This is a genomic window from Actinomycetota bacterium, assembly GCA_030682655.1.
In the GTDB taxonomy this organism is placed as follows: domain Bacteria; phylum Actinomycetota; class Coriobacteriia; order Anaerosomatales; family JAUXNU01; genus JAUXNU01.
Genome location: JAUXNU010000064.1, coordinates 1 through 57,272 on the forward strand (window position 1 = coordinate 1; position 57,272 = coordinate 57,272).

The 57,272-nt window shown below is 64.5% G+C and carries 58 protein-coding genes (1 of these 58 running past the window's edge); 40 read left to right on the forward strand and 18 right to left on the reverse strand.

The features are described 5' to 3' along the window. Positions 1-115 precede the first annotated feature (115 nt). Both Q8K99_03845 and Q8K99_03850 read right to left on the reverse strand, forming a co-directional pair. Positions 116-1,429 (reverse strand): amidohydrolase family protein, encoded by a 1,314-nt coding sequence (locus tag Q8K99_03845; GenBank protein ID MDP2181683.1) that lies wholly within the window; start codon positions 1,427-1,429, stop codon positions 116-118. Between the two features lie 4 nt (positions 1,430-1,433). Further along, on the reverse strand, positions 1,434-2,291 hold the full coding sequence (locus tag Q8K99_03850; GenBank protein ID MDP2181684.1) for an MTAP family purine nucleoside phosphorylase: 858 nt from the start codon (positions 2,289-2,291) through the stop codon (positions 1,434-1,436). Between the two features lie 287 nt (positions 2,292-2,578). Here Q8K99_03850 and tsaA point away from each other — a divergent pair, with 287 nt between their 5' ends. Further along, entirely contained in the window at positions 2,579-3,040 is a 462-nt protein-coding gene (tsaA, locus tag Q8K99_03855; GenBank protein ID MDP2181685.1) for a tRNA (N6-threonylcarbamoyladenosine(37)-N6)-methyltransferase TrmO, read from the forward strand. Positions 3,041-3,129: 89 nt separating this feature from the next. Here the strand turns inward: tsaA and Q8K99_03860 are convergent, their stop codons facing one another. Next, positions 3,130-3,345, reverse strand: coding sequence for a hypothetical protein (locus Q8K99_03860; GenBank protein MDP2181686.1), 216 nt, complete (start codon positions 3,343-3,345; stop codon positions 3,130-3,132). Between the two features lie 230 nt (positions 3,346-3,575). On the opposite strand from Q8K99_03860, the gene Q8K99_03865 reads away from it, so the two are divergent. Together Q8K99_03865 and Q8K99_03870 are read left to right on the forward strand one after the other, a co-directional pair. Next, entirely contained in the window at positions 3,576-4,214 is a 639-nt protein-coding gene (locus Q8K99_03865; protein ID MDP2181687.1) for a hypothetical protein, read from the forward strand. A gap of 45 nt (positions 4,215-4,259) precedes the next feature. Beyond that, a complete protein-coding gene (locus Q8K99_03870) occupies positions 4,260-4,826 on the forward strand; it encodes a sugar O-acetyltransferase (protein MDP2181688.1) in 567 nt (188 codons plus the stop codon). 5 nt (positions 4,827-4,831) lie between these two features. Here the strand turns inward: Q8K99_03870 and Q8K99_03875 are convergent, their stop codons facing one another. From Q8K99_03875 to Q8K99_03885, 3 genes are read right to left on the reverse strand one after another with little or no spacing between them, the layout of a single operon-like run. Beyond that, a complete protein-coding gene (locus tag Q8K99_03875) occupies positions 4,832-6,037 on the reverse strand; it encodes a sugar ABC transporter permease (GenBank protein MDP2181689.1) in 1,206 nt (401 codons plus the stop codon). Beyond that, positions 6,034-6,849: an ATP-binding cassette domain-containing protein gene (locus Q8K99_03880; protein ID MDP2181690.1), complete on the reverse strand. Its 816-nt coding sequence runs from the start codon at positions 6,847-6,849 to the stop codon at positions 6,034-6,036. The genes Q8K99_03875 and Q8K99_03880 overlap by 4 nt, the downstream gene beginning before the upstream one ends. Further along, entirely contained in the window at positions 6,846-7,961 is a 1,116-nt protein-coding gene (locus Q8K99_03885; protein ID MDP2181691.1) for a sugar ABC transporter substrate-binding protein, read from the reverse strand. Before Q8K99_03885 ends, Q8K99_03880 begins: the two co-directional genes overlap by 4 nt. A gap of 278 nt (positions 7,962-8,239) precedes the next feature. On the opposite strand from Q8K99_03885, the gene Q8K99_03890 reads away from it, so the two are divergent. Further along, complete coding sequence (locus Q8K99_03890; protein ID MDP2181692.1) at positions 8,240-8,659, forward strand: hypothetical protein; 420 nt, start codon at positions 8,240-8,242, stop codon at positions 8,657-8,659. 68 nt (positions 8,660-8,727) lie between these two features. On the opposite strand, the gene Q8K99_03895 is transcribed toward Q8K99_03890, so the two are convergent. The 7 genes from Q8K99_03895 to Q8K99_03925 form a co-directional block, all read right to left on the reverse strand. Continuing rightward, positions 8,728-10,050, reverse strand: a complete 1,323-nt coding sequence (locus Q8K99_03895) for a (Fe-S)-binding protein (protein MDP2181693.1) — start codon at positions 10,048-10,050, stop codon at positions 8,728-8,730. A gap of 1 nt (position 10,051) precedes the next feature. Next, complete coding sequence (locus Q8K99_03900; protein ID MDP2181694.1) at positions 10,052-10,771, reverse strand: respiratory nitrate reductase subunit gamma; 720 nt, start codon at positions 10,769-10,771, stop codon at positions 10,052-10,054. Between the two features lie 25 nt (positions 10,772-10,796). Then, positions 10,797-11,039, reverse strand: coding sequence for a sulfurtransferase TusA family protein (locus tag Q8K99_03905; GenBank protein ID MDP2181695.1), 243 nt, complete (start codon positions 11,037-11,039; stop codon positions 10,797-10,799). A 69-nt stretch (positions 11,040-11,108) separates the two neighbouring features. Next, entirely contained in the window at positions 11,109-11,618 is a 510-nt protein-coding gene (locus Q8K99_03910) for a DsrE/DsrF/DrsH-like family protein (GenBank protein ID MDP2181696.1), read from the reverse strand. Positions 11,619-11,684: 66 nt separating this feature from the next. After that, positions 11,685-12,026: a metalloregulator ArsR/SmtB family transcription factor gene (locus Q8K99_03915; protein MDP2181697.1), complete on the reverse strand. Its 342-nt coding sequence runs from the start codon at positions 12,024-12,026 to the stop codon at positions 11,685-11,687. Between the two features lie 84 nt (positions 12,027-12,110). Further along, entirely contained in the window at positions 12,111-13,853 is a 1,743-nt protein-coding gene (locus tag Q8K99_03920) for an IS1634 family transposase (protein MDP2181698.1), read from the reverse strand. A gap of 267 nt (positions 13,854-14,120) precedes the next feature. Beyond that, positions 14,121-14,645, reverse strand: a complete 525-nt coding sequence (locus Q8K99_03925; GenBank protein MDP2181699.1) for a DinB family protein — start codon at positions 14,643-14,645, stop codon at positions 14,121-14,123. A 147-nt stretch (positions 14,646-14,792) separates the two neighbouring features. On the opposite strand from Q8K99_03925, the gene Q8K99_03930 reads away from it, so the two are divergent. The 6 genes from Q8K99_03930 (at position 14,793) to Q8K99_03955 (ending at position 19,366) form a co-directional block, all read left to right on the forward strand. Beyond that, entirely contained in the window at positions 14,793-15,296 is a 504-nt protein-coding gene (locus Q8K99_03930; GenBank protein ID MDP2181700.1) for a magnetochrome domain-containing protein, read from the forward strand. 3 nt (positions 15,297-15,299) lie between these two features. Further along, positions 15,300-16,046 (forward strand): DedA family protein, encoded by a 747-nt coding sequence (locus tag Q8K99_03935; protein ID MDP2181701.1) that lies wholly within the window; start codon positions 15,300-15,302, stop codon positions 16,044-16,046. A 122-nt stretch (positions 16,047-16,168) separates the two neighbouring features. Beyond that, a complete protein-coding gene (locus Q8K99_03940; protein ID MDP2181702.1) occupies positions 16,169-16,549 on the forward strand; it encodes a hypothetical protein in 381 nt (126 codons plus the stop codon). Positions 16,550-16,733: 184 nt separating this feature from the next. After that, positions 16,734-17,408: a response regulator transcription factor gene (locus Q8K99_03945; protein ID MDP2181703.1), complete on the forward strand. Its 675-nt coding sequence runs from the start codon at positions 16,734-16,736 to the stop codon at positions 17,406-17,408. Then, the gene (locus tag Q8K99_03950; GenBank protein ID MDP2181704.1) at positions 17,401-18,810 is read left to right on the forward strand and encodes a HAMP domain-containing sensor histidine kinase; all 1,410 of its coding nucleotides are present in this window, start codon (positions 17,401-17,403) and stop codon (positions 18,808-18,810) included. The genes Q8K99_03945 and Q8K99_03950 overlap by 8 nt, the downstream gene beginning before the upstream one ends. Positions 18,811-18,970: 160 nt before the next feature. Beyond that, on the forward strand, positions 18,971-19,366 hold the full coding sequence (locus tag Q8K99_03955) for a hypothetical protein (protein MDP2181705.1): 396 nt from the start codon (positions 18,971-18,973) through the stop codon (positions 19,364-19,366). A gap of 8 nt (positions 19,367-19,374) precedes the next feature. Here Q8K99_03955 and Q8K99_03960 read toward each other — a convergent pair whose 3' ends face one another. Both Q8K99_03960 and Q8K99_03965 read right to left on the reverse strand, forming a co-directional pair. Further along, positions 19,375-20,520: a PatB family C-S lyase gene (locus tag Q8K99_03960; GenBank protein MDP2181706.1), complete on the reverse strand. Its 1,146-nt coding sequence runs from the start codon at positions 20,518-20,520 to the stop codon at positions 19,375-19,377. Between the two features lie 21 nt (positions 20,521-20,541). Further along, on the reverse strand, positions 20,542-21,528 hold the full coding sequence (locus Q8K99_03965; GenBank protein MDP2181707.1) for a NapC/NirT family cytochrome c: 987 nt from the start codon (positions 21,526-21,528) through the stop codon (positions 20,542-20,544). A gap of 280 nt (positions 21,529-21,808) precedes the next feature. Here Q8K99_03965 and Q8K99_03970 point away from each other — a divergent pair, with 280 nt between their 5' ends. The 6 genes from Q8K99_03970 (at position 21,809) to Q8K99_03995 (ending at position 27,475) form a co-directional block, all read left to right on the forward strand. Continuing rightward, on the forward strand, positions 21,809-22,513 hold the full coding sequence (locus Q8K99_03970) for a cytochrome c3 family protein (protein MDP2181708.1): 705 nt from the start codon (positions 21,809-21,811) through the stop codon (positions 22,511-22,513). Then, positions 22,510-23,460: a 4Fe-4S dicluster domain-containing protein gene (locus Q8K99_03975; protein ID MDP2181709.1), complete on the forward strand. Its 951-nt coding sequence runs from the start codon at positions 22,510-22,512 to the stop codon at positions 23,458-23,460. Before Q8K99_03970 ends, Q8K99_03975 begins: the two co-directional genes overlap by 4 nt. Positions 23,461-23,474: 14 nt before the next feature. Beyond that, complete coding sequence (nrfD, locus tag Q8K99_03980) at positions 23,475-24,683, forward strand: NrfD/PsrC family molybdoenzyme membrane anchor subunit (GenBank protein ID MDP2181710.1); 1,209 nt, start codon at positions 23,475-23,477, stop codon at positions 24,681-24,683. Next, positions 24,680-25,699: a NapC/NirT family cytochrome c gene (locus Q8K99_03985; protein ID MDP2181711.1), complete on the forward strand. Its 1,020-nt coding sequence runs from the start codon at positions 24,680-24,682 to the stop codon at positions 25,697-25,699. The genes nrfD and Q8K99_03985 overlap by 4 nt, the downstream gene beginning before the upstream one ends. Continuing rightward, positions 25,699-26,544, forward strand: a complete 846-nt coding sequence (locus Q8K99_03990) for a hypothetical protein (GenBank protein MDP2181712.1) — start codon at positions 25,699-25,701, stop codon at positions 26,542-26,544. Before Q8K99_03985 ends, Q8K99_03990 begins: the two co-directional genes overlap by 1 nt. A 94-nt stretch (positions 26,545-26,638) precedes the next feature. Further along, positions 26,639-27,475 (forward strand): cytochrome c3 family protein, encoded by an 837-nt coding sequence (locus tag Q8K99_03995; protein ID MDP2181713.1) that lies wholly within the window; start codon positions 26,639-26,641, stop codon positions 27,473-27,475. Between the two features lie 51 nt (positions 27,476-27,526). On the opposite strand, the gene mqnC is transcribed toward Q8K99_03995, so the two are convergent. Continuing rightward, a complete protein-coding gene (gene mqnC, locus Q8K99_04000; GenBank protein ID MDP2181714.1) occupies positions 27,527-28,627 on the reverse strand; it encodes a cyclic dehypoxanthinyl futalosine synthase in 1,101 nt (366 codons plus the stop codon). Between the two features lie 122 nt (positions 28,628-28,749). Continuing rightward, the gene (locus tag Q8K99_04005) at positions 28,750-29,583 is read right to left on the reverse strand and encodes a menaquinone biosynthesis protein (protein MDP2181715.1); all 834 of its coding nucleotides are present in this window, start codon (positions 29,581-29,583) and stop codon (positions 28,750-28,752) included. Between the two features lie 169 nt (positions 29,584-29,752). Here Q8K99_04005 and Q8K99_04010 point away from each other — a divergent pair, with 169 nt between their 5' ends. The 7 genes from Q8K99_04010 (at position 29,753) to Q8K99_04040 (ending at position 38,104) form a co-directional block, all read left to right on the forward strand. After that, entirely contained in the window at positions 29,753-30,331 is a 579-nt protein-coding gene (locus tag Q8K99_04010) for a restriction endonuclease subunit S (protein ID MDP2181716.1), read from the forward strand. Next, positions 30,328-31,836, forward strand: a complete 1,509-nt coding sequence (locus Q8K99_04015) for a type I restriction-modification system subunit M (protein MDP2181717.1) — start codon at positions 30,328-30,330, stop codon at positions 31,834-31,836. Before Q8K99_04010 ends, Q8K99_04015 begins: the two co-directional genes overlap by 4 nt. Further along, positions 31,833-32,681, forward strand: a complete 849-nt coding sequence (gene dinD, locus Q8K99_04020) for a DNA damage-inducible protein D (protein ID MDP2181718.1) — start codon at positions 31,833-31,835, stop codon at positions 32,679-32,681. The genes Q8K99_04015 and dinD overlap by 4 nt, the downstream gene beginning before the upstream one ends. Further along, the gene (locus tag Q8K99_04025; protein ID MDP2181719.1) at positions 32,674-33,867 is read left to right on the forward strand and encodes a restriction endonuclease subunit S; all 1,194 of its coding nucleotides are present in this window, start codon (positions 32,674-32,676) and stop codon (positions 33,865-33,867) included. Before dinD ends, Q8K99_04025 begins: the two co-directional genes overlap by 8 nt. Continuing rightward, entirely contained in the window at positions 33,864-37,064 is a 3,201-nt protein-coding gene (locus Q8K99_04030; protein MDP2181720.1) for a type I restriction endonuclease subunit R, read from the forward strand. Before Q8K99_04025 ends, Q8K99_04030 begins: the two co-directional genes overlap by 4 nt. Next, positions 37,065-37,778 (forward strand): SprT family zinc-dependent metalloprotease, encoded by a 714-nt coding sequence (locus tag Q8K99_04035; protein MDP2181721.1) that lies wholly within the window; start codon positions 37,065-37,067, stop codon positions 37,776-37,778. 83 nt (positions 37,779-37,861) lie between these two features. Next, positions 37,862-38,104: an AbrB/MazE/SpoVT family DNA-binding domain-containing protein gene (locus tag Q8K99_04040; GenBank protein ID MDP2181722.1), complete on the forward strand. Its 243-nt coding sequence runs from the start codon at positions 37,862-37,864 to the stop codon at positions 38,102-38,104. A gap of 16 nt (positions 38,105-38,120) precedes the next feature. On the opposite strand, the gene mqnE is transcribed toward Q8K99_04040, so the two are convergent. Beyond that, positions 38,121-39,230 (reverse strand): aminofutalosine synthase MqnE, encoded by a 1,110-nt coding sequence (gene mqnE / locus Q8K99_04045; protein ID MDP2181723.1) that lies wholly within the window; start codon positions 39,228-39,230, stop codon positions 38,121-38,123. A gap of 211 nt (positions 39,231-39,441) precedes the next feature. Between mqnE and Q8K99_04050 the strand changes: the two genes are divergently transcribed. From Q8K99_04050 to Q8K99_04130, 17 genes are all read left to right on the forward strand, one after another. Next, a complete protein-coding gene (locus tag Q8K99_04050) occupies positions 39,442-40,431 on the forward strand; it encodes an ABC transporter substrate-binding protein (GenBank protein ID MDP2181724.1) in 990 nt (329 codons plus the stop codon). A gap of 37 nt (positions 40,432-40,468) precedes the next feature. After that, positions 40,469-41,614, forward strand: coding sequence for an ABC transporter permease (locus Q8K99_04055; GenBank protein MDP2181725.1), 1,146 nt, complete (start codon positions 40,469-40,471; stop codon positions 41,612-41,614). Then, positions 41,611-42,750: an ABC transporter ATP-binding protein gene (locus Q8K99_04060; GenBank protein ID MDP2181726.1), complete on the forward strand. Its 1,140-nt coding sequence runs from the start codon at positions 41,611-41,613 to the stop codon at positions 42,748-42,750. The genes Q8K99_04055 and Q8K99_04060 overlap by 4 nt, the downstream gene beginning before the upstream one ends. Further along, positions 42,747-43,505, forward strand: coding sequence for an ABC transporter permease (locus Q8K99_04065; protein MDP2181727.1), 759 nt, complete (start codon positions 42,747-42,749; stop codon positions 43,503-43,505). Before Q8K99_04060 ends, Q8K99_04065 begins: the two co-directional genes overlap by 4 nt. Positions 43,506-43,591: 86 nt before the next feature. After that, positions 43,592-44,089, forward strand: coding sequence for a C-GCAxxG-C-C family protein (locus Q8K99_04070; protein ID MDP2181728.1), 498 nt, complete (start codon positions 43,592-43,594; stop codon positions 44,087-44,089). A gap of 43 nt (positions 44,090-44,132) precedes the next feature. Then, positions 44,133-45,548: a tRNA lysidine(34) synthetase TilS gene (tilS, locus tag Q8K99_04075; protein MDP2181729.1), complete on the forward strand. Its 1,416-nt coding sequence runs from the start codon at positions 44,133-44,135 to the stop codon at positions 45,546-45,548. Positions 45,549-45,593: 45 nt separating this feature from the next. Then, a complete protein-coding gene (gene hpt, locus Q8K99_04080; protein MDP2181730.1) occupies positions 45,594-46,133 on the forward strand; it encodes a hypoxanthine phosphoribosyltransferase in 540 nt (179 codons plus the stop codon). Positions 46,134-46,227: 94 nt separating this feature from the next. Further along, positions 46,228-48,156: an ATP-dependent zinc metalloprotease FtsH gene (gene ftsH, locus Q8K99_04085; GenBank protein ID MDP2181731.1), complete on the forward strand. Its 1,929-nt coding sequence runs from the start codon at positions 46,228-46,230 to the stop codon at positions 48,154-48,156. Positions 48,157-48,437: 281 nt separating this feature from the next. Beyond that, positions 48,438-49,520: a GAF domain-containing sensor histidine kinase gene (locus Q8K99_04090; GenBank protein MDP2181732.1), complete on the forward strand. Its 1,083-nt coding sequence runs from the start codon at positions 48,438-48,440 to the stop codon at positions 49,518-49,520. A gap of 9 nt (positions 49,521-49,529) precedes the next feature. Beyond that, a complete protein-coding gene (locus tag Q8K99_04095; protein MDP2181733.1) occupies positions 49,530-50,201 on the forward strand; it encodes a response regulator transcription factor in 672 nt (223 codons plus the stop codon). Positions 50,202-50,430: 229 nt separating this feature from the next. Continuing rightward, the gene (locus tag Q8K99_04100) at positions 50,431-50,613 is read left to right on the forward strand and encodes a Flp family type IVb pilin (protein MDP2181734.1); all 183 of its coding nucleotides are present in this window, start codon (positions 50,431-50,433) and stop codon (positions 50,611-50,613) included. A gap of 108 nt (positions 50,614-50,721) precedes the next feature. Further along, positions 50,722-51,171: a TadE/TadG family type IV pilus assembly protein gene (locus tag Q8K99_04105; protein MDP2181735.1), complete on the forward strand. Its 450-nt coding sequence runs from the start codon at positions 50,722-50,724 to the stop codon at positions 51,169-51,171. A 5-nt stretch (positions 51,172-51,176) separates the two neighbouring features. After that, positions 51,177-52,799 (forward strand): pilus assembly protein TadG-related protein, encoded by a 1,623-nt coding sequence (locus Q8K99_04110; GenBank protein ID MDP2181736.1) that lies wholly within the window; start codon positions 51,177-51,179, stop codon positions 52,797-52,799. A gap of 23 nt (positions 52,800-52,822) precedes the next feature. Continuing rightward, complete coding sequence (gene cpaB, locus Q8K99_04115) at positions 52,823-53,596, forward strand: Flp pilus assembly protein CpaB (GenBank protein ID MDP2181737.1); 774 nt, start codon at positions 52,823-52,825, stop codon at positions 53,594-53,596. 9 nt (positions 53,597-53,605) lie between these two features. After that, positions 53,606-54,763 carry a P-loop NTPase gene (locus Q8K99_04120; GenBank protein ID MDP2181738.1) on the forward strand — a complete coding sequence of 386 codons (1,158 nt, stop codon included), beginning with the start codon at positions 53,606-53,608 and terminating at the stop codon, positions 54,761-54,763. Beyond that, positions 54,753-56,111 (forward strand): CpaF family protein, encoded by a 1,359-nt coding sequence (locus Q8K99_04125; protein MDP2181739.1) that lies wholly within the window; start codon positions 54,753-54,755, stop codon positions 56,109-56,111. The genes Q8K99_04120 and Q8K99_04125 overlap by 11 nt, the downstream gene beginning before the upstream one ends. Next, positions 56,108-57,272 carry the 5' portion of a VWA domain-containing protein gene (locus tag Q8K99_04130; protein ID MDP2181740.1) on the forward strand. The gene runs 788 nt beyond the window's last position, so 1,165 of the gene's 1,953 nt are visible here — the first part of the coding sequence; its start codon is at positions 56,108-56,110; its stop codon lies beyond the right edge, outside the window. The genes Q8K99_04125 and Q8K99_04130 overlap by 4 nt, the downstream gene beginning before the upstream one ends.

Genomic DNA, 57,272 nt, shown 5'->3' on the forward strand with positions numbered 1-57,272 from the left:
CTGGAAGTTCACCCGCGACGACCTCGCCGAACTCATGGCGAAGCTATCGGATACGGCGGTGCGGGCCGCGGCGTGAGGAGGGACGGTTACGTGAGCGAACTTACGGTTTGGAGTACTAGAGCGCGCGCGTCTCGAAGGCTATTGCGAGAGCCGCTTTCTGGCCAGCGAGGTGGGCGGCACGCTCGATCGGCGAAATGCTGAACGCAGGCGCTCCGTGAAGCACGCGCCATATGCCGGCGCTCAACACGGCCTCGATCGTGTGCCGTCCGGCGTGGCCAAGGAGCCCCTCGTACGGCGCGTTGCCGGGCGGTATCCGGTAGACGGCGATGTCTCCCTGCCTCCCGGGCTCGAGTGTCCCGAACTGGTTGTTCAGTCCCAGCACCGTTGCGCCCTCCGAGGTCATCATCTCGACGAGCCGTTGAGCCGAGAACCGCGGTTCGAGCCGTCTGAGCGCGCGGGCTTCCTCGAACAGATTCAGGTCGTCGTTGCTGGCCAAAGAGTCGGTTCCCAGGGCGAGCCGAACCCGGGCGCCCGCGAGGCGCCACGCCGGTGGCGCGCCGTTGTGGAGGTACGCATTCGAGCGCGGGCACAGCACGGCGCCCGCCGACCGGCGCGCGATGACGGGCATGTCCGCCGCGTGCGTCTGGGTGCAGTGAACGAGTACGGCATTTTCGAGCGCATCGAGCTCGGCGAGGTACATGGTGGCTGAGACCCCGGGTGCTTCGAAGCCGTGCGCAAGTCGAGCGGCGAGATCAGCGAGCGGACCGGTCCCATCCCTGAGAAGCTGGACCTCCGCGTACGACTCCGCGAGGTGGATGGCGAAACTGCATTCCTGGGCGATCGCACGAACGTGGAGTGCCCTGATGAGATCAGGTCCCGACGTGTAGGTGGCATGCGGTGACAGGCCGCAACGGACTCGCGAGGAGCACATGGCGGGAGGATCGCTCGGGAAGTCCGCGTCGTATAGCTTCTGCTCGACTGCGGCCGCGCGAACCCCGAGAAGTTCCCAGAAAAAGGCGCCTCCAAGGCCGGCGTCCGCCGCGATGGAGATGGACTCCGGTCCGTACGCGATATCTCCCACGACTGTTGTGCCGCTCATGATGCAGCGCGACGCGCCGTACGAGATCGACGCAGCGATGTCGTCTCCATCGAGGGCGCGCCATGCGATCGGAATCCACTTGATCCACTCAGTGAACGGCTGCGGTGGGATATGGCCCTTCAGGCATGAGAGGGCGAGATGTGTGTGGGCGTTGACGAGCCCGGGCATCGCGATGCAGCCAGGGTACTCCTGGATGTCGGTGTCACCGGCCGTGCGCTTGAGTTCCTCGGCGGGGCCGACGGCGGCGATGTGGGCACCGCGGACAAGAATCGCGCCGTCGCGAATCGGAGGAGATGCGACCGGCACGACCCAGTCGGCGGTTATGAGCACGCGTTCACTCCTGTCCGAGGCGGACGTCGGGAATCGGCAAGAGCGAAGGCTTGCGCAGGTCCATGCAGCCGCACGAGGCGCCGAGGTCGGCATTGGCGATCGTGTCGAGCACGATGCGCGCGATGGTCTCGGCTTCCTCGAAGAACACCGCCTTCATCTCACCGTGCTCCCATTCCCGGACGACGCCTTCGGCGTAGTTGACAACGATGTAGATGCCCGCGAAGCATGCACCGATGTCGCGCGCCAGGAACACTTCCGGCGCCAAGGATTGGCCGACGATGTCGCCACCGAGCTTGCGCATGTAATCGACTTCGGCGACGGACTCGAAGCGCGGGCCGTCGGTCACGAGGTAGACTCCGCGCGGGAACACGCGGCCGAAGTGCTCGCTCGCGCCGCGGTAGAGGTGGTCGGCCATGTCCGGGCAGACCGGCTGCCGCATGATGAGCAGGTGATCGCCCCGGACGTAGATGTCCTGTTTGGTCGTGAGGTCGATGAAGTCGTTCGGCACCACGATGTCGCGCGGGTCGAGCATGTGGTTGAGGGAGCCCACGCCTCCATCGGCAAGCACCTTTCGCACGCCGGCCTCGGCGAAGGTCCAGAAGACCTGCAGGCTCGCGTCGCCGCGCTTCACACCCCGGCGCCAGCCATGCATCTTGACCGCAAGCGCCTCGCGCGGGCCGTGCGGACCCTCGACACGGAACTGCATGAACGCGGGCGAGCGGCCGAACGGCGTATCGAAGTGCAGGTCCTCGGCAAGGACCGTGACACGGTCGTCTGCAAGCGCGCCGGGGAAGTCGAAACTGAGCGAGCCGGATCCGCCGCAGATGCCGAACTCGGCGCGTGGAACTGACTGTTCGGGCATGTGAAACCTCCTTGGATAGAGGTTACCCGATGGGGCCGACAAAGTGTGGCCTACCTGCCAAGTAGTCGCGGAGACCGGCGATGGCGCTGCTGTCCCAAGGGGCGGAGGGCCGCGAGGGTGCGGGTTGAGATGCGACAGCTCTTTGCACGCTACAGAGCTGCCGTCCTCACTGTATGCTTGTAGCTAGAAAGGCGGGTCCACATGGAACTCTCCGCGCGCAATCAGCTCAAGGGGACCGTGGTCGCGATCTTCAAGGCATCTGTGGTCATGATCGGAGTCGAGTAGCGGTGCACCTCACACCCATCGGCGTCATCCACACGCCGCTCTCTTCCAAGGAGGACGCGCCGATCCAAGGCGCGTTCCGACCTGAGGCGGTCGGTACGGTGGAGCTTGTCGCCGAGTATGCCGAGGGCCTTGCGGATGTCGACGGGTTCAGCCACCTGATCTTGCTCTACGCCTTCGACCGTGCGGCGAGCGTCGAGATGGTGCGCGATACGTTTCTGGCTGATACTCCGCACGGCCTGTTCGCAACACGCCACCCGGCTCGTCCGAACCCAATTGGGCTCACCGTGGTCAGGCTCGTGTCGGTCGATGGGGCGGTGCTCACGGTGGCGGGCGTGGACATGCTCGACGGGACGCCCCTGCTCGACGTCAAGCCCTACATCGCGCGCTTCGACGCCTTCCCGGATGCGGACGAAGGTTGGATCGCGGGGCTTCAGGAACGGCCGAAGCCTCCTGGGCGTGAGTGATCGGCCGCGCGCGGGTTGGGGCCGCTCGGCCACTGGATGGACGACGGCCCGTGAGTCCCGCGCACGGATGCGCCCGCAGCACTACGGCGTCATGACCACGTCCCCGCCGTCCTCATCCTCGGGGTCAGCGCCCGCTGGCGCTGCTCGATCTCGGTGCCGCCGCATGTGGCGCAGGTCTGCGGCTGGGCGTCGCGCAGCCATGACGTGTCGCAGGCCCCGCAGGTGATGCGGATACCCTCGGGCGATTCGCAGCCGCTCAGGTTCTCTGTCTCGCCGCAGGCGGGGCATGCGATGTCTCGGGGCATGAGGCGACTCTCCTCGGCCGGGGGGACAAGGTTCTCGCGCCATCCTACTCCTTGACACTGGTCGTCATCCTTGGTCTGCTGGTGCTCCTTTCGTAGGAGAAGATGGTTTCGTGGTTTGGTAGCATGGTCGGGGGGCTCCCTGCGTGTGGATCATGCGGGCCGTAGATATGGTGTCGGACGTGATGTTTTCCCGGGGAGAGACGCGGCATGACGTTGATCACATGTTCTGAATGCGCGAGATATCGAACCTGGCGGAGTTCTGCCCCGGTTGCGGCGCACCGGTCTCCTCGGCGACGATCGAGCCGAGCTGTGCCACTGCGGACGAGCCGTACACGAGTTCTCCGCGATCGGAGGAACCTGCCGCGACGGCCGACTCCCCTCGTCAGAACGTCCTTGGACGGATTCTCGGCGTCGCGGGCGTAGTGCTCGGGCTCGCCTCGCTGGCGATGCCCTACACGCTGGCGATAGTCGTAGTGGTGGTGGCCGTGGCGTGCGGGGTGGTTGCGATCCTGCGACGGCATCGGGTGCTTGGTGCGGCCACGCTGATCGCTGCCGCCATCGGTCTGGTGGCCCTGATCTACGTCGCCCAACATACCCCGAGCATCACGAACGGCACCGGCTCACCCGGCGCGCCCAGCGGCGATGGATCGGCCGTCGTCACATCGGCGGAATACGACCAGCTCACCGAGGGAATGACCTACCAGGAAGTGGTCGCCGTGATCGGCGCCGAGGGAGAAGAATCGGAAGGCTCGGAAGTCGACGGCTTCCCCACGGTCATGTTCACGTGGACCAATCCTGACGGCTCTAACATGAACGTGATGCTCCACAACGGGAAGCTCGTCAAGAAGACCCAGGTCGGACTACCCTGAGTCAGCGCCGCCGCAGTACGCGGGCGAGTAACAGCAAGGGGACACCTGGTGAACGAGCGAGACAAGATGCTTCGCGGGGAGCCGTACGACGCCAGCGACCCCGAGCTCGTCGGGGGGCGCATTCGTGCCCGGCGTCTCACGCAGCAGTATGCCGCTCTCGACGCGGCCGACGATGACGCGCGCGAGGCTGTGCTGCGCGACCTCCTTGGCGAGATGGGCGAGGGTACGTGGGTGGAGGCACCGCTGTTCTGTGACTACGGCACGCAGATCCGCATGGGCGCTCGCGTGTACGTGAACATGGCCTGCGTCTTCCTGGACGCCGCCCCCATCACGCTCGGCGACGACGTGCAGCTCGGGCCGGGCGTCCAGCTGCTCACCTCGGACCACCCGCGCGACGCGGCGCAACGGGCCGGCGGGCTCGAATCCGCTCACCCCATCTCGATCGGAGACAGAGCCTGGCTCGGGGGTGGCGTGATCGTGCTGCCGGGCATCGAGATCGGTCGCGACGCCATTATCGGCGCGGGCAGCATCGTGACGCGCTCGATTCCGCCGGGTGTCACCGCAGTGGGGAATCCGTGTCGGGCGATCTCGGACGCCGGACAGCGTCCCTGATGAAGCTACCTGCTCGACTGCCGTTTCATGCGTGTCACGGCTTCGATCGTGACGGCGGCGATCAGCACGGTGCCGGTGACGATGTACTTGACCGAAGACTCGAAAGCAAGCAGGTTCATGCCGTTGGCGATCGAGCCGATCACAAGCGCGCCCAGCAGCGCCGACCACACGGACCCTCGTCCGCCAAAGAGGCTCGTCCCCGCGATGACCGGACCGGCGATCGCCATAAGCAGCAGGTCGCTGCCGCCCGAGGACTGGTTCACCGCCATCAGACGCGAAGCGGCAAGCACGCCGCCCATGGCTGCCAGCGTCGATCCGAGCATGAAGACGAGAACGCGCACGTTGTCGATCTTGATGCCGCCGCGTCGGGCCGCCTCGTCGTTGCCGCCCACGGCGAAGATGTGCCGACCGAAGCGTGTGCGTTCGGTTAGGTACGAGAACACCAGGGCCAGCGCAAAGACGATGCAGACGACGAGCGGCAGTCCCCGGTCCTGGTTGACCACGTAGACCAGCGCAAGAACCGCCGCGCCTACGGCTGCGACACGGAAGACGAGGCCGCGCATCGACCCCACGTGCAACCCCGACGCATGTCGCCGAGCTCGTCCAACCACTGAGAACGCGAAGATCGACGCAATCGACACGCCAGCCACGATCCACCCGATTGCGGGCGAGAAGAACGTGCCTGCCATCCCGATGATGAAGTCGTTGTTCAAGTTGATAGTCCCTGTTTGTCCGAGCACGTACAGCTGTAGACCGAGCAGCGCCAGCGAGCCGGCGAGCGTCACGACGAACGAGGGGATCCTGAATCGCGTGACCATGAATCCGTAGAAGAGTCCGATGAGCATGCCGAGCCCCAGTGCGGCGCCCACAGCCAGAATCGGCGAGTAGCCGCGCTGAACGTTCATGACGGCCATCACCGAGGAGCTGAAGCCGCTCACGGCTCCGACCGACAAGTCGATCTCCCCGAGCAGGAGGATGAGCACGACGCCGATCGAGATGGTGGCCACGGCGGCCTGCTGCAGCATGAGGTTGGTGAGGTTGCCGGGGCTCAAGAAGCGGGGGTTCTGATACTGGAAGAACGTCCAGATCAGGCCGACCATCAGGAGTACGAGAAGCGGTCCCGCCTCGCCCTGGGCGAGTTTGCGCCCGAGGTCGCGGAGCATCTCCTTGGCCCCGCCCAGCGACACGGGCGTCTGCTGATCGGCGCTCATGCGTTCTCCTCGTGTTCGCCGATTCCGAGGCCGAATTCCGCACCCGTGATGGCCGCGACCACGTCTTCGCGGCTCGCTCCCCGGACGTCGAATGTGGCGGCACGTTTGCCCAGTCGCAACACGATGATCCTATCCGCGACGGCGAAGACGTTCTCGAGGTTGTGGCTGATGACCACCACGCCGAGTCCGCGCTCCCGAAGCGTATGGATGAGGCTGAGCACCTGCTCCGTCTGCGAGACGCCAAGAGCTGCGGTTGGTTCGTCGAGAAGAACCACGCATGGCTCGCCAAGCAGCGAGCGAGCGATGGCAACAGCCTGACGCTGACCGCCCGAGAGCGAGCCCACGTGTACGCGTACGTCCTGGATCGTCGTCACCGCGAGCGAGTCCAGGAGCTCGAGGGAACTCTGCTCCATCGTCGTCTCGTCGATGTAGTAGGCGGCTCTGGCGATTCCCGGCGAGAATAGCTCGCGGCCGAGGTAGAGATTGGCGACGACGTCCAGGTTGTCGCACAGGGCGAGGTCCTGGTAGACGGTGGCGATCCCCAGTGCCACGGCATCCTGCGGGCTGGAGATCTTCACCGGTTTGCCTCGGAAGTAGAACGAACCCTCGTCGGCCAGCTGTACGCCGGCAATCGCCTTCACAAGAGTCGACTTGCCCGCTCCGTTGTCGCCGACAAGCGCAACCACCTCTCCGGCGTCGACCTCGAAGTCGACGCCGGAGAGGGCCTGGTTTGCGCCAAACGCCTTACTTGCGCCTTTGATCGCAAGCAAAGGCGACTTTGTTGCGATCGTGCTGCCGAGGGCAGAGGTCACTTGGTGAGCCCCACCGCCGCGCCGGCTGTAACGAGCTCCGGCGTGTTCAGGATCTCTTCAACCGACCAGAAGCCATCCGCGACTACGGTGTCCTTGATGTTGTCCTTGGTCACGGCAACAGGCGTCAAGAGAACCGAGGGAATGTCCCCGAAACCGTTGGCAACGTTGCTGAGTGTCATGCTCGAAGGAACACCCGAGCCGTCGGCGAGACCGACAGCGAGCTCCGCAGCGGCGTACGCCTCGGCCTTTATTGCCTTGTAGACGGTCATGTACTGCTCGCCCAGAAGGACGCGCTGGATACCGGCAAGCTCGGCGTCCTGGCCGGTCGACGGGATCTTGGTCGGGTCGATGCCGGCGCCCTTCATGGCGGCGATGGCGCCGCCGCACGTGCCGTCATTGGCGCAGTACACGCCCACGAACCCGTCCTTGCCCAGCTTCGTGATGGCCTGGTCCATCTCGGTCTGCGCCTTGTCGGGGCTCCAGTCCGGCGTGTCGTACTCGGCACCGATCTCCATCTTGCCGTCGAGGACACTGTGAGCGCCCGCCTTGAACAGCGTGGCGTTGTTGTCGGTCGGGGAGCCGTTGATCATCACGATGGTCTTGCCGGCGTTGCCGTCTGCGGTCAGCTTGTCGAGCAGTGCCTGACCTTGCAGATTGCCGACCTTCTCGTTGTCGAATGACACGTAGTAGTCGACGTCGGCGTTCAGGATCAGACGGTCATAGCTGATGACCGGCACACCTTGCGCGGCGGCCTTCTCGACGATCGATGCCGCAGAGGCCGAGTCCACCGGATCGAGGACGAGGACATTCGCGCCATTGGTGAGTGCGGCTTCGGCCTGTGATTGCTGCTCGGTCGCGTCCTGGTTGGCATTGCTGTACAGGATCTCGATGTCGGGGTTGAGTTCCTTGACCCGTTCCTCGAAGAGCGGCTTGTCCTGCGTCTCGTAGCGCGCCGTCTTCGTCTCCGGAAGGAGCAAGGCGATCTTCACCGTCTTCGCGGTCTCCTTCTTGGTGGTGTCGGTGGTACCGCTTCCACACCCTGTGACCGCCAGCGCTGCGAACACGAGGAGTGCTGCGAGCGCCAGCAACACCAGCGCCTTCGTTCCCTTCATAACGCCCTCCTTCGACTCGTTGTCCGTCCCAAAGTCCCGCGAACCACCCTTGTGAAACCCATGGTTGTCGAGTCGAAGCGGTCACCAGTCCGCACGTTCTGCGCGCGACCACGACTTGCGGCCCCCAGATGCTCCGCGTCACCCATGTTGATTCCCATATTCAGACTGGCTCACTCGGCTGCGCGCCGTACTTCCGAGGGCGTTTGGTGCGCCTGCGGCGGCAGCGGGAATCAATGCGCAAGACGCATGCAGTGACCTGGCGCTAGGAGGAGATAGCGATGTCCCCCACCAAGAACAGTGGCACCGGCACCAAGGAAGACCCGTGGGTCCTCAAGACCCCGCCCGGCACCTCTACGTATGAGATGTATCGCGACGAGCACTCCAATCCTCCGGCGATTGTCTGCGTCGTGGGCACGACCGTCCTCGGCTATCAGCTGCGGGCGATCGAGGGCTTGCACGCAATGCTGAAGCAACACGGTGACTGGATGCCGCTGGGCAGTGCTGATGAGCAGAAGCCTGCCAAGGACGGTACCGTCGAGGCGTGGGCGCGCTCGGCGGACAACCCCGTCGGCGGGTGGTACGGCCTGAAGAAAGGGCTGCGCGGCCGCTTCGGGATGTACATGCCGCCACTTCTCGAGGCGCTCGGCCTGGCCGAGGTCGAGCACAACGCCCGAAACAACCGCATGCGAGCGTTGTAGCCTGAGACGCGTCGCGCCCGCGGAGTGTCCTCGCACGGGCGCGACTGGAACAGCTGGTGTCGGTGACTCTAGGTTGCGGGTGGTTCGGACTCGGGCGCCGCGGGCGGCGACTCCCCGGCAGCCTTCCGCCCCCGTAGCGGCATCGCTTCCATCACGAGGTCCATGATCGCCTTGACCTCGATGCCAAGGTCGAGCGACTCGTTGAGACCCTCCATCTGGAGTCGGCAGTTCTCGCACGGGCTGGCGATCAGCTTCGCGCCGGTGGCCTTGATCTGCGCCACCTTGATCGAGCCGCTCCTCAGGCGGAACTCGTCCATCTCCGAGATCGCCACAAGGCCGCCTCCACCGCCGCAGCACCACTGCTGCTCGCGGTTGGGTGTCATATCGCGGAAGTCCGGCGCGAGGGCCCGCACGATGTTGCGCGGCTGCTCGAAGATGCCTCCGTTGCGTCCGACCTGGCATGGGTCGTGGTACGTGATCGGCTCGGTGATCGCGCGCGGATCGACCGTGATGCGGCCGTCGGCTATGTACTCGTCGATGACCTCGAGGATGTGGCGCACCCTGAACGGGTGCTTCTCGCCGCTCCACGCCTCATGGAAGATCTCTGCCACGCGGTAGGCGTGCCCGCACTCGGTGATGACGACCTCCTTTACGCCGAGGCGCTTGGCCTCGTCCATGAATCGGTCGGCGATCTTGCGAGCCTTCACCGCATCGCCAAAGAAGTAGCCGTAGTTGGCAGCCTCGAACAGCGACAGCGTCCAGCTTGCCTTGGCCTGGTGGAAGATCGCCGCTGCGGGCAGGATCGAGTGCGCGCCGACGAGCGCGACATACAGGATGTCGGCACCCTCGCGGTCGACCGGGATCTCGGCGCTGGAATCGCCCGTGACCTCACGGAGCTGCGCCTCGATGTCACGGAAGCCGTCCACGATCACGTCGCGGAACATCTCGAAGTTGTCGCTCTTGAACAGCGCCGCGTCGGCGAGCTGGCCGAGCATCTCGTTGCCCATGCCAGCGGCGATCAGTATCGCCTTTGCCACAGAAAGGATCCACGCCGTGTCGATCGAGAAGGGGCAGTAGTACATGCACCGGCGGCAGCCCGTGCACGCGTACGTGGACTCGTACAACTCCTCAAGTAGTCGCTCGTCCGGGTCGCGCGCCTCGTAGAGCGCGGGAACGAACTCTCCTGCCTTGGTGAAGTACTTCTTGTAGATCTGCCGGATGAGCTCTGCGCGCCGCGCGGGCAGGTACTTGAAGTCCTGCGTCGCGACGTACTGGTGGCAGGCGTCTTTGCAGATGGCGCAGCGCGCGCAGATGTCGAGATACTGCTTGAGCTGTCGGTTCATCTTCTTGTCGATGACGCCGGCGAGCGTGGTGATCTGCTGGCTGTCCATGCTACTCACTCCTCACCAGGTTGGCCGAGAAGGAGCCGATCGTGTGCACGAGCTTGCTGAACGGGAAGTAGATCAGGAACACGTCCGTGAACAGCATGTGCGTGCCGAGCGACCATCCGACGTTGGACGACAGGATCTCAGCGGGAATGACGGGCTTGAAGGCGAGCAGGCTCGTGAACCACTCGCGGTAGGTCGCCGCGTGCACGTTGCCGAAGAACCGCATGTGGTCGCCCATGATGACCACGCCGAAGAGCAGAGCGAGCAACAGGTAGTCCTCGGGTACCGACAGCTGCTTGAACGGGCCGAACGTGCGCCTCGCGATCCAGAACACGATCGCCGCGAGCATGACGGTGCCCGCGATGCTGCCCGACCACGCCGCGAACGAGTTCATGCCCTCCTGCCCGAGGAGCTGCGGTAGTACCGGGAACTCGGCGATGAGCCGCCCGTGACCAACGAACGCCCCGAGTGCGGCCACGTGGAACGCGAACGCGAACACCCACATGACGGGCTCGATGCGCGCTGACTGCGGCGCGATGAACGTGTCCTTCAGCATCTTGAAGAAGCGTCCGGTGCCTGTCTTCGGTTTCGGGAACAGCCCGAGCGGGACGGGGGACTTGGGCGTGGTCGCCCATTGGTAGATCCGCCATGCCATGCCCACCACGAACACGCCGATCCCGAGATAGACGCCGATCACCGATGTGATGTAGAGGTAGGTCTCCATCGGTTGCCTTTCTCAGAGGAACGGACTACTTGACGCGCTTGACCAGGAAGACGAACTCGCCACCGACCTTCTCGGCCGAGATGACTTCGTTGCCGGTGCTCTTGGCCCACGCGGGGATGTCGGCCATCGAGCCGGGGTCGGTCGCGACGGCTTTGATGACGCCGCCGACTTCCACGTTGCTGATGTTCTGGCTGACTTTCACCATGGGCATTGGGCAAAGCAGGCCCTTCAGGTCGAGCTCCAGGTCAGCCTTGATCTCCTCGGACATGTCGATCTCCTCTCGTTCGGCCACGCCAGGCGCGCGGCATCCGGTGGGTGCGGGCGAGCGTTGCGAGCGCTAGATGAACAGCTGCGAGTTGGCTTCCTGGGCCTTCATGAGGAAGAAGCCGACGCCAACCGGCTCCTGCACGCCGTCGATGAACGTGTCGCGCGGAATCTCCATGACGTCCATCGACATCTGGCAGGGGTAGAGTCCGACGCCAAGGGTGACGGCGAGGTCGCGTAGCTCGATGAGCTTCGAGACATTGTTCGCACCCATCATCTTCCCGAACATCCAGCGGCCCATCCCGCCGAAGCTGAACTGGCTCGGGTTGGACTTCGTGATGTCGCCGCCATACATGACGCCGAGCATCTTTCCAAAGAGGGACTTGCCCGTTCGCACGTTCTTCTTGATCGCGCGCAACCCCCAGAAGGTGAAGAACATTGTCACCTCCATGCCCATCGCGGCTGCGCCCGTTGCGATGATGAACGCGCCAAAGAGCTTGTCCATATCGCCGCTCATCACAACCATCGCGAGCTTCTTCTTGTCGCCCCACTCTTGGATCTCTTGCTCTGTGATCTCAGGCATCGTGAGCCCTCCTTGGTAGTGCGGGGTAGTGCAACGAACCCTCTCAGGGGAGGGGGTCGCCAAGGCCTATTCGGTGTCGCCTTCCGAGCCGAGCGCTTCGCCGAGCGTGGTGTTCTGCGCGGCAAGCGCCTCCTGCATGACCTCTGTGATGAGGTCGAACGCCTGGATGATCTTTGGGTTCGCGATGGAGTAGTAGACGTTGGAGCCGTCACGCCGTGCGCGGACGACACCCTTGGTGCGCAAGATTGAGAGGTGCTGGGAGGCGTTGGCTTGCGTAAGCTCGGCGGTCTCGACAATCTGAGACACGGTGAGCTCCCCGTCGCGGAGCGCGCCAAGGATGCGCTGGCGTTTCTCGCTCGCCAGCGTCTTGCAGAGGTCTGAGTGCAGGCAGTAGAAGTCGTTCTGCACGTCTAGCCCGAAGTTACGTTGACCTGAGATAGGAATGCACCATCTGAGCTGCTGGATCGGCTGCGGACGGTGCTCGTCTTCTGGCTACAACAGCTTGGCGGGGACCGGGGCACCCAGCAGCTCGAAGGCGCGCCTCGCGGTCAGGCTGGGCTCCGACACCCTCTCGAAGGTCACCGCGCCGGGTCCGTCCCCGACGCCGATCTCGTCTCGCACGAGGCAGGCCAGTTCGTCGAGCAGGTCCGTGAAGCCGAGCGCCGGCGCGTTCTCGCCCGTCGTCCGCCGTGACGCCTTCGCGAGCGCGCCTGCCGAGCGGACCGCAGGCGCGACGGGATCCTCTCTCGCGGGCGGCTCCTCGTCCGTGAACGTCAGAGGCGCCAGAGCGCGGCGCATGTGCCAGGCGACGTAGCAGGCGAGCATGCAGATGAGCACATGCGAGCGCACCCTGTCCTCGCGGTGATGGCGGACCGGACCGACCTCGAGGTGTGTGGTCTTGAGGCTGCGGAAGTCCGCCTCCACGCGGGAGAGCGACTTGTAGGCGAGAACGACGCCCGCCGCGTCCATCTCGCCGGCTCCGACCGATGTGCGGATGACGTAGACGCCGTCGAGCGCGGCCTCGGTGGCGATCCTCTTCTCGTTTCGAGAGAAGCGGAAGTCGTCGTCCGTGATCTCGATGTGGAAGTGCTTGCCCACACGGAAGCGATCGAGCACCTTCCCGACCGCGATTCCGATCCTGTCCGCCCCGCGCAGCGGGCGCGACGCGCGGGCCACGGAAGCGCGGACGCGGGCGAGCCTGGCCTCCGTGGCGCTGACGAGCTCCTCGCGCTTGCGGGCGCGCGTGATGGCCAGAGCGGGGTTGCGGCAGGCGACGAGCCGCTCACCGGGGTAGTCGGGATGGACGATCTCGGCCAGGTCCGACTCGTCGAAGAGCGACATCTGCAACGCGCCCGCGTCCGCGAGCACGCGTATGGACGGTGCGCGAAGCGAGGTGATCCAGCCCACGCCGCCCACGCGGCGCAGGTCATCGATGCGGGCCTTCGTGATCATGCCGCGGTCCCCCACCATGACGACGCTGTCGAGGCCGAAGCGGTCCTTGAGTTTGGTGACGGTGCCTTCGACGGTGGCCGGATCGGCCGTGTTGCCCGGATAGACCTCCACGGCGACCGGCCGCCCCTCGGCGTCGGTGGAGAGGCCGAACACGATCTGGGGCAGTTCGGGGTGGCCGTCGCGTGAGTGTCCGTGGGCGGCGAGAGGACAGCACCTGCCCTCCACATGCACGCTCGTCACGTCGTGGAGGACCAGGCCACCGCGCGTGAGGTGGGAAGCCGCCAGCGCACCCTCGATCTCACCCTGTCTGGACAGCAGCCAGTCCATCGCCGCGTAGACCTCGTCGCTGGAGGCGCCCTCGACCCCCAGGTCCTGCCCCAGCGTGGTCCGTGCCCACCAGCGGGAGGTGGCCAGCTTGGAGCCCGGGCGCACGACACGGGCCACCAGGAGCGCGAACGCCAGATCGCGCATCCGTGAGGCGGGACCGAGAAGCTCCGGGAAGCCGAGCGCGCGCGCCGCCGTCCACACGGCCGCTACGTGCCCGTGGGGACGCGAGCCGACGACCCGTATCCGTCCGATCGGGACGCACGCCTCCCCGGCGAGCGAGCACCTGACCGCCTCGATGGTCTCGGCGGGCAGGTGCGATATGTTGCCCAGCGTGCGATGGCGTACCTTGCCGCCCTCGCGGTAGGTCTGCCGCAGCAGCCAATACGTGTAGACGCGCTCACCGTGCTTGCGCTCTATCTTGGCTACATGTACTGCACCTGTCGCTCGCCTTCCCATGCCGCATACTCAAGCACATCCGCGTTTGGATGTCAACACCACTCCACTATGACTCTTGGCTACATCCATGACCGTCAAGAAACCCATCCAAGCAGGTCAGGGTTCAAATCAGAGGAGCGCGGCGACGTAACTTCGGTCTAGCCCTTTCGATGATCCGGCAACCATCGGACTTGCAGACATTCACATATGTGCATGTCCTAACATAGTATGCGAATGGCGTGCCGATGTGAAGGGCGAGGGCCGAGACTGCTCCTGGGTGTCGCGCGCCTACGACCCGTCGAGGCCGAGCGCCGCGCGTTTCTCCTGGATCGTCACGACGTGATGCTCGAGATGCCGAATCGTGTGAAGCAGCATCTGGCGCAACGTCACGAGCCCGGTCTCGGTGTGCACGCCTACGCGCTCCCACGCCTCCGCCTGCATCCGCTCGAGGTCGGCTGCCATCTGCGCGCGCGTTGCCAGCACAAGCGCGAGATCGAGCTCGATGTCGCGCTCGGCGTAGCTCAAGGCCTCGACGTACTCCCACCCGTCTACACCGACGAGCAACGGGCGCTCCATCGCTGCAATCCGCTTCATGCGGTCTGCGAGGAACTGCTCGCAGTCCGCCACGTGTGCCACGACTTCCTGCGTGCTCATCTTGCCGGGCACGGGGTAGGCGAGCAGCTGCTCCGTCGAGAGCCCGGCCACTGCCTGGCCAAGGAGCGCCGGTCCTTGGCGGTAGCGCTCGATGAGGTCTGCGACGGGTGCGCCGTCGTCGATTTGCGACGCGGCGATCTGGGCGTAGTCCGTAGCCATGGGGCCCTCCTTGGCAGGTTTGGTCGATTGTTGCACAGGCGGCATGAGAAACCTCCAATGTCGGTCTCATCGTGGCATTAGACTATCGGCCGATGCTTCAACTACGGAACATCCCGTAGTTCGACGCAACAAGGGAGCGTGATCGTATTGAGTGAACCCACCACACGTACCAAGGCCCGCATGATCAAGTCGGGCATCATCGTCACGGCAGCAACCGCCGCCGTGGCCGCCGTGGTCGCGCTCGCTGGTGCCGCGCCGGTCATCGCGCCGGGAGCTGTCGCGCCGCATGGGTATCGGGGAACGTGTACGACCTGCCACACCTACTCGACTCCGGCGCCTGCGCCCGTACCCGACCCCATCCCGGTCGTCAACCCGGCTCCGGATCCGGCTCCCGTGCCCGATCTTGTCGTGACCCCCGCACCGAACCCCGGTCACGATGCCGACGACCAGGGTGTCGAAGATGCCGATGACCAGGGCGCCGACGAGGCCGATGACCAGGGCGCCGACGAGGCCGATGAGGCCGATGAGGCCCATCAGTCGAGCGGCTCCGGCGAGATGTCCCGGACTCGCACCGGCACGCGCGACGGCATGGGGAGCATGACCGACGGCGAGCACGCCCGCGAGCAGGACGGCGACCACAACGACGACTAGCTCGTGAGTTCTATCCGCCCGCATGGTGCAGGCGGTCTCAAGGGTCCCGGCCGCGCGACTCGGTCGGGACCCTCGCTATCTCCGGCGACGGGGGGTATCTTCCTGTTCGAGGACGTCGCCGATGTGGAGCGCCGCATGCTGCAGTACCTGCTCGAACTGATCTCGCGGCTCGGCGACTGGAGCTACCTCGTCATCTTCCTGGTCGCCGCACTCGAGTGCTCGGCGTTCCTCGGGCTCGTTGTTCCGGGAGAGAGCTTGCTGCTCGCATGCGGCTTCCTCTCCCACCGCGGCGTGCTCGCGATCGATGCCGTCGTGGTGGCAGGCGTCCTCGGCGCGATCGTCGGCGACAACGTCGGCTACGAGATGGGGCGCCGGCTCGGACGCGGCTGGCTGCTGTCCGCCGGCTCCCGCGTCGGTCTCACAGAGAAACGGCTTCAGGGCGGTGAGGACTTCTTCGCGCGCCATGGGTCGAAGGCGGTGTTCCTTGGCAGGTTTGTGGGGTATGCACGGGCCGTGGTGCCGTTCGTGGCGGGCTCGACGCGCATGCCGCAACGGGTGTTCTTCGCGTACAACGCGCTCGGCGCGGTGCTGTGGGGGACCGGCGTGACGGTACTCGGATACTCGCTCGGTGCGAGCTGGCGGCTGGCCGAGGTGTGGCTCGGGCGAGCGAGCACGGCGGTCGCGGTGGCGACGGTCGCCGTCGCTGCGGGAGTGTGGCTGTGGAGGCGGCTGGCTCGCGGACGAGCGTGACCTAGGCCCGACACGACTAAGCCGTCCCGGTCGCCGGCGCGCTCTCAGCATCGCTCAGCGGCATCTCAGGTGCGGTCCCACACACTCGGGTCGTTCGTTCTCCCGAGAAAGGAGGGACAATCATGGAGAAGCGCAACAAGATCGCCCTCGTGTCGGCCATCTCGGCCGCACTCGCTACCAGCGCTCTGGTCGCAGGTCTCGCATTTGCCACGCCGAACAGCTCCTCGACGCCTTCCGTGGCGCCCGCAGCTGAGTCGAGTGCGGTCGTCGAGGCCCCCGAGGCCGAGGCAGACGGCGTCGACCACCAGTTCGACGGCGAAGAGGCTGGCAACAACGGTGACGGTGTCCCGGACGCCAACGAGGCTGCTGAGGCAGAAGGTGCCGAGGAGTCTGAGAGTGCCGAAACCGAGACCGACGGCGTCGACCACGAGTTCGACGGCGAGGAGATCGGCGACAATGGCAACGGTGTTCCGGATGCGAACGAGGCTGCGGAGACCAAGTAGGCCCAGTCCTCCCTGCAATCCCAGAGGAGCTCCCGAGAGGGGGCTCCTCTTCGCTCTCTCCGTGGCATGGCACGCTGTGTGCAGAGGGATTCTCAGCTACTTCTCAGGTTCGTATGACACAATCGCCCCAGCACGGGCATACCATGGGGCGACAGCGGCCGTAGAGCAGTCTGGAGGTGGGCCGATGCGCATTCTTGTCGTCGAAGACGAAGTCCGACTCTCGGCCTATCTCAAGCGTGGTCTTGAGGCCGAGGGGTTCGCCGTCGACGTCGCCCAAACAGGCACGGACGGTCTCTGGATGGCGACCGAGCAGCCCTACGACGCGATCGTGCTCGACATCATGCTGCCCGGCATGAACGGCTACAAGGTGTGCGAGTCGCTGCGCAAGGCCGACAACTGGGTGCCGATTCTCATGCTTACCGCCAAGGACGGCGAGTACGACGAGGCCGAAGCCCTCGACACCGGCGCCGACGACTTCCTCTCCAAGCCCTTCTCGTTCGTGGTGCTTCTCGCGAGGCTGCGAGCGCTCATGCGTCGTGGCTCGCCGGAGCGTCCGGCGATACTCGGTGTTGGTACGCTCACGCTCGACCCGTCGACACACGAGGTCAAGCGCGGCGATACACAGGTCGAGGTGACCCCGCGCGAGTACTCGCTCCTCGAGTACTTCATGCGCCATCCCGGCGACGTGCTCCCCAAGGCCGAGATCATGGGACACGTGTGGGACTGGGAGTTCGAGGGCGACCCGAACATCATCGAGGTCTACGTCGGGTACCTCCGCAAGAAGATCGACGTGCCCTTCGGTCTCGACACCCTTCGGACCGTACGCGGAGCGGGCTACCGGCTGGTGCCCGATGCCTAGTCGCGGTCGGCCTCGGCTTCCTGGCATCAGGGTCCAGACGACGGTCATCGCGGTTTTGGTCGTCGGTCTGTCGGTCTCCTTGGCTATGGCGGCGCTCCTCTGGACAGCCCGCGGGAGCTTCACCGACCAGATCACCGCGAGTGCTGAGGCCCGCGTGCAGGACATCGCACTGCTCGCGAAAGCGGGGTCTGTTCCCCATCCCGTGCCGGGGCGCGGAGAAGATCAGCTCGTGCAGGTCTTCGACGCAGGGGGGGCCGTGACCGCTTCGAGCGCTTCGATCGAGGGCCAGGCGCCTCTGGTCGACATCCAACTCGCTCCGGGTGAGTCGCGCACGTACACGGTCCCGTCACTACTCGAATCCGGTGGCGAAAACGGTGAGGCGGGCGAGGGCGGCGCAGATCCCGGCGTCGCGTTTCTCGTGTCGGCCATCGGGGTGGCGTCACCTGCCGGGCCCGTGACCGTCATGGTCGCGGGGTCCCTCGATCCCGTGCAGCAGATGGTCGACGTCCTCCAACCGCGCCTCGAGATCGGGCTTCCACTCATCTTGCTGATCGTTGGCGCAACCGTGTGGGCACTCACCGGGCGCGCGCTGCGACCTGTTGAGGCGATCCGCCGTGAAGCCGAGGAGATATCCGCGGCATCCCTGGAGCGCCGTGTGCCCGAGCCTCGCACGTCCGACGAGATCGGTCGTCTTGCCGATACCATGAACCGCATGCTCGACCGCCTCGAGTCCTCGGCACGTGTACAGCGGCGCTTTGTTTCCGATGCGTCGCACGAGCTGAAAAGCCCCGTTGCATCCATCCGCACGATGCTCGATGTGGCTCGTCGGCGGCATCCGGCCGACCTCAACGCCTTCATCGACGACTTGGCCGCCGAGGATCGTCGCCTCGAACATCTGGTAGGCGACCTGCTTGCGCTCGCGCGCTACGACGAGAGCATGAGGCCAGCGCATCCGGTCGATGTTGACCTCGACGATGTCGTGTTGGGTGAAGTCGCGGTTATCACCAAGTCCTCGGAGATTCGAATCGACATTTCGGGCGTGCACCCAGCTCGGCTTCAGGCCGAACTGGGCAGTATGGAATCGCTCGTGCGCAACCTTCTCGGAAACGCCGTGCGCCATGCAGCCTCGACAGTCTGGGTCACCGTGGACGTCCGCGAGGACATGATCGTGTTCACGGTCAGCGACGACGGTCCAGGCGTGCCCCCTGAGGACCGCGAGCGGATATTCGACCGCTTCGTGCGTCTGGATGAGGCGCGCGTGCACGAGGACGGGGGTACCGGCCTCGGACTCGCGTTGTGCCGGGTGATCGCCCACTCTCTTCGCGGGGACGTGCGGGTCGCCGACCCACTCCACGGAGGCGCGACCTTCGAGGTCACGCTGCCTCTGCATTCACCTTCCTGATTCTCAGGATTCCTTCAGGCTCGCGGGTCTAGTCTCGGTCGAGCGCGGTGCAGAGAAGCGCGCCAACGACCCGGAGCCGAGCACCCCAGCTGGGGAACTATCAAGATGAGCCTGGCGGTGACGCTGTCGAGGCCAGCTTGTCAGAGAGTCGGAGGACGTCATGGTGCAACACCGGAAGTTCATGAACCTCGCTCTTGACGACGAGGGACTACACACGCCCGACGGCGTGCTCGATCTGAGCCAGCTCACGCGAGTCGACGTGATCCGGAATCGCCAGCGCGAGCGCAGCGGGGGATCGTCCGAGCCCTCCGGAGCGGGTGTCCTTGGCGGGGCACTGCTGGGTGGTGCGATCGCCGGTCCACTCGGGGCGGTCGGTGGAGGTATCCTTGGCTCGAGGGCCCGATACGGCGATGACGACGAGCACATCCCGCGCACGGTATCTGCGACGCTCATCTTCGAATCGCCGGAGCTGGCGTACTCGACCACCGTCCAGCGCGATCGGGCCGAAGAGGCGGAAGCGTTCGTGGCGGCCGTAAAGGATGCGGCGGGACTCTGAGCCGACCACTACACGCCGAGCGCACGCACCATGCGGTCGACGATCTCGTCGAGCACGGGGCGTGGTGTTGCGAAGTTGAGGCGTGCGAAACCCGCGCCCGGTGTGCCGAAGTCCGGTCCTGACGAGAGTCCCACGCGGCCCGCTTCCAGCAGGTGTTTCGCAGGGTCGTCGCCAAGGCCCATCGCGCGGAAGTCGAGCCACGCGAGGTAGGTCGCCTCAGGCGTCGTGACGCCGACCTGCGGCAGCTCCTCGGCCAGGCGCGCCATGAGGTAGTCGCGACTCGCGTGCAGCGTCGCGACGATCTCGTCGAGCCAGGGCTTCCCGTGACGCCATGCCGTCAGCGCCGCCACGGCTCCCGTCACGCTCACCCCGCCAAGGAGATGCGGCATCAGTGCGGCGTAGCCCTCGGCGACCCGCTCGGCGCCCAGGTGAGCTACCGCGCAGCTGAGTCCCCCGAGGTTGAAGCTCTTGGACGCCGAGGTCATCGTAACCGTGCGCGCGGCGACCTCGGGGCCGAGCGATGCGAACGGTATGTGCGCGGCGCCGGGATAGACGAAGTCCTGCCAGATCTCGTCGCTGATGACCAGCAGGTCGTGTTCCTCGGCGACGCGAGCGATCGCGGCGAGCTCCTCGGCGGTGAAAGCGCGGCCGGTCGGGTTGTGCGGGTTGCACAGCAGCACCGCGCGCGTGGTGTCGTCGACGAGAGCGGCCAGGTGGTTGGCGTCGATGCGTCGGGCGGTGTCGTCCAGGCGGTACTCGACGAGTCGGCGGCCCGACTTCTCGACGATGCCGAGGAACGGCGGGTAGATGGGCGTGAAGAGCACCACGCCGTCGCCGGGTTCGGTCGCGACGTCGAGCGCCATCGAGATCGGCTGGAGCGTGCTCGAGAACAGATGGCTTGCCGCGGGGTCGGGGCGCCAGCCGAAACGACGCTCGGACCAGTCGGCCCAGGCTTGCACCACGCGATCGTCGAACGACGCGATGTTGTAGCCGAGGTCGCCGTTGTCCACGAGCTCGCGAAGGGCATCCGAGACGACCGGGGCTGTGGGGAAATCCATGTCGGCGACCCACGCAGGGATCACGTCGTCGTCGAATCGCGCCCACTTGGCGCCGGTGAGGCGGCGCAGCCGCTCCATGTGGTTCGCGTCGGTCATGCGTTCACTATAACGTTGGCGTCATCGAGCTATCAGCGGCGCGTGGCATCCGGCGCAAAACGTCGTGACGTGGCATTCGAAGCACGCTGCGGCCCCCGACTTCGTGACCGCCTGCGGATGCTGCGCGAGCCACGAGCCGTTCGCCGGGTTGTACGCCTTGTGGTGGCAGGTCCTGCAGAAGTCCGGGTTGGTGCCATGACACCGCTCGCACACGAGCCGGTTCTTCACGGCGACCGGTCCATGGACCTTTCGGCCGTCAGTCCAATGCTCGGGATGGGGCATCTCCAGTCCGTGACACGTGTCGCACATGCTCGCCTCGTGGCACATGAGGCAGAGGCTGCGGTCTGCCTTGGCCAGCTCATTGTGGGCGGTCTTCCACTTCGCCGCCTTGTGCGTCTCGGGGCGCATGTTGAACGACGGCGGGTGGCACACTTCGCAGTCGCCGGGCGCCTTGGCGTCGCTCTCATGGCTGTGGCACGTGAAGCACTGCAGCATCAGCAGAAGCGGCCGCTCGGCTCCGGGATCGAAGTGCACCGTCCACACGTGACACGAGATGCATGACTTGTTCCGCTCCGCGTGCTCCTCGTGGTCGATGAGCGTCCCGTAGCGGATGGTGACTGCGCGCCCGGGCGTGTGGCACTGCTCGCAGTTCGAGTCGGGGACGGTGACGGAGGTCTCGAGCGATTCGCCGACGGTTTCCCCGGCACCGAGGGTGAAGTGCGCCCTCACGTCGCGAGAAAGCCGGCTTGCGCGTACGGCCATTGTCTTCGGAAAGCCGTACCAGGGTTGAGGCGCCTCGTGGCAGGCGGGGCAGCCGACCTGGGCGTGCGGGGATATCTTCCACGATTCCACCTGCGGCGCGATCTCGTGACAGCCCCCACACAGCCGAGGAGAGGCCGTTGCGCGGTAGAACCCGAATCCGAGCGCGACGACAGCGACCGCGATCGCTGTCGTGATCCACGCTCTGCGGATGAGGATGTGCCGCGCGTCGGGTGATGTGCTTTCCATCTGGGCCGTCCTGGGTATCAGACTCATGGAACCTTGAAGCGAGTCGGTCGTTGATGAGCCTGACGCTACTCCGCGTTTTGGCTACGTCAAGAGCCTCTCGCGCTGGGTATGGCCGTTCGTGCAGGGCGCTAACGGAACCCTAAACAAACGTGAATCGTGTGCCAAACTCCTAACCCGATTCCAACGCCATACTCATATCAGGCCCTTTCGTCCCAACGCGATTCGCACATATTCGCTCGCCGTGGGCGCGAAAGACCCAACACGATCGGTAGGAGAGAGCATGGCCGGATCAGAGTCTCGTTCACTCGCCCGCCGTGCCAGGGCGGCCCTGGTGCGACCGCGCGTCGCGTGCGCGATCCTTGCGGCTATCGTGATCGCCCTGTGGTCGGCGACGCCCGCAATCGCGGGACAGGCGTCCTCGGGCGAGTTGTTGTTTTACCCGTGCACGAGCTGCCACCCGGTGACCCTGCAGCCCGGCACCGACAAGCCCACGCGCAAGCTCCCTGGCGACTTCCCGGGACACGAGATCGTGCTTGTCGGTCACGACGTCCTTGGCGAGGGGGATGCGGCGTGTCTTGTCTGCCACGACGACCCGGCCAAGGACCCCGGCAAGCTCAAGCTCATCGACGGCAGCCTCATCGACATCACCGGCGATACCGCGAAGGTCTGCTACCGGTGCCACTCGGCCAAGTACAACGAGTGGATGGCGGGGACGCACGGCAAGCACAAGCCCACGTGTACCGCCGCCGGATGCCACGACCCTCACTCGCCGAGATGGATCTACGCCGAATCGCTGCCGCCCTTTGTGGGCAGCGGCTTCCAGTTCAAGGCCCTGTCCGGTCGTGAACCGTTCACGCCTCTCGCGCCGCCCGCGCCGGCGCCTCCGACAGAGGTGCCGCAGTTGTTCCTGATCGCGGTCGTGCTGGGAGTCGTGGCGGCAGCGGCCCGGGTCGCTGGACTCGTCCGAGGAAGGCCGAACCGATGAGCCACAAGAAGCCGCGCATCGCGCGCGTGGAGCCCGCGTCCGCCGATGCGCCCGCGCGTGCCGGGGAGCCCCGCATCACGGTGACCCGGCGCTCGCTTCTCGAAGGCCTTGGCGCGACGGCTGGAATCCTCGCCGCCGGCGTGATCCCCGCTTTCCTGACCGCACTGCCCGCGTCCGGGTCGGAAGCCTCGAGCGAAGGCGCGAACACCGAGGTGCCCGGCGCGTCCGAGACCGGCATCGATCGCTTCGTCGAGGAGAACGGCCCCGTGAACTACCCGGGCAAGCCCGTCTCCTACGCCGATCCCGCCGGCGATGAGAAGTGGGCGATGGTCATCGACGTGAAGGCCTGCGTGGGATGCCGCAAGTGCGTCTACGCGTGCGTGAAGGAGAACAACATAGGGCGGACGTCCGGCTTCACATACATCCAGGTGCTCGAGATGGAGCTGGGCTCCAACGAACTCGAGCTTGGCACTCTCAAGTACGAGCAGGGCGGTCGCCCGGACAAGTGGTACCTGCCGATCCAGTGCATGCACTGCGCGAAGCCGACCTGTGTCTACGGCTGTCCCGTCAAGGCGACGTGGAAGGAGCCGGACGGCATCGTCGTCATCGACTACGACAAGTGCATCGCGTGCCGCAATTGCCTCGTCACGTGCCCCTACGACGCACGCCAGTTCAACTGGGTCGAGCCGGAGGTTCCCAAGAACGAGGTGAACCCCCTGGTTCCACTCGAGGAGAAGGCCGGAGTCGTGGAGAAGTGCACGTTCTGCGTGCAGCGCACGCGCAACGGGAAGACGACCGCGTGCGTTGAGGCGTGTCCCGTCGGTGCGCGCACGTTCGGTGACCTGAACGATTCCGAGAGCGATGTGGCGCAGATTCTCAGGACCAGGCGATCGTTCCGCCTGAAGGAAGAGCTCGGCAACGAGCCCGCGATTTGGTACGTGGGGTGATTGAGGTGGCCCTTGTGACGACACCCCGCCCCGGCGTGAAGCACTTCATCGGTCTCGACTTCGACCTCGGTGCTCTGCGCAGCGCGGGCTCGAGGTACTGGCAATGGGTGGCTCTCCTCGGCATCTTCTTGGGGCTCGGCGCGGCCTCGTGGTACCTGCTGTTCTCGCACGGCGGCGAAGTGCTGAACCAACGCGATTCGAGCCCTTGGGGCCTGTGGTTCACGAACTACATGTACTACGTCGGACTCGCGGCGGGCGGACTGATCGTCTACGCGAGCGTGCATCTGTTCGGGGCCGAGCAGTTCCGACCGCTGTCGCGCATCGCGGTCTTGCTGGCCGGCGTGATCGTGATGATGGCGCTCCTCGGCATCATCACCGACATGGAACGTCCGTGGCGTGCGGTCTGGATGATGCTCACGCCGAACCCGACCTCGCCGTTCGTCTACACCGGTTCGGCAGCGGGTCTCTACATGGTCATCTGCTTCGTTGATCTGTGGATCCTGATCACCGGCGTCGGCGGCGAGAAGCTGGCTCGCAGGATGACGCTCATCGCGCTTCCCGCAGCTATTCACATGCACACCACGACCGCGTTCGTGCTGTCGATGAACAAGTCGCGGGAGCTATGGCACACCGCGATGATGGTGCCGATCTTCCTGACTTCGGCGACAGCTTCGGGTGTGGCCCTGCTCCTGGTCGTCGCCTACATCATGCAGGCGACGACGGACCTGAAGTTCAAGTCGAGCATGTTCCGGAGTCTCGCGACCTTGCTCGCGACCGTCATCATCATCGACCAGTTCTTGCTGGCGGTCGAAGTGCTTTCGGTCTACTGGCCGACCTCGGCCATGACGGGTCACGTGTTCCGCTTCGACCAGTTCCTCACCGGGCGTCTCGCATGGGCGTTCCTGCCCGTGTTCATCCTCGGGATGACCGCGTTCGCGTTGCTGGCGCGGCGCTCGACCCGCCACCTGCCGAGGGTGCAGATCACCGCCTCGGTCCTGTACGTGATCGCGGTGTTCTTCAAGCGCTACTCACTCATGGCGATGGGCTTCTCGGTCAGCACGCTCGGACAGAAGGCGCCGATCTACTTCCCAAGCATGGTCGAGGCGTTCCTCGCGCTCGGGATTCTCGCCTTCGGCATGCTGTTCTTCACGGTGGTGTCGAAGCTGCTGCCGATGGAGGTTCCCGAGGAGGAGCACACGCTCGAGGCAGGGGTGGCGTCGTGAGCCCGCGCATCGTCGATAGCCTGTCCGCGCGCGTCCGCTCACTGCCCCGCGTCGTCGTGTGGGCCGTCGCCGCGGTTCTCGGCGCGATCGTCCTCTCGGTCGTGGTCGCGCTCGCGATGACCTCGCGACCGGCGTTCCTTGGCGGGTATCACAGCCTGGAGGACAACTACGCGTCGCTGCAGGCGTCCGCGCACAGCGAGCTGACCTGCGGACAGTGCCACGTCGACCCGCGCGGACCGATCGTCTCCGAGGCCGTGCTGGTGGGTGAGTTCTATCGCGGCCTGTACTCCAAGCCCGACGCACCGGCGTTCGTGCGGCTCAAGACGCCGACCCGCGACGCGTGCCTCTCGTGTCACCGCAACGACTGGAGTCAGGACGCGTCCAGGACCGCGAACGTGCCGCATCCTGCGCACCTGCGCGTGGCCGACGAGCCGCGCGACTGCGTGGAGTGCCACAAGTGGACGGCGCACGAAGAGGACTACATCGAGCGGCACAAGCAGATGCCGTTCAGTACCGTGTGCGCGTCGTTCGGTTGCCATGTGGGCTGGAAGACGGCCGACGAATGCGGCACCTGCCATCACTCGCTGCAGGAGGACAAGGGAGAGTGGCGACTCATCCACAAGAAGACCGTCCAGGAGGCGGGACCGAACGGGTGCCTGGAGTCGTGCCATGACGCGGACCAGTGCCGTCTCTGCCACACGACGGGCAAGGTCCCTGACTTCTCCACCTCCGCGCTGACTGCAAGCGTCAAGGCCATCGAGCGAGATCACGTGAAGCCGGACTGGCTCGAGAAGCACGGTACCACGGCGCTGAAAGATGACTCGAAGTGCTTCGCATGCCACGTGTCGACAGGCGAGTGCGACGACTGCCACGCGCGACGTCCGGCATTCCACGGTCTGGAGTCCACCTGGTTGACGCGTCACAAGGACCTGTCCAAGGACGAGCGCCGGTGTCTCACGTGTCACGAGAAGAAGTGGTGCGAGGATTGCCACGACGAGTTCAAGAAGAACAGCTAGTGGACGACCGCGACGATACGACGTCCGGCGACGGCGATACGACCGCGACGCCCGACAGCGACGCGACGCCGAAGCGGAAGCGACGCTTCCCGGCTAAGACCGCGATCGCGCTCGTCGTCATCGTGCTCATCGGCCTGCCGATCTTCTCGATGCTGCAGCCTGGCTACTACGGGCGCTACCCGGAGTTGCGCGAGCGCATGGACAACTGGCGCGTCTCGACGCACGCCCGCATCCCGTGTTCCGGCTGCCACGTCGATCCCGGAGTCCGCGGCTTCCTGACGTTCACTGTGAAATCGATCCCGGCGTTCTACTCCCAGCTCATCCGGGGTCCTCACGAGACCAACCTCCTGAGCGTGCCGGACCGGGAGGCATGCCAGAAATGCCACACGAGCTACCGCCAGGTCTCGGCCAACGGCGACCTGTTCATCCCGCACAAGGCCCACGTCGAGGTCCTCGAGATCAACTGCGCGGTCTGTCACCAGGACCTCGTGCACTCAGCCAACACCAAGGGCTACAACTCGCCCGAGATGATCGGGTGCCTCAAGCAGTGCCACGACGGCACGCAAGCGACGGCAGAGTGCGTCAAGTGCCACACGCGCAAGGAAGTGCCGGAAGGCCACCGTGCCAAGGACTGGCTCGAGGTCCACAGCACGCAGGTCAAGACCGTGGACTGCGGCTCGTGCCATGCATGGTCGCCGGACTACTGCGCCGAATGCCACGCGAAGCGACCGGCATCGCACGTCGGCAACTGGAAGAAGGCTCACCAGTACGCCGCCGAGAAGAGCAGCGACAAGCGGTGCCCGGTCTGCCACGACGAGAAGTTCTGCCAGGACTGCCACGACTGACGGGTAGCAGGCTCGCCTCGCTGCCCAAGGAGGAACGGTGTCGGAAGCGCACAACAGACCACGGCGGAAGCCGAGGAGGACGCTCTCGGATCGTATGCGCGACCTGGCGCATATGAGCCCTGAGCGTCGCCGATCGCTCATGTTCCGGGGCGTCGCTGCCCTTGCGATCACGGTGCTCGTCCTCATCCCCGGCTACCTGAGCTCGCGACCCGTCTTCTTCCAGCGCTACGCGAACACACAGGCCCAGTACCGGACGTGGACCGAATCGGTGCACGCGAAGGTGCCGTGCCAGAGCTGCCATGTCTCGCCCGGGCTCGTGGCTCAGACGGAGTTCGGCGCCACGATGCTCGGCGAGTTCTACATCTCGAGGGTGCTTCGCTCCAGGGAGCCGAAGATCCTCGGCACGCCAGCCAACGCGGCGTGCGAGAGGTGCCACATCGACCTGCGGACCGTCTCTCCGTCGGGCGACCTCAACATCCCGCACAAGGCGCACGTCGATATCCTCAAGGTGCGCTGCGTGAAGTGCCACGAGTTCCTCGTGCACGAGCTGAGCCCGGAAGGCAAGCACACGCCTCGGATGCTCCTGTGCCTGGAGTGCCACGACGGGGATCAGGCCAAGGACGCGTGCTCGACGTGCCACACGCAGAAGTCGGTTCCGGCGAACCATCGGAAGGCGGACTGGCTCATCGTGCACCCGGACAAGCAGGCGGAACTCGACTGTGCGAGCTGCCATGCCTGGACCGAGGACTGGTGTGTCGAGTGCCACTCACGGCGCCCGGTGTCGCATGTTGCGAAATGGCGCAGCAAGCACGGCGCGGCCGTCGAGCAGCGACGCAACTGCGAGGCGTGTCATGCGGCGGACTTCTGTGTGCGCTGCCACGGCGAGGTGCCGAAGCTGAACTTCGATCCGGCGCTGAAGCTGGTGGAGTAGGGGGCGTCCACGGCGCTGCGACTGCACCGCATCCGACCGTGCGCCGCTTACTTAGAACCCCCGAACCGGCCGGTAGAGCGTGTCGCGCTGCATCGGCCGGAAGCCGGCGTCGCTGATCAGTCGCACGAGTTCGTCGCGCGCGAGCATGAAGTGCGTGCCGGCGGCCGCGACAACGTTCTCCTCGATCATCGTCGAGCCCATGTCGTTGGCGCCGAACGTGAGCGCCACTTGGCCGATCTTCGCGCCCTGGGTGACCCAGCTTGCCTGGATGTTCTCGATGCTGTCGAGGTAGAGGCGCGAGACGGCGAGCGTGCGCAGGTAGTCCCAGCCGCTTGCAGCGGCAAGTGGGACGCCGGCCGCGGCGGCTTCGTCCTCGGCCAGCTCGGTGTTGCCGGGCTGGAACGACCAGGGGATGAAGGCGCGGAAGCCGACGTGCCCGCCTGCGACCGCCTCGTCCTGCACCTCGCGCACGCGGCGCATGTGCTCTATGCGTTCGGGACGCGTCTCGAGGTGGCCGAACATCATCGTCGCGGTCGTGGAGATGTCGAGTTGGTGCGCATCGCGCATCACGTCGAGCCACTGGTCGGACGTCGCCTTGCGCGGCGAGACGTGACCCCGCACGCGGTCGACGAGGATCTCGGCGCCGCCGCCCGGCAGCGAGTCGAGGCCGGCGTCGCGCAGCCGCGCCAGCACGTCGCGCGGGGGCAGGGCGGAGAGTCGCGAGAGGTGCCAGACCTCCGGCGGACCGAAGCCGTGCACGTGGATCGGATAGCGGGCCTTCAGCTCGCGGAGCATCTCTTCGTACCACTGGAGAGGCAGGCCGGGATGCATGCCGCCCTGGAGCAGGATGGCGGTACCTTCGAGGTCGAGCGTCTCCTGGACCTTGGCGTAGAGCTCGTCGGGTTCGAGCACGTAGGCCTCGGGCGAGTCCGCGTCGCGATAGAACGCGCAGAACGTGCAGCCGCTCACGCACATGTTCGTGTAGTTGATGTTGCGGTCGACGATGAAGGTGACCTCGCGCTCGGGGTGCAGCCGGTCGCGCATCGCGCTTGCCGCGGCCGCGAGATCGAGCATGTCGGCCGAGGAGAGAAGCAGCAGCGCCTCGTCCTCGGTCAGCCGGTGCTCGCCGAGCGCGGCAGCGAACGCAAGCACGCTGGCGGTTGCGGCGGCGGGGTCGGTAGGGGTCGACGGCGAGTTCCGCAGCGAAGGCGCGTCAGCGCCGAAGCGAGGACTGCTCGAGCCGGCATCCCCTGCCGGCACTGACGCCTGCAAGCTCACGCGTCCTCCCCGAAGATGCGGACGGTCGGCACGTCGTCGAGCTGGTCGATTGCGGCCGCCTCGGAGAGGTAGCGCGCCAGCCCCTCGCGGTACTGCGGTTCGAAGCGGAAGACGAGCGCGTCGAAGTAGCTGCGGAAGTACGCGACCGGGAACGACTCCCAGCGCGCGGCGTATTCGGAGATCGCGTCGAGGTTGGCGCGGCAGTAGGCGAGCGAGCCGTTGAGCGCGTCGGCAACGCCGCGGACGGCGTCGGGGTTCTCCTCGGCAAAGGTGCGGCGCACCGCCCACACGGCGTAGACCATCGGCAGGCCGGTCCACTCGGTCCAGACGGCGCCGAGGTCGTATCTCAGCAGGTCGGACGGCTGCCAGTAGGCGCGCAAGGCGTCATCGCCGATCAGCAGCGCGGCGTCGGCCTCGCGCATCATTCCGGCGAGGTCCGACGGCATCTCGACGTAGTCCGGGAACACACTCCAGTGCTTCGCGAGCAGGATCCGGGCGAGCACCTGGGAGGTGCGCGAGGCGTTCGTGAGGGCGACCGTGCGGCCGTCGAGACCTTCGACGGGCTCCTTGGCGAGCAGGAGGATCGACTGGACTTCGCCGTCGGAGGAGATCGCGATGTCGGGGAGCAGCACGAAGTCGTCGGCGTGGCGCGCGTATTCGATGCTCGGAATCGGTGCGATGTCGAGCTCGCCGTCGAGGAGCGCGGTTGCGAGGTCGGCGGGGTTGGCCTTCACGAGATCGACGTCGAGGAGCACGTCGTTCTTTACGAGGCCGTAGTAGAGCGGAAGGCAGTTAAGGAATTGGATATGTCCGAGTTTAGGCCGTGGCATCATGGCTCCTCGTGAACGGACGGCAGTGGACCCGCGCGCAAGATTCTACTAGAACTCCCAGGAGCATGCTTCATCATGCAGGAGAGAACCTACTGTATTTTGCACCTTGCGTCCACGATGTGTGTGACGTACAATGCGCAGGAGGTGAGCTACTGTTTGGAGGATGTTGATGCCGACGCTTGGCGAGATCGTCCACATCAAAGCGGGCTACTCGTTTCGTTCCCGAATCGAGCGGGTTCCCGACGGCACAATCGCCGTCATCCAGGCGAGCGACGTCCCTGATAGCGGGTTCGTCGCCGTAGACGATCTTGCGCATATCGAGCCGGCCGAGGGACTTGGCGCCGAGTTTGTCGAGCCCGGCGACATTGTGATCACCACGCGGGGAGATTCCATCCGAGCGGCAGTCGTGCCCGCGACGCCCAGGCCCGCAATCATCGCGGCCCCGCTGTTGCGTTGTCGTGTGGCGAATGGCCACGTGATGCCCGAGTATCTTGCCTGGTATCTCAACCAGCCCAAAGTTGAGGCGACGCTCACTCGAAGCGCGGAGGGCACGAACATCAAGATGATTCGTCGAGCCGTGCTGGAGGCGCTCGAGATCGATGTGCCACCGTTCGAGCGACAGCACATCGTCGTCCAGTTGGCCGATCTTGCCGAGCGCGAGCACTCTTTGCAGTCCGAGCTTGAGATTCGTACAGGCCAGTTGCTTTCAGCCGTGATGATGCAGTTCGCCGAGGGAGGCGCTCGATGACCAAGATCCGCCAGAAAGACGTGAATGACGCCGCGTGGGCCGCATGTGACACGTTCCGTGGCGCCGTCGACCCAGCACAGTACAAGGACTACATCCTGGTCATGTTGTTCCTCAAGTACGTGTCCGACGCATGGCTCGAACACTACGAGGGGTACCGGAAACAGTACGGGGAGGACGACACGCGCATCTGCCGCAAACTCGAACGCGAGCGCTTTGTCCTGCCAGAAGGCGCGAGCTACTACGACCTCTACAAGCAGCGAACTGCCGACAACATCGGTGAGATCATCAATATCGCGCTCGACGCGATCGAGGACACGAACAAGCTCAAGCTCGACGGTGTGTTCCGCAACATCGACTTCAACAGCGAGGCGAACCTCGGCAAGACGAGAGACCGGAACCGTCGGCTCAAGATGCTGCTCGAGGACTTCCACAAGCCCGAACTCGACATGAGTCCGAGCCGTGTGTCTGAGGACGTCATAGGAAACACCTACATCTATCTGATTGAACGATTCGCCACCGACGCGGGCAAGAAGGCCGGTGAGTTCTACACGCCGCACGCGGTCTCCCAACTTGTGGCCAAGCTGGCAGCGCCCAAGCCAGGAAACGAGATATGCGACCCGACGTGCGGTTCAGGTGGTCTCCTCATCGAGGCGGCGAGGGAGGTTGGCGGCAGAGACTTCGCGCTCTGCGGCATGGAGGTCAACGGCTCAACATGGGCGCTCGCCCGTATGAACATGTTCCTGCATGGTTTCGACAGCGCCCGCATTGACTGGTGCAACACGCTCGCGAGCCCAACGCTCGTGGAAGACGACCGTCTCATGCGCTTCGACGTCGTTGTGGCCAACCCGCCGTTCTCGTTGGACAAGTGGGGTGCCGAGGAAGCTGGTGGCGACCGCTACAACCGCTTCTGGCGGGGGATTCCGCCCAAGAGCAAGGGCGACTGGGCGTTCATCACGCACATGGTCGAGGTTGCCCGTGAGCGTGAGGGTCGCGTGGCGGTCGTGGTACCGCACGGCGTGCTCTTTCGAGGGCAGGCCGAGAAGCGCATTCGTCAGCACATGATCGAGGAGAACCTGCTCGACGCGGTGATAGGGCTACCCGGCAACCTGTTTCCCACGACCGGCATCCCAGTCGCCATCCTCGTGTTCGATCGCGCCCGCGAGAAGGGTGGCTCGCGAGAGCAGTGCACGGATGTTGTCTTCATCGATGCGAGCAAGGAATTCATTCCGGGCAAGAGTCGCAACACCCTCGCCCCCGAGCACATCACGCGTGTCATCGACACGTACCGCTCGCGCAGTGGTGTGGACAAGTATGCCTACGTGGCTACTGCCGAGGAGATCGTTGAGAACGACTTCAACCTAAATATCCCTCGCTACGTTGACACGTACGAGGAGCCCGAGCCGATCGATATCGTGGCGGTGCAGACGGAGATCGAGGAGCTGGAAGGTGAGCTTGCCGAGGTCCGCGGCAAGATGAAGGCAATCATCAAGGAGATGCTCTCATGAGTGCCGAGGAAGTCGAGCGCACGCACCACGTGACGTTCGAGTCGCTGAAGCATGTAGACGAGGCCGGCGTCGAGTACTGGTTCGCGCGCGAACTGCAGCCGGTGCTGGAGTACGGCACGTGGGACAAGTTCAAGTGTGTGGTCGAGAAGGCGATTTCCGCCGCCGAACGCTCGGAAATGCCTGTTCAAGAGCATTTTTCCCATGTGGGAAAAATGGTCGAGCTTGGCGCGGGTGCCACACGTGAGATCGAGGACTTCAAGCTCTCGCGCTACGCGTGCTATCTCATCGTCCAGAATGGCGATCCCACCAAGCCGGTCATCGCCAACGGGCAGACATACTTCGCAATCCAGACGAGGCGGACCGAACTCGCCGATGATGAGCGATTCCGCGAGCTGACCGAGGACCAGAAGCGCGTCTTCTTGCGTGACGAGGTTCGCGAGCACAACAAGCAGCTTGTCGAGACCGCGCAGCGAGCGGGCGTCGAGACGCCCAGGGACTTCGCCATCTTCCAGGACCACGGATACCGCGGTCTGTATGGAGGGCTTGGTGCTCGCGACATTCACAGTCGCAAAGGGCTCAAGAAGCGCGAGACCATTCTCGACCACATGGGGAGCACCGAGCTAGCCGCGAATCTCTTCCGCGCGACGCAGGCCGGGGAGAAGCTTCGCCGGGACGAAGTCACGGACAAGGCCGAAGCGAACGAGACGCATTTCGAGGTAGGCAAGCGGGTGAGACAAACGATCGCTGACATTGGCGGCGAGATGCCGGAGGATCTGCCCACTCCCGACCGCAGCGTCAAGGAACTCGAGCGCGAGCGGAAGTCGCTGGAGGGCGACGATGAATAGGGACTGGCCGACGGTGAGGCTTGGGGAACTTCTCAGTGAACCGATTCGCAATGGATACTCGCCGGTCTGTGGTGACATTCCAACAGGGCGCTGGGTCCTTGGTCTGGGGGCACTTGGTGAGAACGGAATCATTGTCTCCGGAATCAAGCCCGCTCCGCCCGACGACCCCTCGGTCGCCCGCACCGAGCTGAGAGTAGGTGACTTTCTAGTCAGCCGCTCAAACACCCGTGGCAAGGTCGGACTTGTGGCGCTGTGGCGCGATCAAGTGGCGGCCTGCTCCTATCCGGACTTGATGATGCGCTTCAGGGTGGACGCGAGCCGCGTCGATCTCGACTACCTCGAGGCCTACTTGCGATCACCCATGGCTCGGCACCATCTGCAACGGGCCGCCGCGGGCACTAGCGGCAGCATGGTCAAGATCAACAGGCGTGCCGTCGAGACACTCGAAGTGCCTCTACCTTCCCTCGCCGAACAGCATCGCATCGCCAACATCCTCTCAACATGGGATATGGCCATTGAGAAGACCGAGCGGCTCATCAAGGCCAAACGCACAGGAATCGTTGGGTTGGCGCGCGCCACCGCGGGAGACGGCGGAGGACTCCAGGTACGCCTGGGTGAGATATGCACCATCTCGAAAGGCGTGGGTCTCTCGAAGGACGCGTTGGACCCCGCCGGTACTCACGCGTGCATCCTGTATGGAGAGCTCCACACGGTGTACGGCGAGGTCGTCACTGAGATTCGCAGTCGGACCAACCTCCTTGAAGGAACACGCTCAGAACGCGGAGACGTTCTCATCCCGAGTTCTTCCGAGACGGCCGAGGATCTGGCCAACGCGACTGCGCTGCTGCAGGACGGTGTGCTTCTAGGTGGCGACATCAACATTCTGCGACCGAAGAATCCCTGTGAGTACGATGCGGAGTACTTGGCGTATACCCTCACGCATGTGAACCGCAAGGACATCGTTCGACTTGCCCAAGGCCATTCGGTTGTCCATCTCTACGGTCGCGACATCTCCCGAGTCGAGGTCAGTCTGCCTGACATCGAAAGGCAGGCCGAGGTCGCACGCGCCCTCAGGGTTGGTCAGCAGGAGGTAGAGCTGCTGAGACAGCTGGTTTCTGAGTACAAGAGACAGCGTGATGCGTTGATGCAGACGCTATTCTCCGGAGGGGGCGGGCGGGCGTCATGACCCCCTTCGCCTTCAATGAGGAGCATCTCTCCCAGATTCCGGCGCTCCAGCTCCTGATGTCGCTCGGCTACGAGTGCCTGTCGCCCGAGCAGGCGCTCGCCCTGCGCGGCGGTCGCCTCGGCAACGTGATTCTCGAAGACGTTCTGCGCGAGCAGATCAAGAGCCTCAACCGCATTGCCTACAAGGGCGGTGACTATCTCTTCAGCGAGGAGAACGTGCAGTCTGCAATTCAGCGCCTCAAGAGCGTGAAGTTCGACGGACTGCAACGTATCAACGAGGCTGTCTACGACCTCCTCACGTTGGGCACCACGCTCGAACAGACGATCGAGGGCGACTCCCGCAGCTTCAACCTTCGCTACATCGACTGGGAGAACCCAGGCAACAACGTCTACCACGTCTCTGCGGAGTTCGCCGTCGAGCGCACGCGCACCCCGGACACCGCGCGCCCGGACATCGTGCTCTTTGTCAACGGCATCCCGCTCGCGGTCATCGAGTGCAAGTCGCCATCGACCGATCTTGCACAGGCGATCTCGCAGCAGATACGGAACCAGAATCTCGAGTACATCCCGCAGCTCTTCGCGTTCGCGCAGCTTCTGCTCGCTGTGAACAAGAACGAAGCGAGATACGCGACCGTAGGCTCATCGGCATCGTTTTGGGGTCTGTGGCGGGAAGAGGACGACGACACGGACACAGTGGCCGAAATCGTGCACGCCCCGCTGAACCCGGAACAGATCGACGCTCTGTTCTCGGGTGAGTTTGCATCAGCTCGGCGGCACTTCGAGGAACTTGAGGCGGCGGGGCAGCGTGAAGTCACGGTGCAAGACGAGGCGCTCTACCACCTGTGTCGACCCGAACGCCTGCTTGAGCTGGCGTATCGCTTCACACTGTTCGAGGGTGGCGAGAAGCGCATTGCGCGCTATCAGCAGTACTTCGTGGTCAAGTCGACGCTGGCTCGCGTGAAGCGGTTCGATGAAAGTGGCGCGCGAAGCGGCGGCATGATCTGGCAAACACAAGGCTCCGGCAAGTCGCTCACGATGGTGATGCTCGCGCGCAACCTTGCACTCGATTCCGAGATCGCCAATCCACGAATCGTTCTCGTGACAGATCGTGACGACCTCGACAAGCAGCTGAAGAACACGTTCGCCGCGTGTGGGCTCACTCCTCGGCGGGCTACATCCGGTCGCAACTTGCTCAAGCTCGTCTCGGAGACAGACGCCGCGATCATCACCACGCTCGTCCACAAGTTTGTGGGCGCGCTTGAGAGCAACCGGTACGTGAACGACTCGCCCGATGTGTTCGTGTTGGTAGACGAGAGCCACCGCACGCAATTTGGCAGTCATGCTGCCAAGATGCGGCAGATGTTCCCGCGGGGCTGCTATCTGGGGTTCACGGGCACGCCACTCATGAAGAAGGAGAAGAACAACTTCCTCAAGTTCGGCGGACTCATCGATCCGTCGTACTCGATGAGGCAGGCGGTCGAGGATCAGGCTGTGGTGCCCCTGCTCTATGAGGGCCGACATGTGGTGATGGGGCAGGATCAGCGCGCGATCGACACGTGGTTCGAGCGATACACCCAGGATCTGGCCGAAGAGCAGGTCGCGGACCTCAAGAAGAAGTACGCGCGTGCAAACATGCTCTCGCGGGCCGATCGGGTGATCTACATGCGTGCCTTCGACATCAGCGAGCACTTCTGTGCGAACTGGCAGGGTACCGGCTTCAAGGCTCAGCTGGTGGCGCCAACGAAGGCCGACGCCCTTTCCTACAAGCGCTATCTCGATGAGTTGGGTCAGGTCACGAGCCAAGTGGTCATCTCGGGTCCTGACACGCGCGAGGGCTGGTCCGATCCCGCAGAGGAGCCGACCGACGAGGTGATCCGCTTCTGGAACTCGATGATGGCCAAGTATGGCGACGAGGCCACCTACAACGAGCGCGTCATCGATCAGTTCAAGAACTCGGACGATCCCGAGCTTCTCATCGTCGTTCACAAGTTGCTCACCGGATTCGACGCGCCGCGAAACACCGTGCTCTATCTGTGCCGCAGTCTGCGGGAGCACACGTTGCTTCAGGCCATCGCACGCGTGAACCGGGTCTTCGAGGGCAAGGAATTTGGCTACGTCGTCGACTACGAGGGTGCGCTCGGAGAGCTCGACCAGGCACTCGCGATGTACGATGCGCTCGACGGCTTCGATGAGGCTGACCTCACGGGCACGATTGCCTCGGTCAATGCCGAGATATCCAAGCTTCCACAGAGGCACGCCGACCTGCTCGGTCTGTTCAAGACGGTGCGCAATGCCTACGACGAGGAAGCCTACGAGATCTTCCTTGCGGACAGAGCGACCCGTGATGACTTCTACGAACGTCTCTCGGCGTACGCGCGGACTCTGGCCGTCGCGCTCTCCTCGGAATCGTTCGTCGTGGAGACCGATCCGGACAAGGTGTGGGCATACAAGGCCGACCTCAGGCGGTTTGAGAAGCTCAGACAGGCCGTGCGGTTCCGCTTCGCGGAATCAGTGGACTACCGCCAGTACGAGCCGCGCATCAAGAAGCTGCTCGACACGCACATTCATGCCGACGAGGTCATCACGCTCAATGAGCCCGTGAACATCTTTGACGAGGCTCAATTCGATGAGCTCAAGCAAGCGCGTGGTGTGGCGGAAGGGAAGCGCCCGGCGGCACTTGCGGATGCGATCGCGCACGCGACCAAGCGCGCCATCGCAGAGCGGATGGATGAGGACCCGGCTCTCTACGAGCGGTTCTCGGAGATGATTCAGCGCGCTATCGATGACTTTCTGGCCAGGCGACTGAGCGAGACTGAGTACCTGGCGACAGTCGTTGATATTCGGCACAAGGTTGTGGTGGGCCAGCACGAGGACGTGCCGACCGCCATCGAGAACGACGAGGCTGCGATGGCGTACTTCGGTGTGGTGCGCCGGGTGCTCGACACTGCTGGCAAAGATGGGGTGGATTTGGATGATGTGGGCGCTGATGCGGCCCTGGCCATCCGCAAGATTTTCGCGCGCAACGAGAAGGTACGGTTCTGCGACGACATGGACGCGCAGAATCGTGTTCGCAACGAGATCGATGACTACCTGTACGACGTCGTTGGAGATGAGCGGGGTGTCCACCTCGATCCTGATGCTCATGACGAGGTGATCGAGTGTGTCATGCGCGTGGCACAGACCAGGGCGGCGCGCTAGATGGAGCCGCGCGGGGACATCACCTACGGCGGGCGGCGCATGGGCTTCGAGGTGTTCCATGCTGACCGCCAGACGCTTGAGATCGCCGTGCATCCGGACGGATCAGTGGTGGTCACCGCGCCGCTCGGCTCGGTGTATGCCGACATACACGAACGCGTTGCCAAGCGTGCTCGCTGGATAGCCGCCCAACAAGCCTACTTCGAACAGTTCTCACCTCGGACTCCCCCGCGGCGCTTCGTGAGCGGGGAATCGCATCTGTATCTAGGACGGCGCTATCGGCTCAAGGTCTCCTCGGCGGAGACGGATGGCGTCAAGCTCGTTGGCGGGCGCTTTGTCGTGGAGGTCAGGGGGGAAGTCAGTCCTGAGAGGGTCGAGATGCTGCTTCGCCGATGGTATGCGGAGAAGGCGCAGGAACGCCTGTCTGAGCGATTCGATGCATGCTGGGGCCGTTTCGAGACGCGAGCGACGCGGAACAGGCCGCAGCTTCGGATTCGGCGCTTGCGTTCGCGGTGGGGGAGCATGTCGTCGAGTGGGATTCTGACACTGAACGTGGATCTCGTGCGGGCACCTACCGAGTGCATCGACTATGTGATCAATCACGAGCTGTGTCATCTGGAGCATGCGGATCACGGACCGGCGTTTCGAGCGCTTCTGGAGCAAGTGCTGCCGGATTGGGAACGGCGCAAGCACAGGCTGGAGATGACCATGGCCTAGAGGCCGAGGTCTGATTTCGGCGAGTGCGCCGGACTTCGCCGCCGGGTTGAGCGGCTGTGGACACCCACGGTTGGGAGGTCGACATGAGGGCCAAGGTTCGGCGGTGTGGCAACGGCGTTGCTGTGAGGATACCCACGCACCTTGCCGAGCAGGTGGGGCTTGCTGACGACTCGGATGTCGAGTTGCGCCTCGTATGCGGAGGTCTGCTGGTCATGCCCGCGTCGTCGCGGTCTGTGCTCCTTGACACGCTGCTCGATGGCGTCACCGATGAGAACTGTCATGGCGAGAGTGATACGGGTGCGTCGGAGGGCCGGGAGGCGTGGTAGCGGCCCGCTCGCCTCGTCACTCCTCGGCGAAGATCTCGACGACGTTGTAGAGCGTGTCGCGCTCGACCGCGACGTGCCCCGTCTCGCGGATCATCGCGATGAGGTCGGACTTCGTGAGCGCCTCAGGCGTGGTCGCCCCGGCCATGTGCGTTATCTTCTCCTCGACGACGGTGCCGTCGATGTCGTCGACGCCGAAGACGGTCGAGAGCTGGGCGACCTTCAGGCCGACCATGATCCAGAACGCCTTGATGTGCGGAATGTTGTCGAGCATGAGGCGCGCGATGGCGAGCGTCTTGAGGTCGTCGAAGCCGGTCGTTGCCGGCAGGTCGGCGAGCTCGGTGTTGGCCGGGTGGAACGCGAGGGGGATGAATGCGAGGAAGCCGCCGCTTGTGTCCTGCTGCTCGCGCAGGCGGATGAAGTGGTCGACTCTCTCCTCGGCCGTCTCGATGTGGCCGTAGAGCATCGTGCAGTTCGTCTTGATGCCGAGTGAGTGGGCCTCGCCGTGGATGCGGAGCCAGACGTCACTGACGGTCTTCTTCTCCCACGCCGCCGCGCGCGTGCGGTCCGAGAAGATCTCGGCGCCGCCGCCGGGAAGCGCGTCGAGGCCGGCCTCCTGCAGGTCGCGCAGCACTTCGAGCGTCGGCTTGTCGGCGATGATCGCCATGTGTTCGATCTCGACGGCGGTGAACGCCTGCACGATCACGTGCTTGGGGATCGCCTCGCGCACCCGGCGCACCATGTCGACGTAGAACTCGTAGCTCCACTCCGGGTGCAGGCCGGAGACGATGTGGACCTCGTAGGCTCCGTCGTTGGCGCCCTCGACGGCAGCCTCCACGATCGAGTCGAGCGTCATCTCGTAAGCGCCCGGCTCGCCCGCGCTGCGTGCGAACGCGCAGAACTTGCAGCGGTTGCGGCAGATGTTGGTCGGGTTGATGTGGCGGTTGACCATGAAGTAGACACGGTCGCCGTTGATCCGCTGGCGCGTGTGGTTGGCCAGCTGCGCGATGCCGATGAGGTCGTTGCTTGCGTACAGTGCGATGCCGTCCTCGCGCGTGAGTCGCTCACCTGCGGCGACGCGCTCAGCGATCGGCTCAAGGGCGGAATCGATGAGGTGGAACTCAGACACGTGGCGGCTCCTTGGTTCGGCGCTTGCCGAGGATGTCAGACCGGTGTGAGATGGTATTCGCAGGGGTTGAGCGGGCACCATTCTACTCCAATGCGCGTGCGCGGGGGCGACGGGACTACGTGTGCAATTGGGTAGAACTACCAACAACAGAGACTTGGTAACCTGGCCGCGGCGAAGCTGTTGTGCCTCGCTCGTATGGAGGAGGACGTTCATGAAGAAGGGGAGCATGCGGTGGATACTCGCGGTGCTCGCGCTTGCCGTTCTGGTCGCGGTCGCGATGACAGGATGTTCGAGCGAGACCAAGACCGACACCGGGACGGACACGGGCGGGGCCGAAGAAGCGAAAGGGCCGGTCGTCATCGGCTCGAAGATCGACATCGAAGGCTCGATCCTTGGCCAGATCATCATTCAGGTGCTTGAGAACGATGGGTTCACCGTGACCGACAAGACGCGCACCGGTGCGACGGATGTCGTGCGCAAGGCGCTGCTCGCCGGTGAGATCGACGCATATCCCGAGTACACCGCCAACGCGCTCACGGTCTTCTACGCCGACAAGGAGATTGACCCTGAGACCCTGAAGGACGCTGAGGCCACCTACGCGGAGGCCTCGAAGCTCGACCTCGAGAACGCGGAGATCGTGTGGCTGACGCCTGCGCCTGCGAACAACACGTGGGCGGTGGCGGTACCCAAGGCGCTGGCCGAATCGGACAACCTCGCCACGCTGGAGGACTGGGCGGACTACATCAACGACGGCGGCAAGGTGAAGATCGTCGGATCGCAGGAGTTCTTCGATCGCGCCGACGCGTTCCCGGGCTTCGAGAAGGCCTACGGCTTCAAGCTCAAGTCCGACCAGAAGGTGGCGCTTGCGACCGGGGACACTGCGGTCACCGAGAAGGCGGCCGCCGAGGGCACCGACGGAGCCAACGCGGCGATGGCGTACGGAACAGACGGCACGATCGCGGCACTGGATCTCGTCGTTCTCGGTGATCCGCTCGGCGTTCAGCCTATCTACCAGCCGGCGCCGACGTTCCGCAAGGCGATCATCGACACGTATCCGGAGATCGAGACGTTGCTCAACCCCGTGTTTGGCGAGCTCGATCTCGAGACGCTGCAGGGCCTCAACGCCCAGGTGTCCGTTGAAGGCAAGGACGCCGCCGTCGTGGCCGCGGAGTGGCTCAAGACCGTCGGCGTCCTGAAGTAGAAGGAAGCGAGAGATAGTAGCTCATCCCAAGCAGGATGTGGGGCAACCCGTCGGGCGTGTTGACCGTGTCGCCGCGTTCGGGGCGGTCGTGGCGCTGGCGGGCTGTTTCGTGCTCCCGTTCGTCGAGTTTCGCGCGAACCGCATTGTCAGTGGGACGCCCCAGACCATCGCGGTCGCCGGGACGTGGGGTTGGGCGCTCGTCGCCGTGTGTGTGACCGGCTTGGCTGCGGCCATTGCATCGCCGGCCGCTCGACGCGGTGCCCTTGTGCTCGCCGCGGGCGTGGCGACGGCTTCCTTGCTGCCCTGGGCTCTCGGGTCGGCTGCCGTGTCGCTGCAGGCTGGAACCGATGCGGTGTCGCGCGTCTCTGTCGGAGATGGGTCATGGCTCGTGCTCGTGGGCGCGGTGATTGTGCTCTTCCAGGGCTCCCGCTCCCGCCCGCCCGCGTGGCTACGGTGGTGCGCACTCGCCGCCGTGGCGGTTGCGTGGGCTCTCTCGGCGACAGCCGGCGGACTTGCCGAGCTCTCACTCGCCAAGGAGTTCGCCGCTCAGTCGCGACGGTTCTGGCAACTTGTGGGCGAACACCTTGTGCTCTCAAGCGCGGGACTGGCGTTCGGCGTGTTGTTTGGTGTGCCGCTCGGTGTGCTCGCGTCCCGCAACCGCATCGTGCGCAACGCAACGCTTTCGGTGGTCGGAACACTGCAGACAGTCCCGTCGCTCGCGCTCCTTGGCCTGCTCGTGTTCCCACTCACCGCGGTCGGGCTGCACGGGATCGGTTCCACGCCTGCGATCATCGCGCTGACGCTCTATGCGCTGCTGCCTGTCGTTCGCAACACGTACGTGGGACTCGCGGGGGTCGATCCCGCGGCGCTCGACGCGGGACGCGGTATGGGCATGAGTCGGGCGCAGCTTCTGTTACGGGTCGAGGCGCCACTTGCGCTGCCGCTCGTGCTCGAAGGCGTGCGTGCGGCAGCCGTGCTCGTGATCGGCATCGCGGCGGTCACCGCGTTCGTGGGCGCGGGCGGCCTGGGCATCCTCGTGTTCCAGGGCTGGGGTCAGCAGGCCGATGACCTCACGCTCCTCGGCGCAATACCGATGGTGGTGCTCGCTGTTGTCGCTGATGCTGCATTGCGCCTGCTCACCGCGCTCGTTGTCTCGCCCGGAATTCGCGAGGAGGTTGCATGATCCGCTTGCAGGACGTGACCAAGCGCTATGGGGATGCGATCGCCGTCGACAGCGTGAGCTTCGAGGTGCCCCGGGGCGAAGTGTGCGTGCTCATCGGTCCTTCCGGCTGCGGCAAGACCACGACGCTTCGGATGATCAACCGGCTCATCGAGCCCACCAGCGGCTCGATCGAGGTCGAGGGCCAAGACATCATGAGCGTGCGGCCCGAGGAGCTGCGCCGCCATATCGGCTACGTCATCCAGTCGGTCGGCCTGTTCCCGCACCTCACCGTTGCCGACAACATCGCGACTGTGCCCCGTCTCCTTGGCTGGCGCGATGATCGCATGCGTTCGCGCGTGATGGAGCTGCTCGATCTCGTGGGGCTTGCGCCCGATGACTATGCGGCCAAGTACCCGCGGCAGCTTTCCGGCGGTGAGGCGCAACGCGTCGGGGTGGCCCGCGCGCTGGCCGCAGACCCGCCGGTGCTGCTCATGGACGAGCCGTTCGGCGCGGTCGACCCGCTCAACCGCAATCGCCTCCAGATGGAGTTCGCGCGTATCCAGCGCGAGCTGCGCAAGACCGTCATCTTCGTGACGCACGACGTCGATGAGGCCATCCGGCTTGCGGATCGAATCGCCCTCATGCGCGATGGCCGACTGCAGCAGTACGACACACCGGAGGTCTTGCTCGATCATCCCGTCAGCAAGTTCGTTCACGACTTCATGGGTGCAGATCGCGCACTCAAGCGTCTCGGCCGCGTGCTGGTCGAGGATGTCATGCGTCGCGACATCGAGACCGCGCGCATCGACGACTCCGGCGCGATCGACCGCGCTGCCTGCGGAGACGAGCGCTTCGTCTACCTGGTCGATCATGCCGGCATGTTGCGAGGGTGGGTGGACTGCCAGGACCTCGACGAGGGGCACGCGGTCGAAGACGCCGTCACCGAGGTGGACTGGCGAGAGGTCAGCATCGGCCCGGACACATCTCTGAAAGACGCGCTCTCGGCGATGATCGGCCTCGGGTTCCGCTCGATTCCGGTGACCGATCGTGGCAGGCTCGTCGGCGCGGTCGCGCTTTCCGGCATCGAGGCCACGATGACGGGCGCGGACTCGCACATCTCACAGCTGGCCGAGGAGAACGGGAGCGAATCGCTGTGAACGCCGCGGCCGACACCCCGCGCAAGCGTTGGTGGCCCCCTGCGGTGATCGTCACGCTCGCCGTCGCCTTCGCGTGGCTCGTGACGCAACAGCAGCTGTGGGAGAGTGTGCTTGGCGGCATGTTTCCCGGCGAACGCGCAGCGATCTACCCGGTGCCGCTTGCCGCACTGACGTTGCAGCACCTGGCGATCGTAGGCATATCCAGCGGGCTCACGATTCTCGTTGGCATCCCGCTCGGCATCTGGGTCACCCGCGCATCGGGACGGGACTTCCGTGACATCGTCGCGGCCGGCGTGGACTTCGGGCAGACGTTCCCGCCGGTCGCCGTGCTCGCGCTCATGATGCCCATCCTTGGCTTCGGGCTTCGTCCGGCGGTCGTGGCGCTGTTCCTGTACGGCCTGTTCCCAGTGGTCAGCAACACAGTCGCCGGGCTTGAGGCCGTGCCCGCCACGCTCAAGGACGCGGCGCGAGGGATGGGGATGGGACGTGCACGGATCTTGCTGACGCTCGAGCTGCCGCTTGCGGCACGCGTGATCATGGCGGGCGTGCGGACCTCGGTCATCATCAACATCGGCACCGCGACCGTAGCCGCCGCGGTGGGTGCGGGTGGTCTTGGCGACCCGATCATCGGCGGTATCCAGGTGCAGAATCTTGCGTACGTGTTCGAAGGGGCGCTGGTCGCGGCTGTGCTTGCAGTTCTAGCCGACGCCGCGCTTGCGCAGGCGGAGACGGCGCTCGCGCCGAGGGGCGTCTGATCCGGCACGAGGCCAGGTTGCTTGCGGAGGCATAAGCACGAGTGATACGGTGAATAAGCACAACACATTCCTCGGTAAGGTATCGCGTGAACAAGACGCAGCTCGCTCCGGCTGACACCCTCACAACCCCATGCTTCGCGGGCGCATCCGAACTTGCGGAGACCGCGTTTCTGCGCGGCAAGACCCTCTACGAAGAAGGCATGTTCTGCTGCGAGGCCGTGCTCTCTGTCGTCAACGAAGCAGCCGGTACGCCGTTCCCACCAGATGTCATGAGGCTCGGAAGCGGATTCTGGGGAGGTCTGGCGGGGGACGGCTCAACATGTGGCGCCCTGGTCGGCTCGATCATGGCCATCGGCCTGCTCGCCGGACGTACCGCCACCAACGGTGAGTGGGAGAGCTGCACGGATGCGTCGGAGGAGATTCGCACCAGGTTCCGCGAGGCCTGCGGCGGTGTGAGCTGCGGCGGGCTCGTGCGGCCCTTCGGCGGGATGGACGGCGAGGGCCGCCGCGGCAGATGCGCCGAGATCACCGGAACCGCCTCGGCACTCGTGATCGCGCTTGCCGAGGAGCGCGGCTGGCTGTAACGCCGCCCTGGTCATGGGTCGGCACTCGCCCTACTCTAAGGCGATGAGTGACCTCGCAGACACCGTTCGCGATACGTCCGCCGCATACGACATGCTGCCCGCAGGCGGCATCGTCCTTGTGCTCGTTTCGGGCGGGGCCGACAGCACCGGGCTTCTCCGTTTGCTGATGTCGGGCGACATAGGCACCGGGTTCGCGATTCACGTCTTGCACGTCAATCACCTGCTTCGCGGCGCCGACTCCGAATGCGATGAGGAGTTCGTGCGCCGCCTCTGCGAGACACTCAAGGTCCCATTCCACGCGGTGCGCTACGACGTCGCGGCCTTCGCAAGAGACAACGGGCTCAATCTTGAAGACGCCGGTCGGCAGGTCCGGTACCGACTCGCCGAGGAGACCCTCGACAGCCTGTGCGCGGTCGCCGGAGTCCCGCCCGAGCGCGGCCGAATCGCCGTGGCGCACACGCTCGACGACCGCATCGAGACGCTGCTGATGCGCCTCGCACAAGGTACGGGTGCCACCGGTCTCGTGTCGCTGCGGCCGGTACGCGACCGCATCGTCCGCCCGCTCGCCGACGCGGCCCGTGACGACGTGCGCGACTACCTGCGCGCACTGGGCCAGGAGTGGCGCGAGGACGCGAGCAACCTGGATACGACTCGCGTGCGCGCACGCGTGCGCCACGAACTGCTGCCGGTCTTGCGCGACATCAATCCGCAGGTGGACCAGGCCATCGCTCGCACACTGGCGCTTCTGACCGACGAGGATGCGCTGCTCGCGACGATGGGCGCGGCCTTCGCGCGCGACTTCTCGCATGTCTCCCCGGGTGAAGTCGCCTTCGACCGCGCCATGATGGCGACCCTCTCGCGCCCGATGCGGCGACGCGCTATTCGCGCGGCTCTCGCCTCGGCGTTCCCGGAGGCCTCCCGCATCGAGTTCGAGCATGTCGAGGCACTTGTCGATGGACTCTCCTCGGCAAGCTTCGCGCGCGACCTGCCCGACGGCCTCCGGGCGCAGTCCGAGTACGGTAGAATGATTGTCCTGCGCTCGGGGGAAGGGTCTCCGGCGCTGGCACCTTCTTTGCTCCCCATACCGGGCAACCTCGACCTCGCCGGGGTCGGTAGCTTGATCGCCGAGGAGGTGGACCCTTCCGACACGACGGGCACGCCGGACTCCGTGGTCGTGGACGCAGGAGCGGCCGAAGCGTTCGTGGTCGACCGCCCGCGTGACGGTGATCGCATGCGACCGCTTGGTCTCGGCGGCACCAAGAAGCTGCAGGACCTGCTCGTTGACGCGAAGGTTCCGCAGCGGTTCCGGCAGACCACGCCCGTCGTTCGAGATGGCGAAAGTGTCGTGTGGGTGGCAGGTGTTCGCATGGCCGAGGAGTACAGAATCACCGGGGCGACTATTCGTGCGGTCCGGTTGACCTGGGAACGAGGCGGCGGGGACGCTGCGGAAGCCGGATAGGGTACGGAGACTCGTGCCACTTGACTGGGAAGGGCGATGCGCTCGATGCACTCCGACATTGAGAGAGTCATCCTGACCGAGGAAGCGATCCACGAGCGGGTTCGCGAACTCGGCGCACAGATCAGTGCGGACTACGGCGACGATCCCCTGCTCATGATCGCGGTGCTGCGCGGTGCGACGCTGTTCATAGCCGATCTCGCTCGGGCAATCCATACACCGGTCGAGATCGACTTCATGGCAGTATCGAGCTACGGATCGTCAACGAAGTCCTCGGGCGTCGTGCGCATCATCAAGGATCTGGACGAGACGATCGAGGGGCGACACGTCCTGGTCGTAGAGGATATCCTCGACACTGGACTCACCCTCAAGTACCTGCTCAAGAACCTCGCATCGCGCTCTCCGGCATCGCTGGATGTGGTGGCGCTGTTGAGCAAGGAGGGGAAGCAGCGGGTACCTATCACCTGTAGGTACGTGGGATTCGATATCCCCGACGAGTTCGTCGTCGGCTACGGGCTCGACTATGCTGAGAAGTACCGCAACCTGCCCTACATCGGGGTGTTGCGACCGGAGGTCTACGCGGAATAGACGCCGCGCGGCCGCGCAGAGGGAGATCGGCGCTGTGAACAAGAACCTCAGGACTGTCCTGTTCTACCTGCTCATACTTGCTGCGTTCGGGTATGTGGTCGTGAACTTCATCGGCCAACCCGAGGGCCCGACGCAGCTCAAGACCAGCGAGTTCGCGCAGGCGCTCGACGATGGAAGGATCATCTCCGTCGAAGCACGCGCCCGCGACGGCAGGGTCATCGGCACGTTCTATCCCGACGCGGCGGCGCAGAAGCAGGGCCAGGATCGCCAGGCGCCGTTCGAGACCACGTTCATGGGCGAGGACTCCTTCACCGCGCTCATGGGCGAGCATCCCGATGTGGAATACAAGGTAGACCCGCAGACCGGCTTCTCATGGGCCGCGCTGCTCATCCAGCTCGTCCCGGTCGCCCTCATCATCTTCTTCATGCTGTTCTTCCTGAACCAGATGCAAGGCGGCAACTCCAAGGTCATGTCCTTCGGCAAGGCCCGCGCCAAGCGCATGACGCGCGACCAGCCGAGGATCACCTTCAAGGACGTCTCCGGTGTTGATGAGGCCATCGAGGAGCTCGAGGAGATCAAGGAATTCCTCGCCAACCCGGGCAGGTTCCAGGCGCTCGGCGCCAAGATCCCAAAGGGCGTCCTGCTCGTCGGCCCCCCGGGAACCGGCAAGACGCTGCTGGCTCGTGCAGTTGCCGGCGAGGCTGCTGTGCCATTCTTCTCCATCTCCGGTTCCGACTTCGTCGAGATGTTCGTCGGCGTCGGCGCCTCCCGCGTGCGCGATCTGTTCGAACAGGCCAAGGCTGCTGCGCCTTGCATCATCTTCATGGACGAGATCGACGCGGTCGGCCGTCAGCGCGGCGCCGGTCTTGGCGGTGGGCACGACGAGCGCGAGCAGACCCTGAACCAGCTGCTTGTCGAGATGGACGGTTTTGACATCAACGCCAACGTCATCCTCATCGCCGCGACGAACCGCCCCGATATTCTCGACCCGGCGCTGCTTCGCCCCGGTCGTTTCGACCGCCAGATAGTGGTCGACCGCCCCGACCGCAGGGGGCGCGAGGGCATTCTCAAGATCCACACCAAGGGCAAGCCCCTCGCCGATGAGATCGACCTCGAGGTGCTTGCACGCCGCACCCCCGGCTTCACCGGTGCCGATCTCGCGAACCTGGTCAACGAGGCGGCTCTGCTTGCCGCGCGCCACGGCAAGAAGAAGATCGACATGGTAGAGCTCGAGGAGGCGATCGAGCGCGTCATTTCCGGCCCCGAGCGCAAGAGCCGGCTCATCTCCGACGAGGAGAAGAAGATCATCGCATACCACGAGTCGGGCCACGCGCTCGTTGGCCACATGCTGCCCAATACCGACCCCGTGCACAAGATCAGCATCATCGCGCGCGGCCAGGCTCTCGGCTACACGCTCTCGCTGCCCAGCGAAGACCGCTTCCTCAACTCCAGAAGCCAGATGCTCGACAACATCGCCATGATGCTCGGCGGTCGCGTTGCCGAGGAGATCGCCATCGGTGACATCACGACCGGTGCGAGCAATGATATCGAGCGTGCCACCAAGGCCGCCAAACAGATGGTCACCCGCTACGGAATGTCGGAGAAACTCGGCCCGCAGACTTTCGGTGATGCGAACCATGAGGTCTTCCTTGGCAGGGACTTCTCGGCGAATGCCGACTACAGTCCGGAGATCGCTTTCGAGATCGACAAGGAGATCCGACGGTTGATCGACGAGGGCTTTGACAAGGCTCACACGATCCTGACAGAGAGACGCGAACAGCTCGATCTTATGGCGCGTGTGCTGATCGAGCGCGAAACGGTGGACAAGGAAGAACTCGAGGCGCTGCTTGAGGGACGTTGGAACGAGTATGAGGCTGAACACCCGGCGGAGGCCGAGGCTGAGTCCGCCGGAGACGAGGCCGACGAAGCCTCCGAGCCATCGGCGAGCGGCGAGTCAGACGCGCCGGGCGCACCGGACACGCCCGAAGCACCGGGAGTTCCGCCTGTCATCAGCAGCGTCTAGCTAGTCCGGTGGGTTCCGGTCGTAGATGGCCGTATCCGGCTCGCGTGTCAGCCTGACAGGCTATACTGATGCAGGCGCGGCTCCTTGGGGGATGGGTCGCCGCAGAAGTCCGAGGCATACCGGGGGCCAGGGTGGAACCTGCACACCGTGCTACCCAACGCACTGCTGCACAGCCGGGTGGACGGAGAGCCGAAGGGGCGTCCCGTCGCCGGGTTCTGTCCGTTCCCACGCACTGGCTCTGGTTTCTCGGCCGGGACAACCGGCGATGGCGCCAGGGCGACTTGATCGCCGCACTCAATGACGTCGCCGCAGCGGTCTCGTCCTCCGTCTCGCTCGAGGATGTGCTCGAGACGATCGTTGATCGGGCGAAGTGGATCACCAACACAGAGAAGGCGACACTCGTTCTGACCGAGGAGCACAGCACCGAACTCGATCAGGAAACCATGGTAGTCAAGGGCAGTCGCGACGAGCATCCCCAGGAGTGGTGGGAGGCTCAGCTCGAAGACATCGCCGCGGATGTATTCTCAACCGGCGAGACCTGTCTGGCACTCAACAAGGAGAACGATGCGTGGCTCCTATGTGCGCCCATCCGGGTGAAGGACCGTCCGGTCGGCCTCTTGGGCGCCATCAATTCGCGGGCGCATCCCTTCACCGAGGACCACATCGACTTCCTGGCGATTCTAGCGGCGTTCGCCGCGACCACCATCGAGAATTCGCGACTGGCCGAGCAGACCAAGTACGTGCTCTTGGCGAGCGAGCGAGACCGGATCGCCCGGGAGATGCACGACGGGATATCGCAGTCACTGTTCAGCGTCGCCCTGGGTCTCGAGGTCTGCAAGAAGCAGATCTACCGCGATCCCAACTCGGTGGCCGAACGACTGAACGAACTGCAGGAGTCCGTCGACCTTAGCCGCAGTGAGCTACGGAGGTTCATCTACGATCTCAGACCGGTGAAGCTGCAGGAACTGGGACTCGTGGGTGCCGTCGAGTATTGGATCCACGAGGTCACGGCTGGCGAGCGGGTGGAAGGCAAGGTGGTCATCGAGGGCGAGCGACGGCACATGGGGCCGAGCGCCGAGGCTTGCCTCTACCGTGTCGCCAAGGAGTCCGTCAGCAACGTCGTGAAGCACGCGAACGCGCAGTCAGTACTGGTACATGTGCTGTACACGTGTGAAGGTGTCGAGCTTCGAATCGTCGACGACGGCGATGGTTTCGACCTGGAAGCAGTGCGAGAGCGCCTCAGGTCTGGGGTATCGCTCGGCCTGAACAGCATCGAGGAGCGAGTCTCGCGCGAGAATGGGACGATAGACATTCACAGCTCCGTTGGTAGCGGCACAACTGTCCACGTCGTACTCCCCGGGTAGGAGAGAGCCATGTCGCACATCAGGGTGTTCATAGCCGATGACCACGAACTCGTGCGTCTGGCTCTTCGGACACTGCTCGAGGCCGAACCCGACATAGAAGTGGTCGGAGAGGCGCCCGATGGCGTACAGGCGATTGAGGGAGTGAACGAGACCAAACCAGACGTGCTTCTTCTGGACATGCGTATGCCCGAGGCAGATGGCGTTGAGGTGTGTAGCCGACTGAGTGAGAGCTGCGCATCGACGCATATCCTCGTCCTGACGAGCTATGACGATGACGACGAGGTCTTCGGCGTGCTCGCGGCCGGGGCAAGCGGGTACATCCTGAAAGACACGCGCTCCGAGACGGTCGTCCAGGCCGTGCGCTCGGTTGCAGACGGCCAGTCGGTATTCGACTTCAAGGTGGCAAAGAGGGTCATCAGCGGACCCAAGAATGGCGAGGACCAGGCGGGGTCTTCAGAGCACGAGTTGCTGTCCGAGCGCGAGATGGAGGTCTTGAGGCTCATGTCGAAGGGCATGAGCAACAAGGAGATCGGTCGTGCGCTCTGGATAGGTGAGACGACCGTGAAGACGCACGTGAGCCACATACTGCGCAAGCTAGAGCAGGGCGACCGCACGCAAGCGGTTCTCGCTGCGGTGAAGCTAGGAATCGTGTCGCTCGGTGGCGAGGCCCGCACCAAGTAGCGTCCTCCGACCGGACGCGTTTCCTGCCGGACCATCATCCACCTGGATGATGGTCTATTCATACCATCGGAAGCGGCTTTCGAACCCGTGCACGATGTGCGCAAGGCCGCAACAGGGGGAAACTCGTTTCAGTATTCGATTGGCCGCCCGCTCACGCACGCGTGAATCGGGTGGACTTAGGGAGATCGGGCAGGAACGTCCGCTCCCGGGGGAGGGAGGTGTACTTCGCATGTTGACCAAGCTGTATGTACGCATGAGCAAGATGTTCGTTTCTGATGAGGGCGCAACCGCCGTTGAGTACGGCATCATGGTTGCTCTCATCGCGGTCGTTATCATTCTCGCTGTCACGGCTATCGGAACGAACCTGGAAGTTGTGTTCACCACGATTAGCGACACATTGGCGGGTCTGTAGGTCCGCTGCAGGCTTCTTTCCAACATACTCTTTGCGAGATGTGGGGCTGTGTATGTGTCACGGCCCCACATCTGCGCAAGGAAGTGCGTCTCGAAAGAAGGGGTGAGTGTGGGACGATTTCGGCGCGGACTGAACGAAGACCAGGGAGCAAGCGCGGTCGAATTCGCCCTGGTCGCGCTCATCCTCGTAATGCTGCTGACCGGCATCACGCAGTTCGGCATGGTGTTCTTCCAGTATCTCGAGGTCTCGCACTCTGCCCGAGAGGGCGCGAGGTGGGCCTCTCTGGGGGAGCTTGCCGGAAGCGTTGCGCAACCCAAAAGCGTTCGTGGGCGTGTTAGCGCTGCGGCTCCCGGCCTGAATCCAGGGCTTACGGATGCACAGATCGTGATCAGTGTCGACGGGACGAGCCGGCAGACCGCCGCACTGCCGGGCGATGCCGGGAAACCGGTCGCCGTCACTGTCAACTATGAAAGCCCCGTGTTCATGCCGCTGATGAGCGAGATCGTCGGTGGCAACACTATTCATCTGCAGAGCACCGCTACGCTCCGAGTGGAGTGAGCAACATGAGGACGAGATTCCACGATGACCAGGGCGCGGTGGCAGTGATAGTCGCGATCCTGCTCATCGTCTTCATTGGCCTGTCCGCGGTTGTTGTAGACGCGGGCTACTGGTACACGGTGAGGCGACAGCTTCAGACCGCGGCCGATGCCGCGGCGCTTGCCGGCTGCCAGGACCTTATCCTCGACAAGAGTGATGCCGAGATCTGGGCAACCGTCGAGAGCTATGCAGGCATGAATGCCGTCATTCCGGCGAATAGCATCACGGTGATCGCGCCGAGTTCGGGCGGGCTCAGCGACATCACGTCCGATTCGGTGAAGGTGGCCGTTGGGACGGAATCGCGTTCGTTCTTTGGCCGGGTGTTCGGGGTCGAGCAGACGACGATCCGTGCCCAGGCGAACGCGAAGATCGGCTATCTGGTAGCTGCAACCACTCCCATGCCTTGGGCGTTGCCGATCCTGCGTGTCACACGCATGACGGCGAGTGTGGGCGGAGGTCCGGAGATTCCGCTGACGGCCGACCCGTCGGGTGTGTGGGGCGGGTATCTGCCGTCGGGGGCGACGGGCAATGTGATAGTCACCGCGTACAACAATCAGACAATCGCCGTTCCCACCGGAGTGCCCGAGATAATCGATCCGGCGGCGCGCATCGTGCGGATCCCGGTGGGTTCGCGCTTCGCGGACGTGAGCTTCGACAAGACGACGGTCACCGCGGGCTTGGGCGAGCGTGTGACGGTCACGGTGTCGCTGACCGGGCCGCTTGCGGTTGGTGAGTCCGTCATCACGCGGATCGACAAGGACGAGGTGACGCTGACTGCTATCGGCGGCAATACCTACCGGGGGACGATTGCTCCACCCACGAAGGCCGCCCTATACGACACGGTGCCGCTCGATGTTGCGATTGTGGAGAAGAAGAAGGACGTCGCGGCCATCAACGGGGTGGCCACGATACTCATCCGGCGTTCCACGTTCCCCGTGAAGGACGTCAAGGTTGCCGGTTCGGTACTTCCGCCGTCATCGAGTCCCTCGCCCTACATCACCGTCTCGCTCAATGACTACGAGTACGGCAAGGTCTACGAACTCAAGGTCGATGGCGGCGCAGGCGAGACCGGCAACTACATGGCGGTCGATTTCCAAATGACACGTCACGAGCCCTACTGGACCAAGCAAGACCCCGTTGAGTATCCCTATCTGCCGGTCGCAGACAACCCATCGTATCTCGACTATATCGCTGGCACATCGCCCCACACGTTCGTCATCCACGTTGGCGACACGCTGTGGACCAAGACCGGAACCGGCCCGGGACCGTCAATCCGCGACGCGCTCGCAGTTCGTTTCGCCGGGGAGGCGGCCAACTTCGACGTCTGGGCGGTGAACAAGCCGGGTAGCAGGCGACTGATCTACGTGCCCGTCACCGAGAGGATCGAACCGCCGGCCGGGGTGTCGCCCCTGCGGGTCGTGAGCTTCGCCATGTTCTACGTCGAGGACATCGACATAGGTGGCGAGGTGCTCATCAAGGGCAGGTTCGTCGAGTACGTATCTCCCGGGTGGGTGGTGTCTTCCACGCCACCGTCTTCCGGACTCGTGATCAAGGCAGCACATCTTGTCTCCGAAGGTTTGAGCTTCTAGTCCCGTGAGTGTGGAGGGCTGACATGCGTACCAAGATAGTGATCCTTGTTGCGGCACTCGTGCTCGGTGGCATCGCGGCTGTACTCGCCGCGAACTACCTGAGCAGTGCGCGCTCGGACATCGTAGCAAGCAACGAGCCCATCGATGTGCTCGTTGCACAAGAAGACATCCCGCGCGGGATGACCGCCGAGGACCTGCTGTCCCAGAAGCTCATCGCTCTTGAGGAAGTGCCGCGCAGGTTCGTGGCCGCCGGGGCCATCTCCTCGGACAAGGGGCTTGAAGGCAAGGTGCTCGTGGCTCCGATGACCACAGGAGAGCAGGTTACCGACAGCCGTTTCGAGGTTCCAAGTACGGCCGGTCTCGCCTATAGCATTCCGAACGAGTACGTGGCGCTCTCGATTCCGGTCGATGAAGTGCGCGGCATATCGGGTCTGGTCAAACCCGGGAACTACGTGGCACTGTTCGCGACCATGCCGACGGATGGCACGACCGAGGGCGAGTTCACCCGGATGCTCCTTGCCGACGTGAAGGTACTCGCCGTTGGCGGGACGATGAATGCAGAGCAGACAACCGCAACAGGGAACGACACGAAGCAGGGCGGGTTGGGGACGACGCGCGATGAGAATACCGGGCAGCCGATGAACACGCGAACGCTCACCATCTCCATAACGCCGGCAGACGCCGAGCGCGTCGTGCTCGCATCGTCGGCGGGGTCGATCTGGGTAGCACTGTTGCCTGCTGCTGCCGAGGAGCTGCCTACGACATCCGGACGCACCGCTGAGACTCTGTTCAAGTAGAGGCTGATCATGGGATTCGTTGCGATAGCAGATACATCAGACAAGTTCGTCACAGGACTCGCTTCTCTCCTGGCTCCTCAAGAGGGCACAGACGTCCGGGCCGGAGAGACAGTCGAGGGTGCAATCAGTGCGGCGGGCGACCCGCACGTAGTGGTGATTGGCCCGTCGGTGGACCCTGAGGCGGGATTCGAGTTCGCCCGTCGTCAGGGGGAACCGCGACGCACCACGGTTGTCGTCGTGGCTCACAATGTGTCCACGGAACTCATGCGTCGGGCCATGCGCGCAGGTGTGGCGGATCTTCTCGATGCGTCGACCGCCGCAACCGACATTCTCGAGGCGGTGGTCACTGCCTACGACGCAGCCGAAGAGACTCGCAGTGCGCCATCCGGCGAGCCTGAGACGGCCGTGGTCTCGCACGGCAGAGTCATCACCGTGTTCAGCATGAAGGGCGGCGTTGGCAAGTCGGTGCTTGCGACGAACATCGCGACGGCGCTAGCGTCCGTCTTTGGCAAGCGCACCGTGCTTATGGACCTCGACCTGCAGTTCGGGGACGTGGGCATCATGCTTGGTCTCGAGCCGACCCGTACGATTGCCGACGCTGTTCATTCGATCGAACGGCTCGATGAGGACCTGCTGGAAGGCTACCTTGTCTCCCACGACTCGGGACTCAAGGCGCTCCTGGCGCCAATCCAGCCCGAGGATGCTGATGCAGTGACCACGAGCCGCGTCACGCGCATCCTCGGTCTGCTGCGCGAGATGTACGAGTACGTCGTCATCGACACCGCGGCCACGTTCGACGAGATCGTGCTGACGGCGCTGGACAAGAGCACTGACATCTATCCGGTAACGATGATGGATGTAGCCAGCATCAAGAACACCCGTATCTCACTCGACAAGCTCGGGCGGCTTGGGTACGCGAACGGGCTGCTGCATCTCGTGCTCAACCGTGCGGACAGCAAGGTGTGGCTGCAGCCCAATGAGGTCGAGAAGGCCGTTGGCCGGCAGGTCTTTGCAAGGATTCCGAGTGACCGCGTCATCCCCAGATCGGTGAACAAAGGGACGCCGGTGGTCATCGACGCACCCAAGTCGGATGTAGCGAAAGTGATGGTCGAACTCGCACGTGGAATCGTGCGGGCGGCGGAGGAGGTGACCACCGATGTCGCTTAGGGAACGCCTTTCAAGTGCGAACGAGGCGCTGCAGGCGAGCACGGAGGGTGAAAGTCGCGCGTCGCTAGACACCAAGGATGCGATCAAGCGCAACATCCACTATCTGCTGATCGAGGAGATGGGTACGGAGATTGATGCGACGCCCGACGATGACCCCTCCCTGCGGTATCGGCTCGAGCACAAGCTGAACGGGCTCCTCGGGCAAGAGACAGCTCCGTTGTCCGCCTCGGACAAGCGCGAGATCGTTGAGGACGTCATCGACAACATCATGGGCTACGGTCCTATCGACCCACTACTGAAGGACCCCACCGTCACTGAGGTCATGGTGAACAACCCCCGCTCGATATTCGTGGAGCGAGCGGGCAAGATCTATCTGACAGAGCGCCGGTTCGTCGACGAGGCGCACTTGCTGCGTGTCATCGACAAGATCGTCAGCCAGATCGGCCGTCGGATCGATGAGAGTTCACCCATGGTCGACGCGCGTCTTCCTGACGGTTCGCGCGTGAACGCCGTCATCGCGCCGCTCGCTATCAATGGGCCGATACTGACGGTTCGCAAGTTCTCTCACGATCCGTTCACTGCCGAGGACCTCATCGCCTTCGGCACGATGAACGAGAAAGTCGCTGACTTCCTCGCTGCATGCGTCATGGGACGACTGAACATCCTCATCTCGGGAGGAACCGGCAGCGGCAAGACCACGTTGCTCAACGTCGTGTCGTCCTACGTTCCCTCGGACGAGCGCGTCGTGACCATCGAGGACGCGGCCGAGCTGCGCCTGCATCAGGACCACGTGCTGAGGCTTGAGTCTCGGCCGGCCAACATCGAGGGGAAGGGCCTCGTGACCATCCGCGACCTCGTGCGCAACTCGCTGCGCATGCGTCCCGATCGCATCATCGTCGGCGAGGTGCGAGGCGGTGAGGCGCTCGACATGCTCCAGGCGATGAACACCGGTCACGATGGCTCTCTGTCGACGGTGCATGCGAACGCTCCCCGTGACGCTCTGGCGCGCCTTGAGACGATGGTGCTCATGAGCGGCGTGGACTTGCCAGTCAGGGCGATTCGCGAACAGGTCTCCTCGGCGCTGGACGTGCTCGTGCACCTCGCACGGCTGCGAGATGGAACCCGGCGTATCGTGCAGATCTCAGAGGTAGAAGGCATGGAGGGTGACACGATCGTTCTGCAGGACCTCTTCTACTTCGACTACTCGATGGGACTCGACGAAGACGGCCGCTTCAAGGGCCGGATCAAGTCGACCGGATTGCGTCCGAAGTTCATGCGGCAGCTGGAAGACCTGGGGGTCACCGTTCCTGTCGAAGAGTTCGAGTACGAGCCGCCGGAACATCGATGAGGTCACGTCGACACACCCTCGTGGCGCTGCTCGTGGCGGGCGCGCTGCTCGGCGCGGGTGCGCCGCTCGCAGCTCCGCTCGCTGCGTCCGCAGCAGGAGACAAGCCGGTTGCGGTCGTGCAGGGCGTTGACACGGCGGCGTTTCCTGAGATCACGCTCGCCGTCACCCTGCCGGCCGAGCTTCTGACGTCGGAACAGCCGGAGTTCGTCCTGACGGAGAACGGCACGTCCGCCAAGGTCGTTTCGGTCACGTCGGATTCCGAGGAGAGCGCTCCGGTGCCGGTTGGCGTCGTGCTTGTGATCGACACGAGTGGCAGCATGGCGGGCGAGTCGATTGATGCGGCGAAGTCAGCGGCCACCGAGTTCGTGCAGACGTTGCGAACCGACTCAAGCGTCGCGCTCGTGACGATCGGGACGAAACCCCGACTGGCGAGCGGTTTCACCACGGACAGGTCGCAGCTTGCTCGCGCGATATCGGGATTGCAGGCCACCGGTGAGACTGCGCTCAACGATGCGGTCGCGATGGCTGCCGAACTCGCGCGCACCTCCGGTTCGAATGTTGCGGGCATCGTCGTGTTGTCCGACGGCGGTGACACCATGAGCCGGTTGTCCATCGACGACGCCGTTCGCGCGGTTGCCACCGTCGGGGTGCCCGTGTTTGCTGTGGCACTCCCGTCATACGAGGCCGACCCGACGGCCTTGCGCCATCTCGCATCAGGCTCGGGCGGTAGACTCGTTGCCATCGACGATGTGGCGGGGCTTCCGGACCTCTACCGCGGGCTCGCCGAGGAGATGCAGAGCAGGTTCGCTGTGACATATCGCAGCGCCCAGCCTCGCACGAAAGACCTCGAAATCGAGGTGACGGCGCGTGCGGGAGGAAACGCTGCCGTGGGCGGTACGGTGGTCCAGAATCCCCTGTACTCTGAGCCGCTCACGCCGGTCGAAGATGTGGCTGTCCCGACAACCGGGCCGATGGAGACAATGACCTTGATCGGGTCGGTAGCGCTTGTCTGGATCTCGATCGCGCTACTTGTTTTCGGCGTGGGTCTGTGGGTCGTGCGACCGAGGACCACACTGGCGCAGCTCAAGTACTACGAGCAGCTCCAGGGAATCTCAGGTGACCTTCCGGCCGTCGAGGACGCGACCGACGACGGGCTGCGCC

Bases quoted from the DNA above. Each gene is read 5' to 3' on its own strand.
- Q8K99_03890 (MDP2181692.1), top strand. From the start codon at position 8,240: ATGTCCCCCACCAAGAACAGTGGCACCGGCACCAAGGAAGACCCGTGG.
- Q8K99_04100 (MDP2181734.1), top strand. From the start codon at position 50,431: ATGTTGACCAAGCTGTATGTACGCATGAGCAAGATGTTCGTTTCTGAT.
- dinD (MDP2181718.1), top strand. From the start codon at position 31,833: ATGAGTGCCGAGGAAGTCGAGCGCACGCACCACGTGACGTTCGAGTCG.
- Q8K99_03865 (MDP2181687.1), top strand. From the start codon at position 3,576: ATGCGCGAGATATCGAACCTGGCGGAGTTCTGCCCCGGTTGCGGCGCA.
- Q8K99_03900 (MDP2181694.1), bottom strand. From the start codon at position 10,771: ATGGAGACCTACCTCTACATCACATCGGTGATCGGCGTCTATCTCGGG.
- Q8K99_04040 (MDP2181722.1), top strand. From the start codon at position 37,862: ATGAGGGCCAAGGTTCGGCGGTGTGGCAACGGCGTTGCTGTGAGGATA.
- Q8K99_03860 (MDP2181686.1), bottom strand. From the start codon at position 3,345: ATGCCCCGAGACATCGCATGCCCCGCCTGCGGCGAGACAGAGAACCTG.
- Q8K99_03905 (MDP2181695.1), bottom strand. From the start codon at position 11,039: ATGTCCGAGGAGATCAAGGCTGACCTGGAGCTCGACCTGAAGGGCCTG.
- cpaB (MDP2181737.1), top strand. From the start codon at position 52,823: ATGCGTACCAAGATAGTGATCCTTGTTGCGGCACTCGTGCTCGGTGGC.
- Q8K99_04010 (MDP2181716.1), top strand. From the start codon at position 29,753: ATGCCGACGCTTGGCGAGATCGTCCACATCAAAGCGGGCTACTCGTTT.
- hpt (MDP2181730.1), top strand. From the start codon at position 45,594: ATGCACTCCGACATTGAGAGAGTCATCCTGACCGAGGAAGCGATCCAC.
- Q8K99_04125 (MDP2181739.1), top strand. From the start codon at position 54,753: ATGTCGCTTAGGGAACGCCTTTCAAGTGCGAACGAGGCGCTGCAGGCG.
- Q8K99_04030 (MDP2181720.1), top strand. From the start codon at position 33,864: ATGACCCCCTTCGCCTTCAATGAGGAGCATCTCTCCCAGATTCCGGCG.
- Q8K99_04015 (MDP2181717.1), top strand. From the start codon at position 30,328: ATGACCAAGATCCGCCAGAAAGACGTGAATGACGCCGCGTGGGCCGCA.
- Q8K99_03885 (MDP2181691.1), bottom strand. From the start codon at position 7,961: ATGAAGGGAACGAAGGCGCTGGTGTTGCTGGCGCTCGCAGCACTCCTC.
- Q8K99_04005 (MDP2181715.1), bottom strand. From the start codon at position 29,583: ATGCCACGGCCTAAACTCGGACATATCCAATTCCTTAACTGCCTTCCG.
- Q8K99_04120 (MDP2181738.1), top strand. From the start codon at position 53,606: ATGGGATTCGTTGCGATAGCAGATACATCAGACAAGTTCGTCACAGGA.
- Q8K99_03940 (MDP2181702.1), top strand. From the start codon at position 16,169: ATGGAGAAGCGCAACAAGATCGCCCTCGTGTCGGCCATCTCGGCCGCA.
- Q8K99_03995 (MDP2181713.1), top strand. From the start codon at position 26,639: ATGCGCGACCTGGCGCATATGAGCCCTGAGCGTCGCCGATCGCTCATG.
- Q8K99_03960 (MDP2181706.1), bottom strand. From the start codon at position 20,520: ATGACCGACGCGAACCACATGGAGCGGCTGCGCCGCCTCACCGGCGCC.
- Q8K99_03970 (MDP2181708.1), top strand. From the start codon at position 21,809: ATGGCCGGATCAGAGTCTCGTTCACTCGCCCGCCGTGCCAGGGCGGCC.
- Q8K99_04035 (MDP2181721.1), top strand. From the start codon at position 37,065: ATGGAGCCGCGCGGGGACATCACCTACGGCGGGCGGCGCATGGGCTTC.
- Q8K99_03875 (MDP2181689.1), bottom strand. From the start codon at position 6,037: ATGAGCGCCGATCAGCAGACGCCCGTGTCGCTGGGCGGGGCCAAGGAG.
- Q8K99_03955 (MDP2181705.1), top strand. From the start codon at position 18,971: ATGGTGCAACACCGGAAGTTCATGAACCTCGCTCTTGACGACGAGGGA.
- Q8K99_03910 (MDP2181696.1), bottom strand. From the start codon at position 11,618: ATGCCTGAGATCACAGAGCAAGAGATCCAAGAGTGGGGCGACAAGAAG.
- Q8K99_03850 (MDP2181684.1), bottom strand. From the start codon at position 2,291: ATGCCCGAACAGTCAGTTCCACGCGCCGAGTTCGGCATCTGCGGCGGA.
- Q8K99_04050 (MDP2181724.1), top strand. From the start codon at position 39,442: ATGAAGAAGGGGAGCATGCGGTGGATACTCGCGGTGCTCGCGCTTGCC.
- Q8K99_03925 (MDP2181699.1), bottom strand. From the start codon at position 14,645: ATGGCTACGGACTACGCCCAGATCGCCGCGTCGCAAATCGACGACGGC.
- Q8K99_03950 (MDP2181704.1), top strand. From the start codon at position 17,401: ATGCCTAGTCGCGGTCGGCCTCGGCTTCCTGGCATCAGGGTCCAGACG.
- Q8K99_04060 (MDP2181726.1), top strand. From the start codon at position 41,611: ATGATCCGCTTGCAGGACGTGACCAAGCGCTATGGGGATGCGATCGCC.
- Q8K99_03965 (MDP2181707.1), bottom strand. From the start codon at position 21,528: ATGGAAAGCACATCACCCGACGCGCGGCACATCCTCATCCGCAGAGCG.
- Q8K99_03945 (MDP2181703.1), top strand. From the start codon at position 16,734: ATGCGCATTCTTGTCGTCGAAGACGAAGTCCGACTCTCGGCCTATCTC.
- Q8K99_04095 (MDP2181733.1), top strand. From the start codon at position 49,530: ATGTCGCACATCAGGGTGTTCATAGCCGATGACCACGAACTCGTGCGT.
- Q8K99_03920 (MDP2181698.1), bottom strand. From the start codon at position 13,853: ATGGGAAGGCGAGCGACAGGTGCAGTACATGTAGCCAAGATAGAGCGC.
- tilS (MDP2181729.1), top strand. From the start codon at position 44,133: ATGAGTGACCTCGCAGACACCGTTCGCGATACGTCCGCCGCATACGAC.
- Q8K99_04110 (MDP2181736.1), top strand. From the start codon at position 51,177: ATGAGGACGAGATTCCACGATGACCAGGGCGCGGTGGCAGTGATAGTC.
- Q8K99_04025 (MDP2181719.1), top strand. From the start codon at position 32,674: ATGAATAGGGACTGGCCGACGGTGAGGCTTGGGGAACTTCTCAGTGAA.
- Q8K99_03895 (MDP2181693.1), bottom strand. From the start codon at position 10,050: ATGGACAGCCAGCAGATCACCACGCTCGCCGGCGTCATCGACAAGAAG.
- Q8K99_03975 (MDP2181709.1), top strand. From the start codon at position 22,510: ATGAGCCACAAGAAGCCGCGCATCGCGCGCGTGGAGCCCGCGTCCGCC.